The organism is Paenibacillus sp. FSL H7-0716, from assembly GCF_038002705.1.
Taxonomy (GTDB): Bacteria; Bacillota; Bacilli; order Paenibacillales; family Paenibacillaceae; genus Paenibacillus_AQ; species Paenibacillus_AQ odorifer.
This window is the reverse complement of the sequence record NZ_JBBODA010000040.1, coordinates 1-44,498: the sequence shown is the minus strand read 5'-3', so window position 1 is coordinate 44,498 and position 44,498 is coordinate 1. Positions and strand designations below refer to the sequence as shown.

The following is a 44,498-nucleotide window of genomic DNA, read 5'->3' as shown; positions in this document are numbered from 1 at the left end:
AACCAGCAGCAGAATGTAGGATAGTAAGACTGAGCAGTAACGCTGCAAAAGGAGCTAAAGGACACAGGAGTCGCTAAAATCACTCTAATTTGTGCGCTATCGGACTCCAATGCAGCTATTGGGTGGAAATAGACTGAATATGAGTCCATTTTGGGTAGATAGCGTCTCTGGAGTCCGAAAACACCACTAAATGGCCGAAAATCCACGAATAACGGCGCCTGAGTCCGTAAGGATAAAAGCTGCGGAGTTGGCCATGGATCTACGTAGATTCCGTAGATCCCGCAGATCACCGTAGATCACCCTAGACCCGTAGAACCCGCAAGCTCTGGCAAACTATCGCATCTTAGCTATCTCTCGCTACTCTAGAATACCCTCCAACACAAAAAGAGCAAGATTCCATATCGGAATCTTGCTCTTTTTATAACTTTAAAGGGCAGTCTCAGTATATGAGACGTGCCCTTAGTCCCTAATGCATTAGGTCTCAATCAGCAGCAGAATGATAGAGGATAAGGATAGGCAAACACTAATCAGGCAAAGCACGGCAACGACCTGCTTCTGGTTCAGGCCTGCCCGAAGCAGGCGGTAATGAGCCTGGGTGGCATCGGCTTGATAAATGGACTTGCCTTGGATAAAACGTTTGACTACGACAAAAATGTTGTCGAAGATCGGTACGCCCAGCGCCAGAATCGGAATGAACAGCGACAGGACGGTGGCTTGCTTGAACGCGCCGTCGAGTGCAATTACCGCTAGGATGAAGCCGAGAAAGGTTGCCCCGGCGTCGCCCATAAAGATTTTGGCGGGCGGTTTATTGTAGCGCAGATAAGCAAGCGTAACGCCAATCAGTGAAATAGCCATAATGGCAGATGAGGATTGCCCCTTTGCCAGTGCTACAACAAATAACGTAATCGCCGAAATGGCCGTCAAGGCACCAGCCAGACCGTCCATGCCATCCGAGAAATTAATAACTGTGGTTACACCGAAGATCCAGATAATCGTCAGCAGAAACGATAGAATGACAGGCAAAACGATATAATCGCCTGAGAATGGATTGTAGAATCCGGTAAAGGCGTTGCCAGAAGCATAAACCAGGATCGCTGCGCTAACTTGTACAATTAACTTGGGCAGGGCTGGGAAATCTTTGCCCTTCGTTTTGTACCAATCATCCACCGTGCCTATGGTCAGCAACAGTACGCCACCTACAAATAATGCGACAGTCTCCATGGAGAAATCACGCGCGAACACCAGATAAGTAATAAAAAAACCGAGAAATATGGCGTAGCTGGCCGTTAGCGGAATGGGCTCTCTATGAATTTTACGCTCAACGTCCTGCCGAGGCTTGTCCACAAAATCAAGCCGAAAAGCAAGCTTGCCGAGCGGCGGAATTAGAAAGTAGACGATAAGAAATGACATTAGAAATGATAAAACGTATAAAATGACGCTCACCACCGTTTTCTTTTTAAAATACCACAGATCGATTAAATCTACCTTAAAAAAGTAAAATTTTGTCGTGAGGGGTGTGAAGTTGACTTGCCAGCAACGCTGTAGTACCTTGTTGAGAAAAGCCTTTGGGGGATATTTATGAAATACGATGTTATTTTATTTGATGCCGACGATACGTTGTTTGATTATGGAATGGCAGAAAGTCACGCGTTGTCTAATGCCTTTCTACACTTTGGGATGCCCACAGGTGCAGCAGATTATGCTGCCAGTTATCAAGAGATTAACCACGCATTGTGGAGGGATTTAGAACAAGGAAGGATTTCATCTGCGGCGCTGCGGGTAGAGCGGTTTAACCGGTTGTTTGCTGCACATGCGCTTGAGCTTGATCCTGAAACATTCAGTGAGGCCTATCTACGTTTCTTAGGCGAAGGAACCTTTCTGATGCAGGGAGCGATCGAGCTATGCGGAGAGCTTGCAGATTGCCGCTTGGCGATTATCACGAATGGAATCAAGGATGTGCAAACTTCCAGAATCCAAGGCTCGCTGCTAAGTGATACATTTGAGCAGATCATTATCTCAGAGGAGGCAGGGTGTCAGAAGCCAGAGACAGGGATTTTTGATTACGCTTTTGCCAAATTGGGGATTGAAGATAAGGAAAAAGTATTGATTGTGGGTGACTCCTTAACCTCTGATATTCAAGGCGGAATTAATTATGGAATTGATACCTGCTGGTTTAACCCGCTCGGTAAGATTAATGAGTCCAGCGTTCAGCCAAAATACGAAATCCGAAACCTGTCGGAGCTACTAGATATTGTAGGGAAAGCTACTAACCTTCAATAAAAAAATAAGGTGTGAGCGCATAAGCGCCTCACACCTTTTATTTAGTAACTGAAAGAGGTTTATTGCCGAGTATCCAGCGGCTTCAGATACGCCTCGATTTGCTGGCGTTTCGATTCCAGAAATGGCGGCAGCGCAAGCGATTCACCTAAACTTTCCATAGGCTCATCTGTAGCAAAGCCTGGTCCGTCTGTTGCTAACTCAAAAAGGATGCCGTTAGGCTCGCGGAAATAGAGGGAACGGAAGTAGAAGCGGTCGACAAAACCGGAATTAGGAAGCTGCGCCTGGCGGATGTGTTCAATCCATTGCTTCAATTCGTCTTCATTATCAACGCGGAATGCGATGTGATGTACCCCGCCACGTCCCAAATGCTCTTGCTCCAGATCATTGCGTTCCTCCAGATGAACCTCAGCACCTGAACCTCCTTCACCAGTCTGGAATACGAGCACATCTGGCTGACCGGCAACTGTTGAAGAGTAGGTTCCTATACGGCGGAAGCCAAGCAGCTGCTCTAGCACTACCGCAGTATGTTCTGCGCTTTCTACTGTGAGATGTGCGGGTCCTAAGCCTATAATGCCATATTGGGCAGGTACTGGGCTTTTAGCCCAAGGAGTACCGCCGGCAACACCGGTATCATTTTCGTCGGATACGAGAATGAAACGTTGGCTCTCGTGATCGCGGAAGGATAAAGTCTGGCGTCCACCAAGTACCTGTATCGTCCCATGCTCCACGTTAAGCTCGGTGAAGCGTTGCTCCCAGTAGGTAAGTGCGGCATCGCTTGGCACTCGAAGGGAGAGCGCGGAGATGCTGTTATTTCCCTCACGGTTGCGGCCTGCCATCGGAAGCTCGAAAAAGGTTAATTCGGTTCCGGGATTACCCTTCTCATCTCCATAGAATAAATGGTACACTGAAATATCATCCTGATTTACTGTTTTTTTAATGAGACGCAGTCCAAGTACCTCTGTATAGAACTTAAAGTTCTCTTGTGCTTTGCCTGTAATAGCTGAGACATGGTGAAGTCCTTTTAACGTTAAACTCATGATAGTTACCTCCGTGACAATGCTTTGGGTTTGTGGATTATTTTAATTTATTGTTAATATATCGATAGAATTTCAAGTGAATATTATTAAGTTACTATAATTTTAATAGTAATAAGTAACTTTTGCAAGTGGATATTAATGTTTCATGAAATTTAATTCATACATAAGGAGAGAGTATAGTGCACACAACAACAAGCTTGATGAAACAATTACAGGAGTTAGAGATTGATCCGCGGGGGACCATTCTAGTTCATTCCTCTTTAAAAAGTGTTGGCGAAGTAGAAGGAGGCGCGAACACGGTGCTGGATGCACTCAGTGAATATATGAAGGACGGGCTGCTTGTTTTGCCAACGCATACATGGGCTTATATTAATGCGGATAATCCACGCTTCTCTGTTCAAGATTCACCATCTTGTGTTGGGATATTACCGGAGCTGTTCAGAAAACGTCCGGGCGTTGTTCGCTCTTGGCATCCGACTCATTCTGTAGCGGCTTTGGGTGTTGATGCTGAGGCGTTTACTGCAGGGGATGAACGTTGGGATACGCCATGCGCCCGTGGTTCAGTGTGGGGCAAGCTGCTTGATCGGAAGGCGGAAATAGTACTGCTGGGCGTCGATCTGCGGCGGAATACGTTCATTCACGGTATTGAAGAGTGGGTGGATATTCCGGGCAGAATGACGGATAGTCATGAGGAATTATATACGGTGACGCCGGGTGGCGATGAAATCATGGTGCCTTCTCGCAGACATTGTGGTCTCTCTTGGTCGGAGCATTTTTGGAAAGTGGAACGCGAGCTTGAGGATGGCGGTGCCATGCGTAAGGGGAATTTCGGGGATGCGCTAGTTAGAGTGTGTGGAACAGTAGAAACGACGGATATTTTAAGCCTGATGCTAAAAGAGAATCCTGATCTTTTTTCCGATAATGAGCCGCTGCATGGTGAGTCCAAACCAGATCCGCTTCCAAAGACCAGACGTGAACAACCGTAGGTGGGAGAGGCTAAACCATTTTTTCAGCACGCACAATCTGGAAGCCGCTATCAATGTATGGTATATTAATCTCACTAAAACATAGTAAGGAGATTGGAAATGGAAAAAACATTGGTCTTTGGACACAAAAATCCGGATACGGATACTATTTGTTCCGCAATTGCTTATGCAGCACTCAAAAAAGAATTAGGCAGGGATGCTGAGCCAGTTCGTCTGGGAGACGTTAGTGGTGAAACGCAATTTGCGCTTGATCATTTCGGAGTAGAGGCTCCTCGTCTGGTAGAGAACGTAGCTGGAGAAGCTAATCAGGTTATTCTTGTTGACCATAATGAACGCCAACAAAGTGCGAATGACATTGATCAAGTGCGTGTAGTTGAAGTTATCGACCATCACCGGATCGCTAATTTTGAGACTGCACATCCGTTATACTACCGTGCTGAGCCAGTAGGCTGTACTGCTACTATTCTTAACAAAATGTATAAAGAAAACGGTGTAGCTATCCCTAAAAACATCGCCGGATTGATGTTGTCTGCAATCATTTCTGATTCCTTGCTGTTTAAATCTCCAACCTGCACCGCTGAAGATGTAGCTGCAGCACGTGAATTGGCTGAAATCGCTGGTGTAAATGCAGAAAGCTACGGTCTCGATATGCTGAAGGCTGGTGCTGATCTTAGCGACAAGAGTATCGCTCAACTGATCTCCTTGGATGCTAAGGAATTCAAAATGGGTGAATACAAAGTAGAAATCGCCCAAGTGAACGCGGTTGACGTTAATGATGTACTCTCCAAGCAGGCTGAACTGGAAACTGCACTGACTTCCATTATTGCTGAAAAAGAATTGGATCTGTTCCTGTTCGTAGTTACAGATATTCTAAACAACGATTCGGTGGGGCTGGCTCTGGGCCGTGTTGCAGGTGCAGTAGAACAGGCGTACAACGTGAAGCTTGATGACAATAAGGCCCTTCTTAAAGGTGTAGTATCCCGTAAATCGCAAATCGTACCGGTACTTACAGAGACGATTGCTAAACTGTAAAGCATTTTGACAGTTGTCTATGAGAGTAGATTGGATAAAAAGAGCTCATGCCCCATCAGTAGTTAAGATGGTGACATGAGTTCTTTTTGTTTTACGGCGTATTCTGCTACAATATTTTGGGAGGGGATCCAACTGATTCTCTTCCAAATTGCATGAACTTTGAACCAGCATGAGGAATATGACAAAGGGATAGGGGATATTGGAAATGGAATTGTTTGCAGCATTGGAACGGGACGACTATGAGGAACTATTATTTTGTCAGGATAAGGCGTCGGGATTAAAGGCGATCATCGCGATTCATGACACGACACTGGGACCAGCACTGGGTGGAACACGGATGTGGACCTACGCTACGGAAGAGGAAGCTATTGTTGATGCGCTTCGATTAGCAAAAGGGATGACCTATAAAAATGCAGTATCCGGCCTGAATTTGGGTGGTGGGAAAACAGTAATCATTGGAGATCCCAAGAAGGATAAAAATGAAGCCATGTTCCGTGCTTTCGGAAGATACATACAAGGTTTAAATGGACGGTACATAACTGCTGAAGATGTAGGGACTACGGAAGAGGACATGAACATTATTTATCAAGAGACAGATTATGTTACTGGCACCTCACCTACGTACGGTTCTTCGGGCAATCCGTCACCAGCAACGGCTTACGGTGTTTACCAAGGAATGAAGGCAGCCGCTAAAGCCGCCTTTGGCAGCGATTCACTCGAAGGGAAGACGGTAGCTGTTCAAGGTGTGGGGAACGTGGCCTTTACACTGTGCAAACATCTTCATGAAGAAGGAGCACAGCTTATCGTAACGGACATCCATAAACCAGCCGTTCAACGTGCAGTAGAGGCCTACGGCGCCAAGGCTGTAGATCCAGGCGATATCATCAGTGTAGATTGTGATATTTATGCTCCTTGCGCTCTTGGAGCGACAATTAACGATGAATCCTTACGGGTAATCAAGGCGAAAGTGATTGCAGGAGCTGCTAATAATCAGCTGAAGGATTCCTCGCATGGTGATGCACTTCATGAGATGGGGATTGTATATGCTCCAGATTACGTGATTAATGCAGGTGGTGTCATTAATATTGCGGACGAGCTGAACGGCTATAATAAGGAACGTGCCTTTAAGCAGGTGGCGAAGATTTACGACAATATTACCCGCGTAATGGAAATTTCCCGTTTGAACGGAATACCTACTTATGCCGCTGCGAACCAGCTTGCAGAGGACCGGATAGCGCTATTAAGAAATAGCCGCAGCACCTTTCTGCGTAATGGTCAACATGCACTGAGCAGAAGATCGCTGCGGGGATAAGCTGTAAAAAAACTCGGCAAGCTCCATCCGATTATAACTTCGGAGGGACTGCCGAGTTTTTTTATGTTCTTTTATTTCTACAAGAAACGTTTATTCTCTTTCGAGGACGGTAACGTCGTTTCTGTTTATTCCTAATTACTGAACCTTTTGCGGTTCTGGGTAAGTGACGCCGAAGGTGTCGACCGTCACCTTTTTCATTACTGGTGGCTCATCTGGACGATCAGAACCGTCACGAGGCAAGCTCACAATTCTTTTTACAGCTTCGATACCTTCGGTTACTTTACCAAAAGCGGCATAGCTTCCATCTAGACTAGGGTAAGCTGCATCCATAATAAAGAACTGGGAACCGGCAGAGTCGGGAGCCTGTGATCTTGCCATGGATAGAACACCTTCTGTATGCAGAAGGTTATTGGTGAACCCGTTGCCAGAGAATTCTCCGGCGATACTGTAACCCGGGCCTCCCATACCTGTGCCATCAGGGTCGCCGCCTTGAATCATGAAGTCAGGAATTACTCTATGGAATATAGTGTTATCATAAAATCCTTTTTGAATAAGTGAGATGAAATTGTTTACGGTGTTAGGGGCAACCTCAGGATATAGCTCAGCTTGGATGATATCCCCGTCTTCCATTTCAATGGTTACTAAGGGATGACTTGCCGTAGCTGAAGGAACGCCTTCAGTTGGGGCTGCACCTTCCCCAGGTGCTGATCCGCTGCTTCCATTATTACTGCTTGCATTGTTATTGTTTGGCTTGTTACCGCAACCTGCCGCAATAACCATGACCAGGCATAACATGATCAGAAGAATAGCGGATTTTGTTCGTGTAGACTTCACTAAATAATCTCTCCTTTTTATTGAATAATCTCGTAGGTACTTCCCATAATACCTCCTTTGTCCTATTACATGCAAAGGTCAGTTATGACTTCTGGGATTGGCACATCTTAAAAAGAAGTTTACAATGGTAGGATGTTTCCAAAGAGAACATCGAGAAAGGATGTGCGTAGGATGCTCTTTTCGTGGAAGCGGAATTTGATCGTGCTTTGGATAGGGGTTTTCTTTTGTAGTACAGCTTATTCGATCTCGATTCCCTTCCTTTCCATTTTTTTGAGCGACGAACTCGGGGTTTCAAATCATTTGGAGATTTGGTCAGGGGTTAGTTTTGGAATAACCTTTCTTGCCAGTGCTTTAATTTCTCCCTATTGGGGTTCGCTAGCCGACAAGTATGGTCGGAAACCGATGCTCATTCGCTCGGGTTTTAGTCTGGCAGCTTTATATCTCATTAATTATTTTGTACATGATCCTTATGTTTTTTTGATTGTGCGTGTGCTGCAAGGTCTGCTTGCCGGTTTTGTTCCAGCAGCTATTGCAATGGTAGCCACCAATACCCCTGAGCATAAGACGGGGTACGCTTTAAGTATTATGTCTACAGCCGGAGCTACAGGTAGTATTATTGGGCCATTAATCGGCGGTGTAGTGAGCTATTATACCAGTAACCGGATTGCTTTTTTATTCTCGGCGGGTATTGTACTGATCTCAGCGCTCATTGCGACTTTTTTTGCAAAAGAGGAGAACTTCGACCGTTCCGCTCCAAGGTCACATGTAAGTGATGATATCAGGGAAGCGAGAAGTAACCGAGCTTTTATTACTTTGCTCTCGCTGGCGGGAATCAGTACCTTCTCCGTTATGATTCTGGAGCCGTTAATCCCAATTTATCTACTGGACATGGGGATCTCCAAAAATAGTGCCTCGCTAAGCTCGGGGATAGTATTCTCCGCCGTGGGGATTGCTACGGTACTGATGGCTCCGCAGTGGGGCAGACTCGGCAGCCGAAAAGGCTTTGGGATGATCTTATTTATTGGACTGATCGGGGGCGGCATCGGTAATATTTTGCAGTTTTTTGTTTCGGGCTATGTAGAGTTCGCTATCCTTCGCTTTGCTTACGGCCTGTTCTATGCAGGTGTGCTGCCGTCAGTGAATGCCATGATTGTACAAGTAATTGAGCCGGGATTCCGTGGACGGGCCTTTGGCCTGAATCAGGCGGCATCTCAGCTTGCGACGATGGCTGGACCGATTATCGGCGGCTTATTAGGCGCGGTGATTCCAATTCGCTGGGTGTTTGTAATCAATGGAGTGATGCTGCTCGTAGCAGCGATATTGGTTAAGACCCGCAAGCTGGAAGCACAAATCGCCGCTGCTCGTCCCGCAGAACAGCCAACAACGATGCAGGGTTAACTGCTAACTCAATGAGCATGTCGTTATTTGGAAACAACATAAAGCCGCCTGGCTCATAGCCCGGCGGCTTTATTCATATTAAGCTGCTATTCTCCCTGCGAACCGTTCAAAACGTCTGTTCCCGGCATAACATCCACTGGCGGGGAGGCAGGGTCAATAATGGAATTTGGATATACATCGTCTGCATCTGGAACATCCTCCAGCGGCTGATCTTCTTCTTCCATCTCCAAGAATTCCTCATCTTTAGTATGATCCGTATCATCTAGGGTTAATCCTGCGGTTTCAGCGGCTAGATATGCATCGGATTCCACCAACTCATCTCTTTCGATTACATCCTTAGGTGAGTTTAAACCAATATCTGCTGCCAAGTATTTATCGCCAACCAAGACAGGATCTGCGTCATCATCAACAATATCCTCTTCATCCATATCAGCTTGTATATAACGTTCATATTCAAAGTCAGCTTCAGTTTTATTTGGTGAACTATCCATAGCCGTTCACTCCTTTTTTATGATGAAATTTGAACTTCCTATGTTTATCTTTACCCGTTTGACCATGTTCGAATCGCTGATCCAATAAATGGGTATGTCTATATTGGATTAGTAAAAAATGGGTGAAAGCAAAAGTCGATGAAAAACGTTCTTTTTCGAGAAAATTTACAAGATTAGGCAGGGATAGTGCGAAGCTTGTCGAAATTAAGAAGCATATATGAACGTTTAAACAACTAATGAATTACTGAGGTGCTACGATGAAGTTGCCAAAGCCTAATATAGCGGCTGCTTTTTTATTAATTCTACTGCTGACCGCTATGGTTCCTTTTGGTACGGCGATAGTGAGTGCTAAATCATCAGACTCTACGCTGCCCAATTGGGAGATTAAATTTGAACGTATAGAAGTAGATCATATTGAAGAAGCTGTGGCAGCTCTTGATGAAGAATGGACTCGTGTTATGCCTCATGGGAAAAGCCCAGAGACTCCAAGTGGGGCAACCTCAGCCTGGCTGCGGTTTACTTTACCACAAATTAGTGATAAATCTGCGTTATTCATAGATAAAGTATATGGAAATAATGTTAAGGCTTATTTAAATAACGAATTAATATATGATTCCGGAAAAGATTTTAATTTCAATGGCAGTAAGGTTTTCATTCCTCTGTCCAAAAGTGTTGGAGGACAACAGCTATATTTATGGACCCATGGTGGCAGCAAAGACTTAGGGATCCACGGCGAAATAAGAGTAGGCCAATACGATGAGCTGTTATCTGTTTATGTAAAGCAGGGCTTAATGGATCTGATCATTGGAACGACGCTTATTTTTATTGCGATTGTACTGCTGATCTGCTCGCTATTCATGAGAAAAGGCTATTTTTCAGGCGGATTTCTATTGGTGTTGATTATTTTATCCATTGGCATCTTAGTGGTAACGTATTCATCGTTCCTGCCGACAATCCTCGGCGATTATGGAGAGATCGTACTTGTTTTCTTTGATGTAGCTTTATATACGCTTTTGCCAGCCTTTACATTTTATTTCGAGAAAATATTTGGTCCAGGGAAAAAGAGAATCGTTACACGATTCCGTAAGTTCCAAATTGTCTATTCTGTATTTTGTTTTTCCCTAATGGTTATTAATATTCTTCTATCCTATCAGTTGGATGACTTTTATAGATTGATGACTACGAGTGTGCTAGGTATCCTTATGATTGTGCAAATTATACTTTTGATCAGCTTAGCGTTTATACACGCGAACCGTGGCAATGTAGATGCTGTTATTTTTACTTCAGGGTTCTCAATATTTGCTTTCATGTCTCTTAGTGAACTGATCATGTTCTATGCATCGGGGCAATCCTATCAATTATATTGGTGGAAATGGGGAATGGTGATTTTCGTAATTGCCTTAATCGTCATTCTGGGAAGAAGGTTTACTCGAAACCATGAACAGCTTATTGAATATTCCCATCAGCTTGAGAAGTTCAATAATGATTTGCAGCGCTCGGAGAAGATGGAGATTATTAGTGAGCTGGCAGCTTCGGTTGCCCATGAAGTACGGAATCCATTGCAGGTTACCCGGGGGTTTCTGCAGATTCTTGGGGAGCGTTCAGATCAAAAGGAGCGGGAATATCTGCAAATGGCAGTGACAGAACTGGATCGAGCTACGCTCATTATTACAGACTTCCTAACCTTCGCTAAACCAGGACTTGAAACCGTAGAGCAGCTTGATGTGTCCGAAGAGTTGAGGCATGTGACGGGTATTCTTTCTCCGTTAGCGAATCTGCAAGGGGGCGTCATTGAACTTAATCTGCAGCCAGGACTTTACGTTACTGGATCATCTGCCAAGTTCAAGCAAGCGTTTATCAACATACTCAAAAATAGTATTGAAGCTTTAAAGGACAATGGGCTGATTAAAGTCACAGCCTGGAAGTCTGGAAAACATATAATAATCAGTGTTCATGATAATGGGGAAGGGATGAACCGGAATGAGCTGGCTCGGTTAGGGGAACCTTATTACTCCAATAAGACCAAAGGAACGGGGCTTGGACTGATGGTAACCTTTCGGATTATTGAGGCGATGGAGGGATGTACTGAGTTTCGCAGTGAGAAAGGGGAAGGGACTGAAATTATAGTAAAAATACCAGAACTTAGAAGAATTTAGAAGTAATTTATGATAATTCCGTTTTTTAGAAGGAAAGAGTGAGGGGCTGAGCGAAGTAGTACAGACAGAATATTGTTTCTGATACTTACTTCTGAGGTGCATATATGCGCTTGATGATTAAAGTCCTACATATAGCAATAGCCCTTACTCTCCTTCTGATAGGATATAGTTCAATTGTTGTATCAGCAGCGACCCCATATCCATCCCAAGAAATTACCAGTTGGCAGATGAGATGGGGCGATGGAACCGAAAACAGCGGCGTAGTGGTTCCTCAGAATAATGACCAGCAGTATTGGATAAATGTGAATGCTACGAAGGAAATCCCACATCTGCCATCAGGCGTATCCACTTCTTGGACTCGTATTTCCATACCTAACTTTAGTTATATCTCCCCTTCAATCTACATTGATACTTTATATGCTCTTCATGTGAAGGTGTATGTGAACGACCGTTTAATCTTCGAGGAAGATCGTAATTATATTAAGGATAACTATTCTTTGTTGTTGCCTTTGAGTCAAAGCGATAGTGGGAAAACATTATACATTTGGACTGAAACGCTGCAGGATAGAATCGGAATTAAAAATGAAGTAGTGATCGGTGAACACAACCTGTTAATCAATGATTATATTAAAAATGGACTCAGCGATGTGATTTTGGGCTGTGCTTTTTTTCTTGTGGCTATCGTCCTATTTATAAGCTCTCTCTACATTAATAGGGACTATTTTTCCAGTGTGGCTTCACTAGCCGTTGTAATAGGTTCAACCGGAATTCTCTCGATAACCTATTCTCCTTTTATTTATACCTTTTACAGCAATTTGGGCGCGATTAGTAATGTGTTTCTTGATTTGGCTTTATTCTCACTTTTACCAGCGCTTACTCTTTTATTTGAAAAAATATTTGGCAGTGGAAAATATGCGATCGTCCGTCGTTTTCGTCAATTTCAAGTCATTTACTCCTCATTTTGTTTGCTATGTCTTTTGATCAATTTTCTATCGAATAATAGCTATATTGAGTTTTATTATTTTGTATCCACCACTATTATCGGGTTCATTCTTATCCTTCAGTTCATCTTGCTGATCGTATGTGTGATTATATTTTCGCTTAAAGGGAATAGGGACGCTATCATTTTTGCCATTGGCTTTGGAACGGCTGCATTTACTGTAGTGTCAGAGTTACTGTGGTATTACATTCATAAGGGGAACTATGATTTATTCTTGTGGAAGTGGGGCATTGTTGCCTTCATAATCTCCTTAATCGTAATTCTGGAGCGAAGACTAGCCTATAGCCATCAACAGGTTGTTAACTATTCTAAAGAATTAGAGCGTTTTAACAACGAATTGCAGCGTTCGGAAAAAATGGAGATTATTAGCGAGCTTGCTGCATCTGTTGCTCATGAAGTGCGGAATCCACTCCAGGTAACTCGGGGTTTCCTTCAGCTGCTTAGCGAGAAATCCGTTGGTGAAGAGGAAATATTTATGTCGATGGCCCTTAGTGAGCTGGATCGTGCTTCCGGGATCATTACGGATTTCTTAACCTTCGCAAAACCGGAATTTGAGACGATTTCCAGTCTGAATTTGTATAATGAATTTAAGCATATTGAGAGTATTATGCAGCCGCTTTGTCATTTAAATGGAGGGAAAATGATTCTCGATGTATCGGGCGAATTATGGGTGAAGGGGAATTCCTCGAAGTTTAAGCAAGCCTTCATCAACATTATCAAAAATAGCATTGAATCTTTCCGTGAAGAAGGATTTATCTATATGTCGGTGTATGCGGAGGAGGAGAACGTAATTATTCATATCAAAGACAACGGGGAAGGGATGGACGCGGATGTCCTGCACCGATTGGGAGAGCCTTATTTCACTAAAAAGAATAAAGGGACAGGTCTTGGATTAATGGTCACTTTCCGCATCATCGAAGCTATGCAAGGTAAAGTGAAATTCACAAGCAAAAAAGGAGTGGGAACCGAATCCATCACCATACTGCCATTGGCAGAAGCTCCGGATGATTCTCACTCCTTAGGGGGTTAATCTTGTTGTCTTACCACGAACCGCGTGGTGCTGCGGTTGCCTTCAATACATCGGATGTAGGACTTGGTGGAATTACAAGATAGAATTCGTTGGAGCCTTCTTCAACGGCTTTCAAGGTAACGCTGTCGGGAATGATTACGCCTAATGCTTCTTGGAGAGCCGCTTTTGGGTCTGAGAGTAGTCTTTTCTTGAAACTTGGATCTTCCCATGCCTTTTGAATGACTTGATTTCTAAGAATTGCTTCTGACATAATAATCACCCTTCCCAAATTGTATATATTTACCTTTAATAATATAACATAGCAAAACTACTAATACTATTCTTTTTATTACAAAATAATAGAATTAATGTACATTTTTTGACAACCAATGATATAATCCTCCGTTTAGCAAGAGCTGCTTGTCCGCTTCGATGGAATCAGAGATCTGCTGTAAGTTACTTACTAGCATGGAATGGAACGCGATAAGATGAGGGACATTAAGGTCGGAAGCTGTAACTTTGTTATGTGTGTCGTGTGCTAATTCCGTATAGGTATGTAGACCATTTGCAGTGAATAGATAAAATTCGACCTCTTGTGAAGTTAGTTTAGCTGCACTGCTGTTTGGCAGATGTTTGCGAGTTAGGGAGAGAAGACAATTATAGTTGCCCGCGGATAAATCTTCTTTCCAGTCCTCATAGTCATCCAGCATTTGCAGTGTAAGCAAAACCGAATGGATAAGTTCTTCAGCTTGCGGCACTAAATCACTCTTTCCAGACATCAGAAGGGCAGCGGTGCTGGATAGCTTGAGCGGACTGGCTTTATAGGAAATTTTGACCCGATCATTAAGAAAATAGTCACTGGTATTTTCGTTGCTAACACTATCTGCCCACTCCATGATATAACGATTAAATAAGATCCAGAAAGCAGATGGCTCCGGAAATAGTATCCGGTAGATATTTAAAAATTCGACATAAAGCAAATTCGCCAAGGGCAATTTTTCGTATGCGGAGGATTCTTGGCTGTCCATCAGGTCATCCTGTATGAAGAAATACAACATAAAAAAGACGTTGCCCATCGACATCTGGCGAGTAACCTCGGCAGAGATTCCGCATCCCTTCTGCAGCCAAAAGGGTAAAAGATAACATATGTAGTTTTTGTGGCTTTCAGCGTTAAATACGTTAAAATGCTCAAGATAGGACATGCCTTGTTGATTTAGAGGTTCTGGAAATTCGGAAATAATCCGTCTGCTTTCTTGGAATACCAAGCGCAGTTCATCTTCGTAGTCATTTAGCCAATCCATAACAATCCTCCTATAAAATTTTTACGAAAATGGTTCTTTTGCCCTGATTATAGCTTTCTCTTTATTCCATTACAACTAAAATTTAGGAGGTATTAGCAAATATGGAATGGTATACTTTCGGCCAAATGCTTATGGCTATTCGAATGGGCCAAAAGGCGGAAACACCGGATGGCCGCATGGTTATGCGTACCTCCACAGGACTTTTTTGGATAAACGGAATCCTGCAGGGAAAAGTGGTAGAAATTAAAGACTATCTGTTCTCTGACCTATGGCGAATCTATGAGGATGAGGAAAGCCAGCAGGAGGGAATTGGCAGGGAACAACACGAGCAACGTGAGCGGGAGATGCTTGAGAATCAATATGAAGAGCTGCGTTGGGCGAACCGAAAACGTTAGTTCAACGTTCGATTACCCAACAGCAGCTATATAGTGAATATTAATAAGAGGGATTAGGAACTTACGGATGCGGAGAGCTCTGATTTTAATGCTTCATATTGACCCCGCAGGCGTTGAAGTTTCGAGATACTTTGCTCCAAGCCGCCGAGCCGGTTGCGTTCCGTCCACAAGAGACGATATTGGTGAAGGAGTATATCAAGATCATTGATTTGCTTCGTAATCAGCGCAGGATCAAGCGAATCTGGTGCTGATGTCAACTTTAGCTTGATTCTGCCCAACTGCACAGCATGCTTCACAAAATGGATGCCATTACTCAGTTCTTTCAGCACAAGAGCAGCATCCTCGCATTGAAGATCTAGCCCCGATAGCCGCGCCTCAATGGAGAGCAGATATTCTTCGAGATGATTGAAGTGTTCCTCAGTAAGCTTCTCTATGATTAGGAAATTGTCCAGATGGGTACGCAGCAGCAGGGACATTTCTGCATCATTTGAACGGTTGATACTGGATTCAAGCTGATAGTAATTGCCGAGATCCAAGAGCAGCTGGCCAATTCCCTCAGAACGATCTGCAAAAATAAATCTATTTAAATACTGTGCAGTATCTGCTTCCAGATTATGATCTACACTCCAGGATAGGGCTGCGCCGTAGGCGAAGCCGGCATAGCTGACCGGCAGATGCTGCCAGTGTCCAAAATCTCCCCAATCCGTAATGAGATAACCGATAGCACCGTTGTTTTTGCCATGAATAGCTGCACTGCGCAGATTGGCTAACATATTGTCCGTGCGTCCTGTAATGGAGTTCCATGAGCTGGTGCCTGGGCAGACATAAAAAGGAATACCAGCTTCACGGAATTTGAGCGTATCGGACTCGAAGGGATGCTCCGCGCTATAACCCCATTCCATAGCAATAATATCCTTAGGAAGCTGAGGAATCAGTTCGGGATGCTGGATAATGATATCGCCCCAGAATTGCATCGTTTTGCCACGTTTTGTAACCAACTCATAAATCTTTTGCAGGAATGATAAATAGAGTTGACCTTTGCCTTGAGTTTCTGCCAGAGCTTTATTTTTACCAAGACCGAGTTCATAGGTCTCATCGCAGCCTACATTAAACTGATTGGAGCTAAAGTAGGGCAGCAGATCGTCAAACATTTTGTCTAGCAGAGGTAGTACAGCAGGATCTTCGGTATCAAAAGTACCAGGATGCATAAATAAGCCTTCTGGATAAACGTCCTGTGCATACAAATTCTTCGGAAGCATAAAGCCTTCGGGAATTTCAGCTAAAGCGTTGAATTCTGGACGAGAAAGCCAGCCCTCCATATGCCCAAAGCTGTTCTGATTGGGAACAAGCTCTATATAACGTGCTTTGCAATAGGCATCCAGAAGCAGGATTTCCTCTCCGGTAATTGGGGTTTCAAGCTCCCAGACTTGAGGGAAGGATTCATAAGCGAAGGGAGCACCTTCTATATATAGCTGAAGTTCATTCATCTTCAAATCAGCCATAAGGTCAATGATCCGGTACAAGGTTTCTTGCTTCGGAATTTTATTGCGGCTGATATCTATGAGCAGGCCTCTGGCTCCAAAATCTGGTTCATCGCGAATATGCAGCTGAGGTATAGATTTGCCACTTTGTTCTATGATTTGTTTCAGGGTTGCTGCTGCGTAGAAGGCACCTACAGGAGAGCTATAGGAGACAACGATACCCTTCTGATCGACAACAATCTCATATGCCTGTGCAGACAATAATGGCACATAGTTAAAGTTACAGACAGATACAACGGTTGGACGTAAGCCAATGGATAAAGTCAGCTGCAGATTCAATGCTTGTGCAATCACTTCCTGTAGTTTTCGTGCAGCTGGCATGGCAGATTGTTCTTCCATATTAGGAAGCACGATGCTTCCGCTTGTTGGGAAATGGAAGGAGTCTTGTGACAATGTGATTTCACGCGGATTAGGGAAAAGCAGTAGTGCAGAATGATTAAGCATAGCGTGGACACCTCTTATTCATGTAGAATATGATCATCTTCACAATAACCTTATCACTACTAAACAAGGGGAGGAATGCCTATAATGTCCAAGCACATGGATTATATGATCAGTCCATATCCAATAAGAATTATTGATCCGAAGGTTGAATCCTCCAAGCTGAAGCTCAAGAATATAAGGGTGGGACAGGCAGGTCATCTGCCAGGAAGAACGTTATTCCGTTCAGGTGTAGTTTTTGAGCACTGGGCCATTGTTTACATAGTGTCAGGTAGTGGCTCCTACATGGAGATTGGGGGAAAAGAGCAGCAGGTGCGTGAAGGCAGCTTATACTTTTTTCGCCCAGGTTACAGTTATAACTTTGGTCCACCACCGGGAGGCAGCTGGGATGAGTATTATATTAACTTTAATGGCACGCGTGTATCCGAATGGCTGGAATCGGGCCTCATAGCCGGGGGAAATGTTTTTCAAGCCCAATCTATAGTAGGTCTTACTACCTTATTTGAAGAAGTGCTGGAACGGATGGAGAGCGGAGAACCTGTAGATGCGGATCGGGCAGCATTATTGCTCGAAAGAATGCTGCTGGAGTGTTCTTTTATAATAGAAGAAAAAAGTTGGAATTCTCAGGCTGATTATATGCGCCAGATTCGGGAAGACCTGAACTTATGCATTTATGGTGAAATGGACCTAGAACAAATAGCGGCAAAACATCATGTTTCGATGTCTACACTTCGTCGTCTTGTTCGGCGCAGCAGTGGATACCCGCTTCATGAATATATTCACCGTCTAAAAATGGCGGAAGCCAAAAAGTTGCTTTTCAACACGTCATTACAAATCAAGGAAATTTCTAGTATGCTTCATTATAATGATCCGTTCTATTTTTCTCGTTTATTTAAAAAATATATGGGGATCGCACCCCAGCTTTGCCGGAATAACATTTAAATCGACATCATCCTACTAGAGTCCCAACGGCAATTGTTATAATTTGTATAATTGTTGTCGTTTTATAAGATATGTTGAAAATTATGGATTAATATTACATAAATACGTTAGTTCTTATTAACTATAGTGGATAAAATTCCAAATTTTAGTGATAAAACCTACTGAAAAAATAATAAATTTTTTGTAACTATTTTTCAAATGGAAGCGCAAACATGGGAAATGTCAACTTGTTATTGTGATTTTTCTCATGTATGATGCTTTTATCGAGCACAGTACAATCTCGCATTTTCCAAAAAACTGGAGAATAGGGTGGTGGGATGAAAATCAAACCAACTGCAGAAGACAAACTGATTGCGTATTACAGGTATTTTTCATTGTCCCTCACATCACTCATGTATCTTCTAGATCAGACGGGACCTTCCATAATTTATAAATCACTTATTATTGCTATACTTGTTATGTTTGCACAAACGTTCTCATTTTGTTATCGAAGGCTACGCAGCAGGCCGAAGACTCTCGTCCTGGCTGTTAGTATAGAGATGGTGGGAATTATCGCATTAACCTTGTTTACGGGTGGGTACGAAAGCTCTTTTAGGCTTTATGTGCTAAATCCTGTATTGATTGCTGCAGGCTCGTTGTCCATTTATTTTGGATGGTCGTTGCTCTTAAGCTATATCAGTATTTTTGCGGTGCTCTGTTATTTTTTTATCAATTCTGCGAACAGAAATTTTCTAGAAATTGTATTTATAAATGGGAATCTGTTTCTAACACTGGTACTTACGGTTATAATAATGCAGATCGTTAATCGGATGAAGCGGCAACGTGAAGAATCGAATGCCCGCACGAAAGAGACGATGGAGCATATCAAATCCCTGTACCATATCGTGGAAACCTCAAGCCAACATGATTTCATGAATATCGGTCAAGTGATCACCGATTATGTTGTTAAGCTAACGAAGCTGGATAAGGCTTTGTTTTGGTTCGCCAAGAAAAGCGGAGAACCAGCTCCGCAGAGCAGGCAGACCGGCTGGCAGCAGGAAGAGGAACAGTTCCTATTCTCAGAACTGGGAAAACATGAGCATGAATGGAGATTGCAGCGAGAGCCTATTTTTAGAAATCTGCCGGGATTAGGAGATTTCCTGCTGATGCCTGTACGGATGAGCACCCGTTTTGTAGGGATGATTGGACTCAAGCTGGAGTCTACAGAGGGGCTGGAAGGCCGCAGATGGTATATTCAACAATTGATATTCTTATCTGAGCTAAGTGCGAATATTCTTGAAAGACATGAGCTTGGTGTGATCGAGAACCGGTTGATCATCACGAACGAACAGAACCGGATTGCGGATGAAATGCACGACAGTGTATCACAGAGCCTTTTTGGTATTGTGTATGCGACGCATTCGCTGAAGGAATCGTGGAAGAGAATGTCAGATCATGAGCTAGAAGAACAAATTGAGCTTATTCATGATTCTGCTACAAAGGTTGCTAAAGAACTGCGGATCACGATCTACAGTCTTAGCTCCAAGAAGAGTGGCGGGCCTACTTGGTTGGGCATGGTAAGATCACATTTGAAGAGCTTATCCAGGTTAAATGATGTTGATATTGATTTAAAAATAACGGGCGATGATTTCAGTCTCCCTTATCCTTATCACAAAGCGCTTTTTCGGATTATCTCCGAAGCCACTGGTAATGCCATCAGACATGGTGCTGCCAGTCGAGTGGATGTAGAATTGTCTCTGAAGCCGACTTGGATTCGATTATTGATTTGTGATAATGGTGTTGGTTTTGATACTGATTTGTTATGGATTGAATCTGAAGATAGTGTAAGCGGACTTGGCATGAAGAATATGCAATATTTGACCCAGTCGCTCGGCGGCGACTTTCAGTTGTCCAGTAATGAGAGCACAGGAACAAGAATTATGATTTCGATTCCTGTCGGTGTAGCTGAATTAAAGAATGCATAAACTTTAGGCGGGAGGTCGTTTCTGTGAAAATCGTCATTGTAGATGATCATCCTTTAGTTAGAAGAGGACTGGCATCTGTCATTTCAATGCAGCCGAATGTGCAGTTTGCAGGTGAGGCAACGAATGGCCAAGAAGCGCTTCTTGTGATTGAGGAGACGCAGCCTGATCTCGTATTGATTGATCTAAAGCTAGCAGATGAATCGGGATTGGATGTCATTAAGACAGCACGTGCTCGTGGTATCGTTAGTAAGTTCATTTTGTTGACCTCATCTGCGAGCAGAGAGGATTTCCTGAAGGCTGAAGAAGTACTAGTAGATGGATATGTACTGAAAGAGGCGTTGCCTGAAGAGTTACTGTTTGCTATCCAATTGGTGCATAAGGGAAGAAAGTATTACGATCCTGGTCTGATGGAAGATAAAATGCGCATGAGTGGAAGCAGCCCAACGGATGAATTGACACCCAAAGAAAAGGAAGTCCTGATCGAGCTGGGGCAGGGCGCATGCAACAGAGAAATTGCTTCACGTCTTTTCATTAGCGAATTTACGGTGAAAAAGCATGTCAGTCAGATTTTAGCTAAATTACAGGTGGCTGATCGTACACAGGCAGCGCTTTATGCAAATGCTGTCGGATTAACCAAATATGAAATGTCATACGAGTGAAAATTGAAATAATTCGTAAGCATTGTACATGAACACGGACAGGTTGTCCGTGTTTTTTTGTGCGTTAAAACTTAAATCAGCCCTATATATGGCACTAAAGTATACCTAATCCCCCTCTTAAGAGGTATAACGTCTTACTCCAAAGTGAAGAGGAAAGTGATGGTATGAGCCATGTGGCGAATGGTGTGGATTGATAGAATTAAAGCAACAACTGAAACTTTCATGAATGCTTTCAGAATGTAATTTTAGCGGAAGGAGGGTTACTGTGGAAAAGACGATTCTGGATTACATTAACCTGATTAAAAAAAGGTTTTGGCTCATCATGGTGTTCGTTTTGATCTCCTGTGCTACGACTTACTATGTTAGCAAAAACTTCGTTGAACCCGTCTATTCCGCTTCCGGACAGCTGCTTGTCAACAACATTGCCAAAGCTCCCGAGAGCAACAATCTTAACGATTTGAGCTTTAGCCTGAATTTAATTGAGAGTTACAAGGAAATTATGAAATCACCAACCATCATGAAAAGCGTAATAGAAAATCACCCGGAGTTTGGTCTCACGGCCGATGAACTAAGTCAGAAGCTTGAGATTAAAACTTCAGAGAAAAGTCAGGTGATCAACCTCAATGTTCAGGATGAAAGCTACACCAAAGCTGCCGGGATCGTAAATGCGGTATCGCAGACATTCATTCGTGAATTGCCATCGCTGATGAGGGTAGACAATGTTACCTTGCTGACACCGGCCGATCCGACTGATGTTCCAGGGCCCTCGAACGGCGGGTTTGCGATGAATCTCATCATCAGCTTTGTTGTATCACTTATGGCTGCCCTAGGAATTATTTTGCTGATGGAAACACTTAACGGCACATTAAGGTCTGAAAAGGAAGCGGAATATGACCTTGGTCTACCGGTAATTGCTTCGATCGCAACTATTCGCAAACGTGACTTGGGTAAGGCGGCAGGCGACACCAGAGTGAAGGAGGGTGCTTATGTTGCGGCTAAATAAGAGTCTGGTTACAGACGTTAATCCGTCCTCGCATATCTCCGAATCGTTCCGATCACTGCGCACATATATACGTCAGCTTGGACTAGCGCAGGGCGGCGGAGGAAAAGTGCTGCTCTTTACGTCAGCAGAAGCTGGAGCAGGCAAGACGACAATCTTGTCGAATCTCGCGGTTTCTTTCGTCCAGGATGGCAAGAAGGTAGCGGTGGTTGACTGCAATCTGAGACATCCCGGTCTTCATACCGTGTTTGAAGTAGAGGGGAGTGACGGGCTTGCGGCTTATTTAAGTGGGCAAGAGGAAGCAGATAACATCGCTGTCCTCGGAAACTTAGCCAATCTTTCAGTCATCCCGGCAGGAAAAACTCATGTTAGTCCGCCGGATTTGCTGGGGAACCCCAAAATGACCGCTTTGCTTGAGGAACTAAAAGAAAACTACGATCTGATCCTGTTGGATTCTCCTTCGGCAGTCGATTTCAGTGATGCTCGTATATTGGCACCTCAAGCGGACGGCGTGATCCTGGTGGCCAGATACGGAAAGTCCAAACGGGAATCGATTCGCAAAGCGAAGACGCTGCTTGAACAGACCGGCTCTAATCTAATCGGAATTGCCATGAACCAGGCGAAGTAATTGTTTATGCTTTCGAAGTAAGTTTTGCTTGAAGTCAAATTATTGAAGCTAATGCTCACAAAACTTAAGTTTATGCTTTCGAAGTGAGTTTTGTACGAAGTCAAATCATTGAAGCTAATGCTCACAAAACTTTTAGGAGGTAAAGTGCGATGAAAAAGGTAAAAAAAGTAATCATACCCGCGGCAGGACTAGGTACGCGCTTTCTTCCCGCAACGAAAGCCATGCCTAAAGAAATGCTTCCGATTATCAATAAACCAACCATTCAATACATTGTTGAGGAAGCTATTGCTTCCGGTATTGAAGATATCATCATTGTTACTGGTAAAGGTAAAAGAGCCATTGAGGATCATTTTGACAATGCGTTTGAGCTGGAGTCTAGGCTTCTGGAAGATGGAAAGCTGGATCTGCTTAAAGAGGTTCAGCGTTCAGCCAAGGTTGAAATTCACTATATCCGCCAGAAAGAACCGAAGGGTCTGGGGCATGCCGTTTGGTGTGCAAGACGGTTTATCGGAGATGAGCCATTCGGTGTCATGTTAGGTGATGATATCGTCACAGGAGCCGTACCTTGCCTTAAGCAGCTGATTGATCAATATGAAGAAACACAAAACTCGGTTATCGGAGTTCAAGAGATTCCTGATGAATTCACGAATCGTTACGGTATTATTGAACCGGATTTGCAGGACGGTAAATTGTATCGGGTTAACAATTTTGTAGAGAAGCCGCCACTAGGTACGGCACCTTCCAATCTTGCGATCATGGGCCGGTATGTGTTTACTCCGAAGATCTTTAAGTATCTCGATTTGATGGAAGAAGGCGCTGGCGGAGAGATCCAGTTGACAGATGCCATTCAGAAGCTGAATCAGAGCGAACGGGTATATGCCTATAATTTTGACGGAACAAGATATGATGTCGGCGAGCGGCTTGGATATATTTTGACAACACTTGAATTTGCACTGCAAAGCGAAGATTTGCGCTATCCGGTGATGGATGCAATGGCGGAATGGCTGAATAAAATGGGACAAACCAGCTTGAGTAGTTAAGTTGAGTTCGCAAAATTTTAGATGAGGAGGATGAGCATGCAAAAACTGCCGGAAGACTACGAGGCGGTCCTGCCGAAACTTTACATGCTGCATACCGATGAGAGAAGGAAAGAAGCAGAGTCCTATTTGATAATGAAACGGATAATCGATATCTTTTTTTCCGCTCTTGGTCTTCTCGTGTTAATGCCATTATTTGTTGTCGTGGCGATTCTGATCAAGCTGGAGGATCCGAAAGGAAAGGTGTTCTTTCGGCAAAACCGGGTTGGGAAGAATGAAAAGCAATTCCCAATGTATAAGTTCAGATCCATGGTCAGTAACGCTGAGGAGTTAAAAGAAAACCTGATGGCCTATAACGAAGTGAGCGGTGCCATGTTCAAGATTAAGAACGATCCGCGGATCACACAAATAGGGAGATTCCTGCGTAAGACGAGCATCGATGAGCTACCTCAGCTGTGGAATGTGCTGATAGGTCAAATGAGTCTGGTCGGTCCTCGTCCTCCGCTGCCAGAAGAGGTAGCTCAGTATACGGAATATGACAAACAGCGTTTGACGGTTACACCAGGCTGTACCGGATATTGGCAAGTAAATGCTCGAAACAGTGTCGGCTTCGACGAAATGGTACAGCTGGACTTAACCTACATCCATATTCGGAGCACCATGCTGGATCTAAAAATCATTGCTAAAACCGGACTGATGTTACTCGGTTCAAAAGATGCTTATTAATAATGTGGAAATTAGGTGAATGCCGATGCGTGAATACGGAGACGTTCCTAAGCTTTCCATTATCATCTGTACCTACAACAGAGCACCTTTATTGATCAAGACGCTTCAGTCACTTTTAAAGCTGGATCACTTAGAGCAGGCGGAGATCATTGTTGTGGATAACTGTTCCAAGGATGATACTGAAGCTTGCGTCAAAAAGTTTATAGGAAAGCATGGAGCTGATGTGGATATCCGCTACATGATGGAGCCGATGCAGGGGCTTTCAGCGGCTAGAAATACAGGAATTCTGGCTTCCAAATCGCCGCTGATTGCCTTTCTCGATGATGATGCGATACCTTGCCAGCGTTGGATAACAACGATTGTCAGTACTTTCGAGAGTAAACCGGAGGTCATGGCTATGGGAGGCAAAATCGCTCCGATATTTGAAAGCAAACGTCCGGACTGGTTGATTAAACCCTTTGAGCTTCCGTACACGATTGTTGATTTAGGTAGCCGGATTAAGGAATATCCCAAGCAACTTCATCCTTGTGGGGCCAATATGGCGATGCGGAAGCTCGTATTCGACATCAGTCTTTTTCCCCTAGATCTCGGAAGAAAGGGTGATTCTCTGCTCTCCGGTGAAGAGACCTGGTTATTCGGACAGATTCAAAAAGAAGGGCATTCCATCCTCTACCATCCGGAAATGGCGGTTGACCATTTCGTTCCGGCGGCCCGTTTGACGGAAGACTGGATTATGAGGCGCTATTATAGCCAAGGTATCTCTAACGCTATGAAAAGCGAAGGACTAAAAGGCAAGCTGCTTCTAGTGGGAAAGACAGCCGCTAAGCTCGTGTATATCCTGGCTGATTCTATCCTCTCAAGAAGTAAAGGAAGAAGGCTTTTGAACAAATGCAGGCTGGAGAGTATTCGTGGAACGCTTCATATGATTCTCAATCGGGAGAGGCATTCCGCAGCGGGGTGAGGGATTAACATGACAAATTTTGAGTGGGGCTCCAAATTAAATGTTTTGCCATACGGGATGCTCTATCTCATGTCGGCCCTGTTCTTTGGAACGGCGGTCATCTACCAGCCGATGATTGCGATAGCTGCCGTGCTTCTGATTATTTTGCTGGGAATCTCGATTTCACGGCCTGAACTGATCAGTTATTTCGTTCTAATCACGACAGCAATATCGATTAACTTTTTATATGATGGCAGCATGTTTGGAATGGAGATACTGTCCCTTTATAAATTGGTTATCGTGATGCTGCTTGTTCCTTGTATTCTGGTCAATGGCTTGCGGTTTCGTCTGAGTCACCCCTTGTGGGCAATGGTAGCCCTGCTGGTGATTACCTTTGGATCTTCGATCTGGCTGCCGGAAATGACCTCATCCATTGCAGTTAAAGCTTTTATCGGTCTATCCATTCCATTCGTATTTTTATTAATCAACTGGAAAAAGAATGTAGCCGAGCTGCAAATCAAAATTATCTGTATGCTTCCCCTTGTTAGTGTAGTGGTTGGTTTGTTGCTGCAGCTTGCGCATGTTCATAATTTTCTCAACATCGAGTATACAGGCGCTGTACGGATTCAGGGGGCTAATATTCCTGCGCATCTAGCGATGCTGGCCTTTATGGGAGTAGCGATTCCATTTATAGAGGTGAAGCGGAATCCGCAGCAAGCACGCTTTTTCTATATCATGTTAGTTCTAAATTTCTTTATCTTGATTGGAACAGGAACAAGAGGGCCTATATTGGCACTTGGACTTACCGTTCTCTATTACTTCTATGATATTCTTCGCCAATATTTGAAGGGCAGAACCTATCTGCTAATTCCGTTAATGGGTGCATTTTTCCTGATTATGGTCGCCGTCTTCTGGCAGCTCGATAATTTTGAGAAACGTTCCTTTGAGAGACAGACAGACACGGCTGTTGATTTATCAGGAAGGTCAGAGGCATGGGAGTATTTTTTAAATAAGGCTGCGGACTCTCCTTGGTCTGGTAGAGGACTTGGAGCAGTGACGGTAGCAAATGATGGAACATTGTATAAGGGTTTTGTAGTTCCACACAACGAGTATATCCGCTTTTACTTCGATGGGGGATATATTGGCGCTATTCTGTTGATGTTCTCTTTATTGGCTGTATTTATTCTGGTGTACAGAGCATTGGCTCCGCCGATCAAACCTTATTATCTGTTATTTATTGCAGCGTTTTTAATCTACTCATTCTCCGATAACACGCTGTCGACGGTCCAATTTATTATTCCGTTCTGTTGGTACCTGAACTGCCTGTATCGATCTTCACAGCCAACCGATTCCCCACAAAAAGAAGTGATACGATGAGTCAAGTGAATATGTTCGATGTCAATTTTGATAACTATGATTTCATGGATTTGCTTGATTACATTGATAAAACCATTCAGGAGAGGAATCAGTCTTATATCCTCACTTGCAATGTAGATCATGTGATCAAGCTTCGAAAGGATAAAGAATTTCAAACGGTATATTCGAAGGCAGGTGCAGTTGTTGCTGACGGAATGCCACTGATCTGGGCATCCAAAATGCTAGGCAAGCCGCTTAAGCAGAAGGTATCCGGCGCGGATCTATTTAATCGATTGGGCAACGCCTTTGAGCAAAGGAAGTACCGGCTGTTCTTCTTAGGCTCAGCTGAAGGCGTGGCGGAACGGGCAGCGATGAATTTGAAAACAGCGCATCCCGGAATAAATGTGGTTGGCTGTTATTCTCCATCCTATGGATTCGAGCACAATGAGGAGGAGAATGAACGCATTATAGAAATGCTGACAGAGTGCCAGCCAGATATCGTGTTTGTTGGTGTAGGAGCGCCTAAGCAGGAAAAGTGGATTTATCGCCACTATACCTCTTATCAAGCTCCGATATCGATCGGAGTGGGAGCGACCTTTGATTTTCTGTCAGGCTCAGTGAAACGAGCACCTAGCTTTATGCAAAAAACAGGGTTCGAATGGTTCTGGCGGCTTAGCCAGGAGCCGGGTAGGCTCTGGAAAAGATATCTTGTGGATGATGCACAATTTCTACTTTTATTACTTAAGGAACTGCGTAAGCGGGATAAGGTGAAGGAAGGAGGCTTGGAATGAGTGTATTTACGCCCCCATCACTTAGGTTCATCAAGACAGTTGGATTAATAGGGGGGACTGCTGCTATAGGTGTCTCTCTTCCGCTGATCATCGGCTTCTCCAGTGCGATGCTGAGTTCATCGAACAGTCTGCAGGGAGCCATTCTCTCAGCCATCCTATTCCCAGCTTTCTTGTTAGCCGTACTTAGACCGAAAATGCTGGTTGCTTATACCTTGCTAATCTGGGCCGTAGCTCCAGAGCTGCGCCGCATTGCTGACTGGTCAGAAGGAGTGTATCACTCTGTATCTTTGCTGAGCTTAGCTCCCTTGTTAACCGGTGTAACCTTGATCATTCCGCTGCTGAAGGAGATTCATAATATTCAAAAAGCCTCCACGCGGATCATGTTAATGTTCGCAGTTGCGCTGGGTTATGGTGCTTTAATCGGTTTGGCTAAGAATGGCATGGGCTCAGTTTATGACTTAGCGAATTATATTGTGCCACTGCTGTTATTGCCGTACTTTGCCGTCACGAAGTTCAAGCCGAAGGATATCGATCGACTGCTTACCGCTTTTGCCAATATTGCAGTCCTAGTTGCCATTTACGGGATTGTTCAGTATTTGACGGTGCCACCTTGGGATGTGTTCTGGATGAAACATGCGGATATGATGTCCATCGGAAATCCATATCCATTGGAAATCCGAGTGTTCTCTACACTGAATTCGCCCGGACCGGCTGCAACCTTCTTAGCATTTGCTTTAGTTCCGATGATACTGGAGAAAAAATGGCGGGGAACATTGCGCTGGATCGGCGTTCTGCTAGTTGTCATCTGCCTGCTGACTACTTTAGTACGTGCGGCATGGCTGATACTTCTGGTGATGCTGCTTATGTACATTGGAACCTCTCCTTCTAAGGGAAAGTGGAAAACCTTGATCCAATTAGTTTTTGTGGCTGCTGCGTTGTTCTGGGTTGTGCCGAAATTGCCTGGTGCCGAAGGACTGGTTGCTCGGGTAGAGACACTTTCTTCTGTTCAAGAAGATCACTCTTATAATGAACGGCTAAGCTTATGGCAAAACATGCTGCCGATGGTCGCCGCCAATCCAGTAGGTCAGGGAATTGGTAGTGTAGGTCAAGGGACTAAGCTTGGTAATGACGGCGAGCTTGGTGAGTACGGAATTATGGATAACGGAGTTATCGCTTTACTGCTTACCTTTGGTGTTCTGGGTGCTGTTTTCTTCTTCGGAGCTTTAGGCGCAGTTGTCAAACAGATATTCGCTAGAGTAATCAGCAGGGACCAATTGGAGCCCTACGCCCGACTTGCGTTAGCTACTTGGACCGGTGCGATTGTCAGTCTAGTTTCAGATAATGGGTTTCCCGGACTCAAGGGATACTTAATCTGGATGCTGATCGGTCTTGGCCTCAGCGCAAGGGAGATTACTCAAAGTAGAAGGAAGGGAACACCGTATGCAGCAGTTGAATGCAAAATCTCTCCCCGCTAGAACAATCTGGTCATCTTTTAGATTGTTCGCCAAGAGCAAGGACAACAGCTCGGCAGCCGTAAAAACTATGTTTGTCAGTGTCATGATCCTATTGATTAACATGTTAACGGGTGTATTGACCGCCCGTTATCTTGGACCGACAGGTCGTGGGGAACAGACGGCAATGATTAACTGGTCACAGTTTCTGGCGTTTAGCATGAGCTTTGGCATTCCTTCAGCTCTCATCTATAACGCTAAGAAAAACCCGGAGGATGCCGGAGTGCTTTATCGTATGGCATTGCTGCTCGGTACCATTTTTGGGGTCATAGCGATGATTATAGGTATCGTAGTCTTGCCTTATTGGCTGAAATCCTTCAGTCCGGAGGTCGTGACCTTTGCTCAGTGGTCTATGATTCTGTGTCCGATTATAGTGATCTCTCAAATTAACAATGCAGCTTTTCAATTCAGAGGTGAATACAAGAGGTTTAATTGGATTCGCTATCTAGTGCCGTTGCTTACACTGACGATGATCGGGATATTGATCGCGCTGGATCAGATGAATCCATTTACAACTGCAGTTGCCTATCTTCTTCCTGGAGCGCCGCTGTTTATCGGAATGACGATTTCCTTGCTTCGTACCTATAAGGTGAAGATGAGAGGGGCCTATCAGAATTTAAAAAGATTGTTTACTTACGGACTTGGTTCCTACGGTAATGACTTGCTTGGCAATTTCTCTACCTATATCGATCAGATCGTAATTGCCGGTTTGTTAAGACCTGCTGATTTGGGGCTGTATGTAGTGGCTGTGAGTCTATCACGAATGGTTAATTTTTTCTCAAGCTCGATTACGATCGTGTTGTTTCCTAAGGCTTCTGAGCTGTCCAAAGAACAGGCAGTTGAGTTAACATTTAAAGCCTTCCGAATAAGTACGACCTTCACCATGCTTGGCGGAGTATTCCTGATGCTCTTAGCCCCTTTAGTAATTCCGTTGATGTACGGCAAAGACTTCAATGCGGCATTAACCGTGTTTCGCTTATTGCTCCTTGAAGTGACCATTAGCGGAGGGACGATCATTCTGGCGCAGGCCTTTATGGCGTTAGGCAAGCCAAAAGTGGTTTCGATGCTTCAAGGTTTCGGCTTACTTTTGGTTATCCCAATGTTGTTCCTGCTCATCCCTAAATTTGGTTTACTCGGAGCAGGGATAGCGATGTTGTCATCAGCAATCCTGCGATTTTTCTTCATTGTTCTCAATATAAAGTACACCTTAAAAGTTAAACTTCCGCGGCTGCTCATTACCCGGGAGGACATTCAGTGGATGAAGACGACGATGAATTCTTACATTCGCAAGAAACCTATGGATATGAATGGATAATGCGAAAGATAAAGGAGGAAACCTTCATGGATTCAGTAAAAAGCGTGGTAGGCGGCCAAGGCAATTATCCAATATCGGCTGTCATCATCGCTCAGGATGACGAAGTTCGAATATCTAAGGCCATACAATCCTGCAGGTTATTCGCCGACGAGGTGGTTGTGATTGACGGAGGCAGCAAAGACGGGACAGTACAGCTTTCTGAAAGCTTGAATTGTCGTGTATACGTCAACCCTTGGCCCGGATATGCGAAACAGAGAGAGTTCGGAGTAGAACGCGCGGTTCATGATTGGGTCTTCCTTATTGATACTGACGAAGTGGTCAGCGACGAGTTGGCCGCAAGTATTCTTGAACTGAAACCGGGGCTTATGGATCAATCGGTTGCCTATTCTATCTACCGGATTGGTGATTTCATGGGTAGATGGCTGGATCGTGGCGAATATCTAGTGCGCCTTTACAACCGCAAAGCGTATGGAATTCGAAATAGCTTGGTGCACGAGATGCCTGAGGTCTCTGAAGAGCGAACCATACGTTTGACAGGAACCCTCTGGCATTATGGTTACCGCAGTATTAACGATCATGTGGCCCGTTTCAATAAGTACACTGACTTGGAAGCTGAAAGTGCGTATGCCAAGGGCAAACGATTTCGGGTCAGTCATCTGCTGTTAAGACCACCAGCCCGTTTCCTGCAAAAGTATTTCTTACACGGGTTGTTCAAGAAGGGAATGTCAGGTTTCGGTGTATCCGTATTCTGGGTCATGTATGAATTCATGGTCGGCTTCAAGCATTACGAATTAATTAGATCGGGAAAGCTGACTCAGCACAATGCGAAGACGAGTCAGACCGAGAAGGAGAATAAAGGAGAGAGAAGCTATGCCGTACAGTGACGGATTGAACATTATGACGACAGGCCTTAGCTGGCCGTCGCTACAGCCGGGTGGGCTTAACACGTATTTCAAATCCGTTTGCGAGCAACTCTCCTCACGTAATCGGGTGCATGCACTGATTTGCAGTCAAGAGACGCCTGCCACCCCTGAGGAATTGATTATTCACAATGCCGGAGATCCAAAAGATGGGATCTGGAAACGTAAGGATGCTTTCCAGCGTAAGGCGGCCGATCTGATGGGAGAGGGCAGTGGCCGTATAGATATTTTATACACTCACTTTGCTCCTTATGGTATTGGTCCAGCCTTGGAAGCAAAGAAACGTGGGATTCCTGTAGTGATGACTTTTCATGGTCCATGGAATGAAGAAATGAAAATCGAAGGCCAAGGCATTAAGCACCGGGTCAAAACAACCATCGCCAAATCCATTGAACATAGAGCCTATAAGCTTGCGGATAAGTTCATCGTGCTTAGTGAAACGTTCCGCGATATTCTCCATAAGCTGCACGGAGTGCCACTACACAAAATTATTGTGATTCCAGGCGCAGCTAATGTGGAACGTTTTATCCCCGCTACAAACCGATTGGCGATTCGCCGAACCTTGAATTTACCTGAGGGAGCAACAACCGTGCTGACTGTCCGGCGGTTGGTCAATCGGATGGGACTACTCCAGCTGCTTGAAGCCTGGAAGCAAGTTGCGGAGCGCTTCCCGAATGCAATTCTGCTGATTGGTGGTAAAGGGCCGTTGCGGGGGGAACTGGAAGAAAAGATCGCCGACTATGGCTTGAGCAACAAGGTAAGACTGCTAGGCTACATTCCTGATCATGAACTAGCCTCTTATTATCAGGCAGCGGATATGTTCGTGGTTCCCTCACAGGCATTGGAGGGCTTTGGTTTGATTACCGTTGAAGCCTTATCTTCGGGATTGCCAGTGATGGCTACACCGATTGGCGGCAATAAGGAAATTTTGCAAGGCTTCCGGCCGGAGTTGCTATTTAAGAGTTCAAGTAGCGACCACATGGCTGAAGGTATGATCCATATGCTCAGCAATCGAAAGCTGCTTCCGAGCCGGGATGAATGTAGAGAGCATGTACTGGAGAGATATACCTGGGAGCATGTTACGGATCAAGTAGAATCCGTGTTCCTGCAAGCTTTAGGAGAGGAGGTGACCACGTAATGCTTAGAGTGGCCTATATAGATCACACTGCTAAATGGAGTGGTGGAGAAGTTGCCCTGTTTAACATCCTTACCCATATTGGAGAACAGATCGATCCACTGGTAATTCTGGCTGAGGATGGTGCGCTGGCTGAACGGCTACGTGAAAAAGGGATGGATGTCCGTATTATTCCGCTGGATGAGAGCATCAGAAGTCGTGGTAGAAATGCAGTCAACTTGGGAGCACCTGCTGCAGCCTTCAAGCTGTTGGCTTATGGCCGCAAGCTTGCGCCGCTTTTAAAAGCGGAGAAGGTAGATTGCGTGCACACCAATTCCCTGAAATCTGCATTATACGGAGCCATCGCTGCCAAAATAGCGGGCGTTCCATTGATCTGGCACATCCGGGATCATATTGGAGCTCCTTATTTAAAGCCAATCGTTGCCAAAGGCATTCGTTTGCTGTCGCGTCTGCTCCCAAATGGAGTCATCGCAAATTCACATTCTACGCTGAATGCTTTGGAGTTGCCGCGTTCGAAAAAAACGCTGGTCGTATACTCCGCTTTTGCTAAAGCGATTGGTAATGGGATCGGCATGCGGGACCAGAAGGATTTTAACGTACTGCTAGTTGGTCGATTGGCGCATTGGAAAGGTCAGCATATTGTGCTGGAAGCCGCAAAAAGCTTTAAGAACGAACCTCGTGTGAAATTCTGGCTGGCCGGAGACGCTCTGTTTGGAGAAGAGGCTTATAAGCAGGAATTGCTGCAAAAGATAAAAAACGACGAGCTTACTAATGTAAGCATGCTAGGGCATGTGGATGATATTCAAGGCCTTATGAATACTGCTGATTTACTGATTCACACTTCGGTAACTCCTGAGCCTTTTGGCCAAGTTATCGTTGAAGGAATGGCAGCGGGATTGCCGGTGATCGCCTCCAATGAAGGCGGGCCGGTAGAAATTGTAGTTCAAGGTGAGACCGGGCTACTGATAGAGCCTGGTGACGCGGCGATACTGGCAGACTCCATTAAATGGATGCTGGATCACCCAGAGGAAAGACGGCGGATGGCGGACAATGGGATGAAACGAGTGAAAGAGCATTTTGTTATCGAGAATACGGTCAAGGACATCGTTGACTACTATAAAGGTTTGTTGGCGGGCACCTGACAGATGAGATGACGCGGTAATTCTGAAGATGATGCTCCATAAAACTTTGAGGATGATTCACATGAAAATTGCGATAGCGCACGATTACTTAATCCAAATGGGCGGCGCGGAAAGAGTGGTGGAAGTCTTTCATCACATGTATCCCGAGGCTCCAATCTACACAACGGTTTTTAACGGAAGCCGCCTTACTGACAATCTCAAAGATGCGGATATCCGTGCCTCCTGGTTGCAAAAGATTCCGGGGGTAAAGACCAATTTTAAAGGGGTGCTGCCACTTTATCCAATGGCCATCCGTGATTTGGACTTTCGCGGTTTCGATATCGTCCTGAGTTCCAGCAGTGCTTTTATGAAAAGTATTCAAGTTCCTAAACATACGTTTCATCTTTGTTACTGCCATACGCCTATGCGCTTCGCATGGGATTATGACACCTACATGGAACGTCAGTCGAACTCCGGGCTGTTCAAAAAAATGCTTAAGGTATACATGCAGCAGCTCAAAACGTGGGACCAACGGACTTCCAAAAATGTGAATCAGTTCGTAGCCAATTCTTCAGTAGTGAAGACGAGGATTCAGAATTATTATCACCGGGATGCAGATGTCATATTTCCACCGATTAATACAGCCCGGTTTACAAGCTCTTCTACCATTGGTGACTATTATCTAATTGTCTCCCGGCTTGTTTCCTACAAGCGGATTGATCTGGCCGTAGAGGCTTTCAATCGTAACGGTCTTAAGCTTTATATCGTAGGGGATGGACCGGATCGCAAGCGTCTCGAAGGCATGGCTAAGGATAATGTATCGTTTCTGGGCCGGCTAGAAGATGAACAAGTGACTGGAATGATGGCACAGTGTAGAGCATTTATTTTTCCAGGAGAAGAGGACTTTGGAATTACACCGCTGGAAGCGAACGCTGCTGGAAGACCGGTAATTGCTTATCAAGCAGGTGGGGCACTGGACACTATTATTCCTTATGTAAATGGTGTGTTCTTTCAGCATCAAGAAGTGGAGGATCTACTTAAGGCCATTTATGAGGTAGAGTCCTACGCTTGGGACATCGATCAAATTATGGAGCATGCACGAAAATTCGATGAGCAGGCGTTTATGGTTAAGTTCAAGCAGTATGTTGAGCAGGCGTACGTCAATTTTCTAAAAGGAGGATGATTATATGAAGCTGACAGTAATCGGTACTGGGTATGTGGGTCTTGTATCTGGCGTGTGCTTTGCATTGGGCGGACATCATGTCATCTGTGTGGATAAGGACGAGGAAAAGATTGAGAAGCTGAAACAGATGGAATCGCCCATCTACGAGCCGGGAATCGAGGAACTGATTGAACTGAATCTTCGTGAGGAACGGTTATCTTTTTCTGCAGATCTTCAAGCGTCGGTGCGCCGTTCAGATATTATCATTCTTGCTGTAGGTACGCCATCATTGCCTAACGGTGAAGCAGACCTAACCTACATTGAGGGTGCAGCCGCTGAAATCGCCAAAGCGATGGAAGGGCACAAAATTATAATGACTAAATCTACAGTTCCAGTAGGAACAAATGAAAAAATCTCTCAAATGATCTCTAAGTATACCCAACATTCTTTTGATATCGTGTCTGCACCTGAGTTTTTACGTGAAGGGTCTGCGATTCGCGATACCCTCCATCCTGATAGAATTATCATTGGCCTTGATAATCCAGAGCTGGAACCAACTATGCGCGAGCTTCATAAGGGTTTCACAGAAAATGTATTTGTAACAGATATACGCAGTGCTGAAATGATCAAATATGCTTCGAATGCATTTTTGGCCACGAAGATTTCCTTTATTAATGAGATCGCCAATATTTGTGAAAAAGTGGGAGCTGATGTAACCGAGGTAGCACAAGGAATGGGTATGGACCAAAGAATCGGGTCATCCTTCCTCCAGGCTGGTATCGGTTATGGAGGCTCCTGTTTCCCGAAAGACACTAATGCGCTCATTCAAATTGCGGGCAACGTCGATTACGAATTCAAATTATTGAAATCTGTAGTCGAAGTGAACAAGGGACAACGGTTTATGATCATCTCCAAGCTGCATGAATCACTTGGCAGCCTACGCGGTTCGACGATTGGGATATGGGGACTTGCTTTTAAGCCTAACACTGATGATGTCCGCGAAGCTCCCGCCAGAGAGATTGTTGAGGCACTGGTGGCTGAAGGGGCAACAGTCAAACTATATGATCCAATCGCAGCTACAAATTTCAGGCAGCAATATGATCATCCGCAGCTTCGCTGGTGCAATCTGCCAGAGGAAGCGGCTGAGGGCAGCGATGCCGTCTGCCTGCTGACCGATTGGAGCCTACTCAAGGAGATTGATCTGCATCAGCTGGCGAAAAGCATGCGTAATGGGGTGCTGATCGATGGACGCAATGTGTATTCCAAGGAGCAAATCGAGGGTACCGGCCTCGTTTATCATTCTGTCGGCCGCCCGCAGATGGGTGGATTGAGCGGTTATTCTGCTAGTGTGGCTGGAGCGGTTTAATCTAAGTTATATTGATTGAACTTGTGATTTTTCTATTTAGGGATGAGCCGTGACTCCAGAGAATGTTTGGACTTCCAGCCGCTGTTGTCTGCAGATTTCCTGATTTTAACCGCTAATAGCGGTAGAAATCCCCAGACAAAGGTGGACCTATCGCTCCTCCAGTTCCAAAATTCTCTTCCGCCACTCCATTCCCTTAATCTTAAGTTTCTAAGCAATTTATAAAGTTAGGTACTCTGATTATATACCGCAGTAGCAGTAACATTTGTAGTTGTCATTGTCTCTGTCTCTGTGGTGGCAACTAGTCTTGCTCTTTTAGTTGCAGTTGTTCTTGCAGTTGCTCTTGCAGTTGCAGCTGCCTCCCCCGGAGCAGAAGCAAATCTTTAGAAAAACGTGCTCGCTTCCGGCTGGTACAGCCCGGTGCGCATGGATCATTGTTAAAAAGTAGTTGGTTAGGTTAAGAACGGAAAGGGAATTTGGAACTGTAGAAACGGAGTGTTCGCCTTTATCCTCGGATTTCTACCGCGAGAAGCGGTCCAATCAGGAAATCTGAGGATAACAGCGATCGGAAGTCCAAAATCCCTTGGAGTGGTTCATACCTAATAAATTTTTTAAAAAATGCATCCGCTCGAACTAAGGCTAAGCGGAAGCTATACGTTTTGATAACAATTCCATTATGCTCGATTTCCATAATTCAAGGAGGGTTCATTCTATGAAAATGGTACTTCTATCAGGCGGTTCAGGTAAACGGTTATGGCCGTTGTCCAACGACTCACGTTCAAAGCAATTTCTAAAGGTACTTGAAAGCCCTCAAGGTGAACCGGAATCTATGGTACAACGTGTCTGGAGACAGCTGGAGGAAGCAGGGATGGCAGAATCATCTTATCTGGCCACCGGCCGCGGCCAAGTAGAAATGATACAAAGCCAATTGGGAAGTCATGTGCCGATTATCGTCGAACCGGAGCGTCGGGATACTTTTCCGGCTATCGCCTTAACAGCTACCTATCTTTATTCAGTGGCAGGTGTTTCTCCAGCGGAGACGGTAGCAATATTGCCTGTTGACCCTTATGTAGAAGCATCCTTTTTCGATACCATAGCTATGCTTGAGGGGACCATGCTGGAAAGTGGAGCAAATCTGGCACTAATGGGTGTTGTTCCTGAACATGCCTCAGAGAAATACGGATATATTATTCCTACCACCGAAGAGGCGGGGAAAAATGGTTTTATGAAGGTAAGTCACTTTCAAGAGAAACCAGACCGCATACAAGCAGAACAGCTCATCGAGCAAAATGCCTTGTGGAATTGCGGAGTGTTTGCTTTCCGCTTAGGGTACTTGTTAGATATTTTGCAGCGTAAAGGGTTGCCTTTAGGATATGAAGAATTGCAGAAGCAGTATAAGCTATTGTCTTCCATCAGCTTTGATTATGAAGTGGTGGAGAAAGAAGAACATATTGTAGTGCAGCCGTATGATGGATTCTGGAAGGATCTTGGAACGTGGAATACGCTGACAGAGGAAATGAGCAGCAAGCATGTAGGAAAAGGTTTTGTGACGGCGGATTCTGAGGGGACTTGCTTGATTAATGAGCTGGATATTCCGATTACGGTAATTGGTGCGAAGGATCTGATCATTGCGGCTAGCCCGGATGGGATTCTAGTTACTCATAAAGCTGAGAGCCCACGGATTAAAGAAGTGCTGAAAACCTTTGAACAGAGACCGATGTACGAGGAACGCCGTTGGGGCCATTACAAAGTTATCGATTATGTGAAATATGATGAAGGCAATGAAGTGCTGACCAAACGGATTTTTATATCCGAGGGGAATAATATCAGCTATCAATTACATCGCAAGCGTAGTGAAATTTGGACAATCGTTAGCGGCGAAGCAAGTATTGTGCTGAATGAGAAAAAACATAATGTGAAGGCTGGGGACGTGGTACGTATACCTGAAGGAACGAAGCACGCGATCCTTGCTTTGACGGATGTTGAGTTTATAGAAGTACAGACAGGTTCTGAATTAGTTGAAGAAGATAACATACGTATTACTTTAGACTGGAATGATATAGAACTACAACAATTCATTTCATAGGTCTAACCTATCTATTTAACCAATTGAAAATTTCTTGAAACAGGTAAAATGACTCAATTATCAAAAAAAGTCATAAAAACACTAAATATATCATTAATTGTCGTCGATACTTACGGTAAGAGAGAATATTTCTCTTAAATTGAAAAGGCAAACCTATCGAAAGGTAGGGACGCAAAGCTATAGGGCCTTCGAAAGAGTGGCAGCCTGGCTACCGAAAGGGAGATTATTTTGAAAGCTTACCGTACGTATCGATTGTTTGGTGCATTTCTGTCACTCGTCCTGTTTCTGACTGCACTTCCGCTTGCTGTTGGAATTTCGCCGTCTGTTGTCATAGCTGCTTCAAATTCTGGAACGCCAGTTACCCCAGGTGCCTCACCTGAAGCCGTAAAGCTGCTTAACTATTTTTACTCGATCTCAGGAAAAGGTATTATTGCCGGTCAACATGACTATTTAGAAAGTCCAGATGAAATTAACAATATGCTGAAGGGAACCAGCGGACAATATGCGGCTCTTCACGGTTATGAAATGGGTGCGATCAGTGGTCAGTCCGAAGCAACGATGGCTTGGCAACGTCAAAATGTGGTGAACAGCGCCATCAACTGGAATAAAGCGGGCGGGATCGTAGCTATGACTTTTCATGCTAACCTGCCGGGCACCTCTTATGACTGGGATAATGTAAAAAAAACACTTAGCCAGAGTGAGTTCGATAGTTACGTTACACCGGGTACCAAGCAATATAACAATCTGATCGCTGAGCTTGATAAGGTGGCAGTCTCTTTAAAAAGCTTGCGCGATGCCAATGTTCCGGTGCTTTGGAGACCCTATCATGAAATGAACGGGAACTGGTTCTGGTGGGGGAAGAAAAATAACTTTTCTAAACTATGGAATATTATGTATGACCGTTTTGTTAACGTTCATAAATTAAATAATTTGTTATGGGTATGGAGTCCGAATGCTCCCAATGTTTGGTCAGATCCTTATGCGCTAACTTATCCAGGTGCTGATAGAGTAGATATTCTGGCAGCAGATATATATGAAAATGATTACCAGCAAAAATACTATGACAGCTTATTGAGTCTAGCCGCAGGCAAACCGATTGCGATCGGGGAGAATGGTGAAATGCCTAATCTGGAGAAGCTTCAGCAATCGCAAAGTAAATGGACGTACATGATGAGCTGGGGAAAAATGCTTTACGAGAATAACAGTTCAGACACAATCAAAACATTTATGAATAGCAACTATACCCTGACCAGAGATAAATTAAATACGGGTCTGGCACCGACACCTAGCGCCGCCCCAGCGCCGGCACCTTCCGAAGAAGAGGGGGAGGCAGCAATTCCTCTCGCGAAGGGGCTTGCAGGAGAGTATTACAACAACATGCAATTGTCGGGAGCAGCAGCTCTTAACAGAACTGATGCAATAATCGATTTCAATTGGCGGCAAGGCTCGCCGGATGCCGCCCTCGGGATTGATCGGTTCTCCATACGTTGGAGCGGTAAAATTAAGCCATTATATAATGAGCAATATACATTTTACACTACCTCAGATGATGGCATCCGTGTCTGGGTGAATGGGGAATCCCTTATTGATAGTTGGACTAAGCAAAGTGGTACTGAGCGTAAGGGCACTATAACGCTGAAGGCTGGCCAGCTATATGATATCAAGGTGGAGTATTACGAGAATGAAGGCGATGCGAGAGTCCGCTTGATGTGGGAAAGTGCTAGTCAAGCTAAAGAGACAGTACCAGCAAGTGCACTTTTTCTTCCGGATGTCTCCTGATTGATGAAAATTAAAGGTCGATCCTTAGTGGCTCTGCGTTATTGCAGAGCTACTAAGCTATAGTCCTCATTAGGTCAGAAGACGATTGTCCGATAACAGGTATGTTTTTAACACCTGTGGAGGCAGTACAGCTACCGAAAGGAGGATTTATTTGCTTAAATATTATAAGAAAAACAGATTGTTGTTTACTATGTTACCGGTGTTTATTATTTTTTCCTTGCTGCCTTGGGGAGAGGTTAAAAGTCTTCCGAAGGCTATGAGTGTTTCTTCCTCCCTACCTCCGGCTATACCAAGTAATCCTTCGGCTTCTGAAGAAGCCAAGCAACTGCTGAGTAATTTGGTGAATCTACGTGGCAAAGGGATCTTGTCCGGCCAACATGATTATCTAGAAAGTCCAGATGAACTGGTTCATAAGCTGAAGAATACTTCGGGACAAAATGCTGTTCTACATGGTTATGAATTAGGGGCGATTAATAATCAATCCGCAGGGACAATCGCAGAACAGCGGCAAGCTGTTATAGACAGTGCAATTGAATGGCATCAAGAGGGTGGCATTGTAGCCATGACATTCCATCAGAGTTTACCTGGAACCTCTCCAGAATGGTCCAATGTAAATAGAAGTCTCAGTCAAGAGAAATTTAATGCTTATGTTACACCTGGGACGGCTCAGTATAAGAGGCTAATCTCAGATCTAGACGAGGTTGCGGGGTATTTGGGTCAGTTGCGTGATGCCGGAGTTCCGGTCTTATGGCGACCTTACCATGAAATGAATGGCGGTTGGTTTTGGTGGGGGAAAAAGGACAATTTTTCAGAGCTGTGGAGTATTGTCTATGATCGTTTTGTAAACACACACAAGCTAAATAATCTACTGTGGGTGTGGAATCCGAATGCGCCGAATGAATGGGCAGATCCATATGCTGCATATTATCCCGGTGGGGATAAACTCGATGTTCTGGCTGCGGATATCTACAATAACGATTATAAACAGTCCTACTATGAGGATCTGCTCGCATTGGCCGAGGGTAAACCTATCGGAATCGGGGAGAGTGGGCAACTGCCGAACCCGGATGTATTAACTGAGAAACAAAATAAATGGGTCTATATGATGACCTGGGGAAAATTACTGACAGAAAATAATACGCTACAGTCAATTAAAAGCTTTATGAAAGACTCGTTTATAGTATCGAGAGAGGACTATGTTCTCACAACAGGAGATCCTTCGATAGCACCCGTAACTCCGGTAACCCTAACGGGTTTAACTGGAGAATACTATAACAATACTGATTTAGAGGGAGAAGCGGTACTTATCCGCAATGACCGTAAGATTGATTTTAACTGGCATGGTGGGTCCCCTGCCTCAGAGATAAATGAAGATCACTTTTCTGTACGCTGGAAAGGGAAACTCAAACCCAAATTCAGTGGAAAATATACGATTTCGGCATCCTCTGATGATGGAGTCCGTGTCTGGATTGACGGAAAGCTGATCATCGACAATTGGAAAAATCAAAGTGCAACCCTTCATAAAGGCAGTATCCCGCTCACAGCTGGAACGCTTTATGATATCCAAATTGAATATTATGAGAATGAAGGAGATGCCAATCTTCGTTTGCTATGGGAGAGTTCCAGCCAGAAGCAGCAGGTAATACCACAAGGGGCATTGTTTCTTCCTTAATCTAATGAAATGATAGGATAAGACATTCCGGAAGAAAGAGAGGACCTATGGATGGGAATAACGAGGAGAATATCTAATAGAAAAAATAAGATATCTGCAAACAAACCATTACTGTTATTACTAAAATTCGCCGCATTAACCGTCTTGTTTCTGTTGTCTGTCTCTGTCTTCGGAACGAATAGGACAAACGATTATAAGGTAGGTGCCAATATACCGAGACTATCTGCAGGAACTGATGCTGCAGCAGAAATACCGGATGGTACTGTGATCTGGAATCTGGGACAACATGATGGCTCAGCAGCTGAATTCGCTGCGAGTGGCACTTCCGGCAGCAAGAAGGAATTTAATGTTCCTTCTTCGGTGCTCAAATCATCGGCTCTGCAGAGCTTGCCTGCAGGCTTGAATGGAAAGACCCAGCCGGAATTAACGATCACATATCAGCTAAATAAGATCCCGGAGAATGGGGTCTTATTTAGCGTAGGTATTCTGGATGCTTATAAATCCGTGCCGCAAATGAGTGTGTTCTCCAATCATCAATTGTCGGGGATCATTCAAATTGCGGGGGTTGCTGGCACAGAAAGTGAATATAGCTTTCAAAAGACCTATGAATTATATATTCCCAAGGAGCAATTGAAGATAGGAACGAACGAATTGAAGCTGCAAACGGTTCGCTGTTTATATTGCAGTGACAAAGAAGACGAATATTCCTGGTGGACTTGGGATAATCTCCGTTTAGAGTCTCTTAACGCTCCAATTTCTGAGCCTATCCATGGCAGCTACACATTGACCGGAACAGTAGTGAATAATAAGCAATTTTATTTCGATGAAGGTGCAGTTACGCACTTGCCTTATGTTATCAAATGGCTAGGTATGGCTTATAGCGGCAATGTGATGCGTACTAGCTGTGCCAGTGATGTCGGGAGATCCTGCTCGGATATGATGGAATATTACAAGGTATTGCAGGATTACAACATGCAGGCGGTAGCTTTGTATTTGCATACTGGTGATATTAAGCTTAAGGCTGATGGATCGTTGCCCGCTGATGCAGAGAAAAAGCTGACGGATTATTTTGAGCAATATAGCCCCTATTTTCAATATTATGAGGTAGATAATGAGCCAGGATTATTCAATCGATCTAAGGCAGTGAACCTGGCAATTGCGGACTGGCTGAATAAAAAGGGCAAGCAAATTGCGCCCCATTTACAAACTGTTGCTCCGGGTTGGGCGTATTGGCCGAGCTACAGTGAGGATTCCTGCGGTAATCAGAAGGGAACTGGGAAGGAATGTGGAGATCCGGATGGCTGGGAACGTGATCCAGAGCAACGTATGGAGCTGGAGAAGGTTACGGATTTGACCAATGGACATTCCTACGGCGACTCTTATATTTTTAGTAATGGAGGAAGCTTTACTGAGAATTTGAAGACCTTCACTGGCGCAGATAATGGACTCGGCAAAAAAATGCTGACCACTGAATTTGGTACCTCGGACAGTCATGTGGATGCCTATCAATACGGGGCAACGGAGCGGACAGCGGCTGTATTTGACCGGATCATGCGTGCACATATTGGTTATGCGGATATGTTTGTGCAGCATGCTGCTTTTTTTAAGGATTTCAGTTTATTCAAATATGGGTTTAATTTAGAAGAGCATGATCCGGCGACCACAGAGATTTATTATACAAAAGAAAATGAGGATTCACGTGTCAGCATCATGAGAAGGCTTAGTCTTGCCTATGCTACACATGGAGCTCCGCTAACTTATCAAATAGCTAACAAAGATGTGTTAGCCGACAAGCTGGTATATGTTCGGGCCGTGGATACTTCTACGTTGAAGCCTCTTGCGGGAAGTGGAGCGACCTCAAATAAGGTGTTGGTTAATTTCGTTAACTTTGAGTCTACTCCACAAACGGTGAGTGTAAATGTGACTATGCCGAAAAACGGGGTGTATGAAGGGGAGCGTTTTGGAAACGGGAATACGTATGAAAAAGCAAGAAGTTATGTAACAGGTAAAAAGGCTACTCCTACGTTAACCTTTACGGAGACACTTGCTCCAGGAGAGGCTGTGCAGTATATTTTGCAGCCTTCCTCTGAAGTAAAGCCGTCGGCACCGAAAGGATTCAAAGCCGCAGCAACAAAAGGTTTAGCTGTAAAATTAAATTGGTTGGAGGCACCGGGAGCAAGCTATGAGCTTCTTCGTGCTGAAGGTAGCGGGGGGGAAATGAAGGTGGTGGCCACCGATGTGAAGCTTACAGAATATACGGACCATAATTTACGTGAAGGGACGTTATATACCTACGCGGTACGGGTATCCGGCTCTAATTTACTGTCCGATAAAGTTCAGATTACAGCCACCGGACTGGTTCCCCTGGATCGTACTAAATGGAAGGTATCCTCAAATGTGAATACGGCAGCATCAGCTCCTAGTCTGGCTATCGATGGGGATCGGCGCACGCGCTGGGATACGGGGAAACATCAGGTTTCCGGAGAGTATTTTCAGATTGATCTGGGTGAAGCACATGAAATTGAAAGAATAGATTTGGATAGCACGTTATCACCGTTTGATTATCCAAGAGACTATGTAGTTTATATTTCTGACGATGCTCAAAACTGGAAAAAACTCACGTCTGGTAAAGGTACGAAAGAGCTTACTAAGATATCCTTTTCTAAAGTGAAGACGAGGTATGTCAAAATTGTACAGAACGGAGCCGGCGGGAATTATTGGTCTATTCAAGAGCTACAGGTGTACTCCAGAGAATAAGCAATTATTTGAATTTATATAACTGTTAATAGAGCATACTAAATAACCTCAGCGGGATCATTCTCCCGCTGAGGTTATTTTTGTGCTTTAAATAAAATGGAGGCCTGACATATAAGGTAAAGGAATTACCTCTGATTCCTCCAAGGAATCAGAGGTGCGAAGCGGGCTCGCTGGATCAAACAGCAGCGAGATCAGCTCCTTGTCGTCCACGGACGACAAGTCGAGGCTACGCTTGCGGCATACTTCCGTTTGCCGCAAAAGCGTTTCCCGGTCTGCGATGCAGACCGTCCCGCTGTTCGCGCCGGCGCTTAAGGAGGCGCCGGCGTCCCGCAGAAGCGCGAGCAGGCTGCGCTCCTGCCACGGCACAGGCACTTGCAGCGTGCCAACGCCGCTGCACAGAGCCGCCTTGGCCAGCAACGCC

Annotated in this window: 38 protein-coding genes and 1 riboswitch; of the genes, 29 read left to right on the top strand and 9 right to left on the bottom strand. The window is 44.5% G+C overall.

What is annotated here, in order from left to right; all coding sequences use genetic code 11:
- Positions 1 to 474: 474 nt before the first annotated feature.
- Entirely contained in the window at positions 475 to 1,410 is a 936-nt protein-coding gene (locus MHH60_RS29170) for an MraY family glycosyltransferase (protein ID WP_076137133.1), read from the bottom strand.
- Positions 1,411 to 1,578: 168 nt separating this feature from the next.
- Here MHH60_RS29170 and MHH60_RS29165 point away from each other — a divergent pair, with 168 nt between their 5' ends.
- On the top strand, positions 1,579 to 2,280 hold the full coding sequence (locus tag MHH60_RS29165) for a YjjG family noncanonical pyrimidine nucleotidase (RefSeq protein ID WP_076137135.1): 702 nt from the start codon (positions 1,579 to 1,581) through the stop codon (positions 2,278 to 2,280).
- 59 nt (positions 2,281 to 2,339) lie between these two features.
- Here MHH60_RS29165 and MHH60_RS29160 read toward each other — a convergent pair whose 3' ends face one another.
- A complete protein-coding gene (locus tag MHH60_RS29160; RefSeq protein WP_076137136.1) occupies positions 2,340 to 3,317 on the bottom strand; it encodes a ring-cleaving dioxygenase in 978 nt (325 codons plus the stop codon).
- Positions 3,318 to 3,496: 179 nt separating this feature from the next.
- Between MHH60_RS29160 and MHH60_RS29155 the strand changes: the two genes are divergently transcribed.
- From MHH60_RS29155 to MHH60_RS29145, 3 genes are all read left to right on the top strand, one after another.
- A complete protein-coding gene (locus MHH60_RS29155; protein ID WP_076137138.1) occupies positions 3,497 to 4,303 on the top strand; it encodes an AAC(3) family N-acetyltransferase in 807 nt (268 codons plus the stop codon).
- 99 nt (positions 4,304 to 4,402) lie between these two features.
- A complete protein-coding gene (locus MHH60_RS29150) occupies positions 4,403 to 5,335 on the top strand; it encodes a manganese-dependent inorganic pyrophosphatase (protein ID WP_076137140.1) in 933 nt (310 codons plus the stop codon).
- Positions 5,336 to 5,540: 205 nt separating this feature from the next.
- Positions 5,541 to 6,647, top strand: coding sequence for a Glu/Leu/Phe/Val family dehydrogenase (locus MHH60_RS29145; protein ID WP_076129277.1), 1,107 nt, complete (start codon positions 5,541 to 5,543; stop codon positions 6,645 to 6,647).
- Between the two features lie 135 nt (positions 6,648 to 6,782).
- Here MHH60_RS29145 and MHH60_RS29140 read toward each other — a convergent pair whose 3' ends face one another.
- Entirely contained in the window at positions 6,783 to 7,442 is a 660-nt protein-coding gene (locus MHH60_RS29140) for a peptidylprolyl isomerase (RefSeq protein ID WP_051491160.1), read from the bottom strand.
- A gap of 210 nt (positions 7,443 to 7,652) precedes the next feature.
- On the opposite strand from MHH60_RS29140, the gene MHH60_RS29135 reads away from it, so the two are divergent.
- Positions 7,653 to 8,879, top strand: a complete 1,227-nt coding sequence (locus tag MHH60_RS29135; protein ID WP_076137142.1) for an MFS transporter — start codon at positions 7,653 to 7,655, stop codon at positions 8,877 to 8,879.
- Between the two features lie 86 nt (positions 8,880 to 8,965).
- Here MHH60_RS29135 and MHH60_RS29130 read toward each other — a convergent pair whose 3' ends face one another.
- Positions 8,966 to 9,370 carry a hypothetical protein gene (locus MHH60_RS29130; RefSeq protein ID WP_076137144.1) on the bottom strand — a complete coding sequence of 135 codons (405 nt, stop codon included), beginning with the start codon at positions 9,368 to 9,370 and terminating at the stop codon, positions 8,966 to 8,968.
- A gap of 257 nt (positions 9,371 to 9,627) precedes the next feature.
- Between MHH60_RS29130 and MHH60_RS29125 the strand changes: the two genes are divergently transcribed.
- Both MHH60_RS29125 and MHH60_RS29120 read left to right on the top strand, forming a co-directional pair.
- The gene (locus MHH60_RS29125; RefSeq protein WP_076137146.1) at positions 9,628 to 11,526 is read left to right on the top strand and encodes a sensor histidine kinase; all 1,899 of its coding nucleotides are present in this window, start codon (positions 9,628 to 9,630) and stop codon (positions 11,524 to 11,526) included.
- A gap of 113 nt (positions 11,527 to 11,639) precedes the next feature.
- Positions 11,640 to 13,556, top strand: coding sequence for a sensor histidine kinase (locus MHH60_RS29120; RefSeq protein ID WP_256715189.1), 1,917 nt, complete (start codon positions 11,640 to 11,642; stop codon positions 13,554 to 13,556).
- Positions 13,557 to 13,566: 10 nt separating this feature from the next.
- On the opposite strand, the gene MHH60_RS29115 is transcribed toward MHH60_RS29120, so the two are convergent.
- Positions 13,567 to 13,806, bottom strand: coding sequence for an NHLP leader peptide family RiPP precursor (locus MHH60_RS29115; RefSeq protein WP_170914256.1), 240 nt, complete (start codon positions 13,804 to 13,806; stop codon positions 13,567 to 13,569).
- A gap of 94 nt (positions 13,807 to 13,900) precedes the next feature.
- Positions 13,901 to 14,836 (bottom strand): hypothetical protein, encoded by a 936-nt coding sequence (locus MHH60_RS29110; RefSeq protein ID WP_038568892.1) that lies wholly within the window; start codon positions 14,834 to 14,836, stop codon positions 13,901 to 13,903.
- A 101-nt stretch (positions 14,837 to 14,937) separates the two neighbouring features.
- Between MHH60_RS29110 and MHH60_RS29105 the strand changes: the two genes are divergently transcribed.
- The gene (locus tag MHH60_RS29105; protein ID WP_076137149.1) at positions 14,938 to 15,231 is read left to right on the top strand and encodes a hypothetical protein; all 294 of its coding nucleotides are present in this window, start codon (positions 14,938 to 14,940) and stop codon (positions 15,229 to 15,231) included.
- Positions 15,232 to 15,284: 53 nt separating this feature from the next.
- Here the strand turns inward: MHH60_RS29105 and MHH60_RS29100 are convergent, their stop codons facing one another.
- Entirely contained in the window at positions 15,285 to 17,216 is a 1,932-nt protein-coding gene (locus MHH60_RS29100; RefSeq protein WP_076137151.1) for a family 20 glycosylhydrolase, read from the bottom strand.
- An 84-nt stretch (positions 17,217 to 17,300) separates the two neighbouring features.
- Here MHH60_RS29100 and MHH60_RS29095 point away from each other — a divergent pair, with 84 nt between their 5' ends.
- The 21 genes from MHH60_RS29095 to MHH60_RS28995 all read left to right on the top strand — a co-directional run bounded on the left by MHH60_RS29095 (position 17,301) and on the right by MHH60_RS28995 (position 44,077).
- Positions 17,301 to 18,155 (top strand): helix-turn-helix transcriptional regulator, encoded by an 855-nt coding sequence (locus MHH60_RS29095; protein ID WP_038568894.1) that lies wholly within the window; start codon positions 17,301 to 17,303, stop codon positions 18,153 to 18,155.
- A gap of 317 nt (positions 18,156 to 18,472) precedes the next feature.
- A complete protein-coding gene (locus MHH60_RS29090) occupies positions 18,473 to 20,119 on the top strand; it encodes a sensor histidine kinase (protein ID WP_076137153.1) in 1,647 nt (548 codons plus the stop codon).
- A 23-nt stretch (positions 20,120 to 20,142) separates the two neighbouring features.
- On the top strand, positions 20,143 to 20,778 hold the full coding sequence (locus MHH60_RS29085; RefSeq protein WP_036676623.1) for a response regulator: 636 nt from the start codon (positions 20,143 to 20,145) through the stop codon (positions 20,776 to 20,778).
- Between the two features lie 265 nt (positions 20,779 to 21,043).
- Complete coding sequence (locus MHH60_RS29080; RefSeq protein ID WP_076129269.1) at positions 21,044 to 21,781, top strand: YveK family protein; 738 nt, start codon at positions 21,044 to 21,046, stop codon at positions 21,779 to 21,781.
- Positions 21,765 to 22,406 (top strand): CpsD/CapB family tyrosine-protein kinase, encoded by a 642-nt coding sequence (locus MHH60_RS29075; protein ID WP_036676617.1) that lies wholly within the window; start codon positions 21,765 to 21,767, stop codon positions 22,404 to 22,406. The genes MHH60_RS29080 and MHH60_RS29075 overlap by 17 nt, the downstream gene beginning before the upstream one ends.
- Before the next feature lie 149 nt (positions 22,407 to 22,555).
- The gene (galU, locus tag MHH60_RS29070) at positions 22,556 to 23,446 is read left to right on the top strand and encodes a UTP--glucose-1-phosphate uridylyltransferase GalU (protein ID WP_042185171.1); all 891 of its coding nucleotides are present in this window, start codon (positions 22,556 to 22,558) and stop codon (positions 23,444 to 23,446) included.
- Positions 23,447 to 23,476: 30 nt separating this feature from the next.
- Positions 23,477 to 24,169, top strand: a complete 693-nt coding sequence (locus tag MHH60_RS29065) for a sugar transferase (RefSeq protein ID WP_076137155.1) — start codon at positions 23,477 to 23,479, stop codon at positions 24,167 to 24,169.
- A 19-nt stretch (positions 24,170 to 24,188) separates the two neighbouring features.
- The gene (locus MHH60_RS29060; protein WP_280775966.1) at positions 24,189 to 25,130 is read left to right on the top strand and encodes a glycosyltransferase; all 942 of its coding nucleotides are present in this window, start codon (positions 24,189 to 24,191) and stop codon (positions 25,128 to 25,130) included.
- Between the two features lie 9 nt (positions 25,131 to 25,139).
- The gene (locus MHH60_RS29055) at positions 25,140 to 26,486 is read left to right on the top strand and encodes an O-antigen ligase family protein (RefSeq protein ID WP_036676609.1); all 1,347 of its coding nucleotides are present in this window, start codon (positions 25,140 to 25,142) and stop codon (positions 26,484 to 26,486) included.
- Positions 26,483 to 27,256, top strand: a complete 774-nt coding sequence (locus tag MHH60_RS29050; protein WP_036676606.1) for a WecB/TagA/CpsF family glycosyltransferase — start codon at positions 26,483 to 26,485, stop codon at positions 27,254 to 27,256. The genes MHH60_RS29055 and MHH60_RS29050 overlap by 4 nt, the downstream gene beginning before the upstream one ends.
- Positions 27,253 to 28,731 (top strand): O-antigen ligase family protein, encoded by a 1,479-nt coding sequence (locus tag MHH60_RS29045; protein ID WP_076137157.1) that lies wholly within the window; start codon positions 27,253 to 27,255, stop codon positions 28,729 to 28,731. Before MHH60_RS29050 ends, MHH60_RS29045 begins: the two co-directional genes overlap by 4 nt.
- Entirely contained in the window at positions 28,697 to 30,082 is a 1,386-nt protein-coding gene (locus MHH60_RS29040; RefSeq protein WP_076129264.1) for an oligosaccharide flippase family protein, read from the top strand. Before MHH60_RS29045 ends, MHH60_RS29040 begins: the two co-directional genes overlap by 35 nt.
- A 26-nt stretch (positions 30,083 to 30,108) precedes the next feature.
- Positions 30,109 to 30,966, top strand: a complete 858-nt coding sequence (locus tag MHH60_RS29035) for a glycosyltransferase family 2 protein (protein ID WP_038568901.1) — start codon at positions 30,109 to 30,111, stop codon at positions 30,964 to 30,966.
- Positions 30,953 to 32,140, top strand: a complete 1,188-nt coding sequence (locus MHH60_RS29030) for a glycosyltransferase family 4 protein (RefSeq protein ID WP_036676596.1) — start codon at positions 30,953 to 30,955, stop codon at positions 32,138 to 32,140. Before MHH60_RS29035 ends, MHH60_RS29030 begins: the two co-directional genes overlap by 14 nt.
- Positions 32,140 to 33,279 carry a glycosyltransferase family 4 protein gene (locus MHH60_RS29025; protein ID WP_036676593.1) on the top strand — a complete coding sequence of 380 codons (1,140 nt, stop codon included), beginning with the start codon at positions 32,140 to 32,142 and terminating at the stop codon, positions 33,277 to 33,279. The genes MHH60_RS29030 and MHH60_RS29025 overlap by 1 nt, the downstream gene beginning before the upstream one ends.
- A gap of 61 nt (positions 33,280 to 33,340) precedes the next feature.
- On the top strand, positions 33,341 to 34,441 hold the full coding sequence (locus tag MHH60_RS29020; protein ID WP_036676592.1) for a glycosyltransferase: 1,101 nt from the start codon (positions 33,341 to 33,343) through the stop codon (positions 34,439 to 34,441).
- 4 nt (positions 34,442 to 34,445) lie between these two features.
- Positions 34,446 to 35,786 carry a UDP-glucose dehydrogenase family protein gene (locus MHH60_RS29015; protein WP_076137159.1) on the top strand — a complete coding sequence of 447 codons (1,341 nt, stop codon included), beginning with the start codon at positions 34,446 to 34,448 and terminating at the stop codon, positions 35,784 to 35,786.
- 709 nt (positions 35,787 to 36,495) lie between these two features.
- Entirely contained in the window at positions 36,496 to 37,869 is a 1,374-nt protein-coding gene (locus MHH60_RS29010; protein ID WP_076137161.1) for a sugar phosphate nucleotidyltransferase, read from the top strand.
- A 136-nt stretch (positions 37,870 to 38,005) separates the two neighbouring features.
- A riboswitch (cyclic di-GMP riboswitch) is annotated at positions 38,006 to 38,085 on the top strand.
- A 12-nt stretch (positions 38,086 to 38,097) separates the two neighbouring features.
- On the top strand, positions 38,098 to 39,648 hold the full coding sequence (locus MHH60_RS29005) for a glycosyl hydrolase (protein ID WP_081389089.1): 1,551 nt from the start codon (positions 38,098 to 38,100) through the stop codon (positions 39,646 to 39,648).
- A 151-nt stretch (positions 39,649 to 39,799) separates the two neighbouring features.
- A complete protein-coding gene (locus MHH60_RS29000; RefSeq protein ID WP_256715187.1) occupies positions 39,800 to 41,320 on the top strand; it encodes a glycosyl hydrolase in 1,521 nt (506 codons plus the stop codon).
- A 51-nt stretch (positions 41,321 to 41,371) separates the two neighbouring features.
- Positions 41,372 to 44,077: a discoidin domain-containing protein gene (locus MHH60_RS28995; RefSeq protein WP_081389090.1), complete on the top strand. Its 2,706-nt coding sequence runs from the start codon at positions 41,372 to 41,374 to the stop codon at positions 44,075 to 44,077.
- 87 nt (positions 44,078 to 44,164) lie between these two features.
- On the opposite strand, the gene MHH60_RS28990 is transcribed toward MHH60_RS28995, so the two are convergent.
- Both MHH60_RS28990 and MHH60_RS28985 read right to left on the bottom strand, forming a co-directional pair.
- A complete protein-coding gene (locus MHH60_RS28990) occupies positions 44,165 to 44,296 on the bottom strand; it encodes a hypothetical protein (protein ID WP_341161187.1) in 132 nt (43 codons plus the stop codon).
- Between the two features lie 7 nt (positions 44,297 to 44,303).
- The coding region (locus MHH60_RS28985) for a hypothetical protein (protein ID WP_341161186.1) at positions 44,304 to 44,498 on the bottom strand (195 nt) is incomplete at its 5' end.

What these genes read in the sequence shown, in the direction of transcription:
- MHH60_RS29145 (WP_076129277.1), top strand. Translation starts at nt 5,541, where the DNA reads ATGGAATTGTTTGCAGCATTGGAACGGGACGACTATGAGGAACTATTA.
- MHH60_RS29050 (WP_036676606.1), top strand. Translation starts at nt 26,483, where the DNA reads ATGAGTCAAGTGAATATGTTCGATGTCAATTTTGATAACTATGATTTC.
- MHH60_RS29100 (WP_076137151.1), bottom strand. Translation starts at nt 17,216, where the DNA reads ATGCTTAATCATTCTGCACTACTGCTTTTCCCTAATCCGCGTGAAATC.
- MHH60_RS29125 (WP_076137146.1), top strand. Translation starts at nt 9,628, where the DNA reads ATGAAGTTGCCAAAGCCTAATATAGCGGCTGCTTTTTTATTAATTCTA.
- MHH60_RS29055 (WP_036676609.1), top strand. Translation starts at nt 25,140, where the DNA reads ATGACAAATTTTGAGTGGGGCTCCAAATTAAATGTTTTGCCATACGGG.
- MHH60_RS29165 (WP_076137135.1), top strand. Translation starts at nt 1,579, where the DNA reads ATGAAATACGATGTTATTTTATTTGATGCCGACGATACGTTGTTTGAT.
- MHH60_RS29010 (WP_076137161.1), top strand. Translation starts at nt 36,496, where the DNA reads ATGAAAATGGTACTTCTATCAGGCGGTTCAGGTAAACGGTTATGGCCG.
- MHH60_RS29110 (WP_038568892.1), bottom strand. Translation starts at nt 14,836, where the DNA reads ATGGATTGGCTAAATGACTACGAAGATGAACTGCGCTTGGTATTCCAA.
- MHH60_RS29020 (WP_036676592.1), top strand. Translation starts at nt 33,341, where the DNA reads ATGAAAATTGCGATAGCGCACGATTACTTAATCCAAATGGGCGGCGCG.
- MHH60_RS29090 (WP_076137153.1), top strand. Translation starts at nt 18,473, where the DNA reads ATGAAAATCAAACCAACTGCAGAAGACAAACTGATTGCGTATTACAGG.
- MHH60_RS29040 (WP_076129264.1), top strand. Translation starts at nt 28,697, where the DNA reads ATGCAGCAGTTGAATGCAAAATCTCTCCCCGCTAGAACAATCTGGTCA.
- MHH60_RS29075 (WP_036676617.1), top strand. Translation starts at nt 21,765, where the DNA reads ATGTTGCGGCTAAATAAGAGTCTGGTTACAGACGTTAATCCGTCCTCG.
- MHH60_RS29105 (WP_076137149.1), top strand. Translation starts at nt 14,938, where the DNA reads ATGGAATGGTATACTTTCGGCCAAATGCTTATGGCTATTCGAATGGGC.
- MHH60_RS29060 (WP_280775966.1), top strand. Translation starts at nt 24,189, where the DNA reads ATGCCGATGCGTGAATACGGAGACGTTCCTAAGCTTTCCATTATCATC.
- MHH60_RS29030 (WP_036676596.1), top strand. Translation starts at nt 30,953, where the DNA reads ATGCCGTACAGTGACGGATTGAACATTATGACGACAGGCCTTAGCTGG.
- MHH60_RS29140 (WP_051491160.1), bottom strand. Translation starts at nt 7,442, where the DNA reads ATGTTATGCCTGGTCATGGTTATTGCGGCAGGTTGCGGTAACAAGCCA.
- MHH60_RS29065 (WP_076137155.1), top strand. Translation starts at nt 23,477, where the DNA reads ATGAGCATGCAAAAACTGCCGGAAGACTACGAGGCGGTCCTGCCGAAA.
- MHH60_RS29130 (WP_076137144.1), bottom strand. Translation starts at nt 9,370, where the DNA reads ATGGATAGTTCACCAAATAAAACTGAAGCTGACTTTGAATATGAACGT.
- MHH60_RS29135 (WP_076137142.1), top strand. Translation starts at nt 7,653, where the DNA reads ATGCTCTTTTCGTGGAAGCGGAATTTGATCGTGCTTTGGATAGGGGTT.
- MHH60_RS29015 (WP_076137159.1), top strand. Translation starts at nt 34,446, where the DNA reads ATGAAGCTGACAGTAATCGGTACTGGGTATGTGGGTCTTGTATCTGGC.
- MHH60_RS29045 (WP_076137157.1), top strand. Translation starts at nt 27,253, where the DNA reads ATGAGTGTATTTACGCCCCCATCACTTAGGTTCATCAAGACAGTTGGA.
- MHH60_RS29170 (WP_076137133.1), bottom strand. Translation starts at nt 1,410, where the DNA reads ATGTCATTTCTTATCGTCTACTTTCTAATTCCGCCGCTCGGCAAGCTT.
- MHH60_RS29160 (WP_076137136.1), bottom strand. Translation starts at nt 3,317, where the DNA reads ATGAGTTTAACGTTAAAAGGACTTCACCATGTCTCAGCTATTACAGGC.
- MHH60_RS28995 (WP_081389090.1), top strand. Translation starts at nt 41,372, where the DNA reads ATGGGAATAACGAGGAGAATATCTAATAGAAAAAATAAGATATCTGCA.
- galU (WP_042185171.1), top strand. Translation starts at nt 22,556, where the DNA reads ATGAAAAAGGTAAAAAAAGTAATCATACCCGCGGCAGGACTAGGTACG.
- MHH60_RS29035 (WP_038568901.1), top strand. Translation starts at nt 30,109, where the DNA reads ATGGATTCAGTAAAAAGCGTGGTAGGCGGCCAAGGCAATTATCCAATA.
- MHH60_RS29115 (WP_170914256.1), bottom strand. Translation starts at nt 13,806, where the DNA reads ATGTCAGAAGCAATTCTTAGAAATCAAGTCATTCAAAAGGCATGGGAA.
- MHH60_RS29150 (WP_076137140.1), top strand. Translation starts at nt 4,403, where the DNA reads ATGGAAAAAACATTGGTCTTTGGACACAAAAATCCGGATACGGATACT.
- MHH60_RS29095 (WP_038568894.1), top strand. Translation starts at nt 17,301, where the DNA reads ATGTCCAAGCACATGGATTATATGATCAGTCCATATCCAATAAGAATT.
- MHH60_RS29025 (WP_036676593.1), top strand. Translation starts at nt 32,140, where the DNA reads ATGCTTAGAGTGGCCTATATAGATCACACTGCTAAATGGAGTGGTGGA.
- MHH60_RS29120 (WP_256715189.1), top strand. Translation starts at nt 11,640, where the DNA reads ATGATTAAAGTCCTACATATAGCAATAGCCCTTACTCTCCTTCTGATA.